At 70.4% G+C, this 54,218-nt stretch carries 62 protein-coding genes (1 of these 62 cut by a window edge); 30 read left to right on the plus strand and 32 right to left on the minus strand.

Annotation, left to right across the window (positions count from 1 at the left end; translation table 11 throughout):
• Positions 1–14 precede the first annotated feature (14 nt).
• Positions 15–1,397 (plus strand): adenylosuccinate lyase, encoded by a 1,383-nt coding sequence (purB, locus tag T9R20_RS16640; RefSeq protein ID WP_322410448.1) that lies wholly within the window; start codon positions 15–17, stop codon positions 1,395–1,397.
• A 39-nt stretch (positions 1,398–1,436) separates the two neighbouring features.
• Positions 1,437–2,177 carry a DUF2071 domain-containing protein gene (locus tag T9R20_RS16645; protein WP_322410449.1) on the plus strand — a complete coding sequence of 247 codons (741 nt, stop codon included), beginning with the start codon at positions 1,437–1,439 and terminating at the stop codon, positions 2,175–2,177.
• Positions 2,178–2,181: 4 nt separating this feature from the next.
• On the opposite strand, the gene T9R20_RS16650 is transcribed toward T9R20_RS16645, so the two are convergent.
• The 8 genes from T9R20_RS16650 to T9R20_RS16685 form a co-directional block, all read right to left on the minus strand.
• Positions 2,182–2,505, minus strand: a complete 324-nt coding sequence (locus T9R20_RS16650; RefSeq protein WP_322410450.1) for an amino acid transporter — start codon at positions 2,503–2,505, stop codon at positions 2,182–2,184.
• Positions 2,502–3,185, minus strand: a complete 684-nt coding sequence (locus tag T9R20_RS16655; RefSeq protein ID WP_322410451.1) for an acyl-CoA synthetase — start codon at positions 3,183–3,185, stop codon at positions 2,502–2,504. Before T9R20_RS16655 ends, T9R20_RS16650 begins: the two co-directional genes overlap by 4 nt.
• Positions 3,186–3,285: 100 nt before the next feature.
• Positions 3,286–4,161, minus strand: coding sequence for an aminoglycoside phosphotransferase family protein (locus T9R20_RS16660; protein WP_322410452.1), 876 nt, complete (start codon positions 4,159–4,161; stop codon positions 3,286–3,288).
• Positions 4,158–4,406, minus strand: a complete 249-nt coding sequence (locus T9R20_RS16665; RefSeq protein ID WP_322410453.1) for a hypothetical protein — start codon at positions 4,404–4,406, stop codon at positions 4,158–4,160. Before T9R20_RS16665 ends, T9R20_RS16660 begins: the two co-directional genes overlap by 4 nt.
• Before the next feature lie 209 nt (positions 4,407–4,615).
• A complete protein-coding gene (locus tag T9R20_RS16670; RefSeq protein WP_322410454.1) occupies positions 4,616–5,236 on the minus strand; it encodes a TetR/AcrR family transcriptional regulator in 621 nt (206 codons plus the stop codon).
• Positions 5,237–5,254: 18 nt separating this feature from the next.
• A complete protein-coding gene (locus tag T9R20_RS16675; protein ID WP_322410455.1) occupies positions 5,255–6,568 on the minus strand; it encodes an ABC transporter permease in 1,314 nt (437 codons plus the stop codon).
• Entirely contained in the window at positions 6,565–7,287 is a 723-nt protein-coding gene (locus tag T9R20_RS16680) for an ABC transporter ATP-binding protein (RefSeq protein ID WP_322410456.1), read from the minus strand. The genes T9R20_RS16675 and T9R20_RS16680 overlap by 4 nt, the downstream gene beginning before the upstream one ends.
• Before the next feature lie 86 nt (positions 7,288–7,373).
• The gene (locus T9R20_RS16685; RefSeq protein ID WP_322410457.1) at positions 7,374–7,940 is read right to left on the minus strand and encodes an NADPH-dependent FMN reductase; all 567 of its coding nucleotides are present in this window, start codon (positions 7,938–7,940) and stop codon (positions 7,374–7,376) included.
• 113 nt (positions 7,941–8,053) lie between these two features.
• Here T9R20_RS16685 and T9R20_RS16690 point away from each other — a divergent pair, with 113 nt between their 5' ends.
• Complete coding sequence (locus tag T9R20_RS16690) at positions 8,054–8,902, plus strand: SDR family NAD(P)-dependent oxidoreductase (protein ID WP_322410458.1); 849 nt, start codon at positions 8,054–8,056, stop codon at positions 8,900–8,902.
• A gap of 3 nt (positions 8,903–8,905) precedes the next feature.
• Here the strand turns inward: T9R20_RS16690 and T9R20_RS16695 are convergent, their stop codons facing one another.
• Positions 8,906–9,526, minus strand: a complete 621-nt coding sequence (locus tag T9R20_RS16695) for a DUF1016 N-terminal domain-containing protein (RefSeq protein ID WP_322410459.1) — start codon at positions 9,524–9,526, stop codon at positions 8,906–8,908.
• A 66-nt stretch (positions 9,527–9,592) separates the two neighbouring features.
• Positions 9,593–10,381, minus strand: a complete 789-nt coding sequence (locus tag T9R20_RS16700) for a DUF4239 domain-containing protein (protein WP_322410460.1) — start codon at positions 10,379–10,381, stop codon at positions 9,593–9,595.
• A 164-nt stretch (positions 10,382–10,545) separates the two neighbouring features.
• On the opposite strand from T9R20_RS16700, the gene T9R20_RS16705 reads away from it, so the two are divergent.
• The 5 genes from T9R20_RS16705 to T9R20_RS16725 all read left to right on the plus strand — a co-directional run bounded on the left by T9R20_RS16705 (position 10,546) and on the right by T9R20_RS16725 (position 14,054).
• Positions 10,546–10,968: a YciI family protein gene (locus tag T9R20_RS16705; RefSeq protein WP_322410461.1), complete on the plus strand. Its 423-nt coding sequence runs from the start codon at positions 10,546–10,548 to the stop codon at positions 10,966–10,968.
• The gene (locus T9R20_RS16710; protein ID WP_322410462.1) at positions 10,965–12,200 is read left to right on the plus strand and encodes an RNA polymerase sigma factor; all 1,236 of its coding nucleotides are present in this window, start codon (positions 10,965–10,967) and stop codon (positions 12,198–12,200) included. The genes T9R20_RS16705 and T9R20_RS16710 overlap by 4 nt, the downstream gene beginning before the upstream one ends.
• Before the next feature lie 206 nt (positions 12,201–12,406).
• Positions 12,407–13,000 carry a sulfite oxidase-like oxidoreductase gene (locus T9R20_RS16715; protein ID WP_322410463.1) on the plus strand — a complete coding sequence of 198 codons (594 nt, stop codon included), beginning with the start codon at positions 12,407–12,409 and terminating at the stop codon, positions 12,998–13,000.
• Entirely contained in the window at positions 12,997–13,716 is a 720-nt protein-coding gene (locus tag T9R20_RS16720) for an FAD-binding oxidoreductase (protein ID WP_322410464.1), read from the plus strand. Before T9R20_RS16715 ends, T9R20_RS16720 begins: the two co-directional genes overlap by 4 nt.
• Positions 13,713–14,054, plus strand: a complete 342-nt coding sequence (locus tag T9R20_RS16725) for a DUF6510 family protein (protein ID WP_322410465.1) — start codon at positions 13,713–13,715, stop codon at positions 14,052–14,054. Before T9R20_RS16720 ends, T9R20_RS16725 begins: the two co-directional genes overlap by 4 nt.
• 18 nt (positions 14,055–14,072) lie before the next feature.
• Here T9R20_RS16725 and T9R20_RS16730 read toward each other — a convergent pair whose 3' ends face one another.
• From T9R20_RS16730 to T9R20_RS16745, 4 genes are read right to left on the minus strand one after another with little or no spacing between them, the layout of a single operon-like run.
• Complete coding sequence (locus T9R20_RS16730) at positions 14,073–14,273, minus strand: hypothetical protein (RefSeq protein ID WP_322410466.1); 201 nt, start codon at positions 14,271–14,273, stop codon at positions 14,073–14,075.
• A gap of 39 nt (positions 14,274–14,312) precedes the next feature.
• The gene (locus tag T9R20_RS16735; RefSeq protein ID WP_322410467.1) at positions 14,313–14,921 is read right to left on the minus strand and encodes a DUF1349 domain-containing protein; all 609 of its coding nucleotides are present in this window, start codon (positions 14,919–14,921) and stop codon (positions 14,313–14,315) included.
• The gene (locus T9R20_RS16740) at positions 14,918–15,343 is read right to left on the minus strand and encodes a DUF2256 and DUF3253 domain-containing protein (RefSeq protein WP_322410468.1); all 426 of its coding nucleotides are present in this window, start codon (positions 15,341–15,343) and stop codon (positions 14,918–14,920) included. The genes T9R20_RS16735 and T9R20_RS16740 overlap by 4 nt, the downstream gene beginning before the upstream one ends.
• Before the next feature lie 39 nt (positions 15,344–15,382).
• On the minus strand, positions 15,383–16,294 hold the full coding sequence (locus T9R20_RS16745) for a metal-dependent hydrolase (RefSeq protein WP_322410469.1): 912 nt from the start codon (positions 16,292–16,294) through the stop codon (positions 15,383–15,385).
• Positions 16,295–16,336: 42 nt separating this feature from the next.
• On the opposite strand from T9R20_RS16745, the gene T9R20_RS16750 reads away from it, so the two are divergent.
• Both T9R20_RS16750 and T9R20_RS16755 read left to right on the plus strand, forming a co-directional pair.
• The gene (locus T9R20_RS16750; protein WP_322410470.1) at positions 16,337–17,389 is read left to right on the plus strand and encodes an alcohol dehydrogenase catalytic domain-containing protein; all 1,053 of its coding nucleotides are present in this window, start codon (positions 16,337–16,339) and stop codon (positions 17,387–17,389) included.
• A 26-nt stretch (positions 17,390–17,415) separates the two neighbouring features.
• The gene (locus T9R20_RS16755; RefSeq protein WP_322410471.1) at positions 17,416–17,796 is read left to right on the plus strand and encodes a hypothetical protein; all 381 of its coding nucleotides are present in this window, start codon (positions 17,416–17,418) and stop codon (positions 17,794–17,796) included.
• Here the strand turns inward: T9R20_RS16755 and T9R20_RS16760 are convergent.
• On the minus strand, positions 17,780–19,087 hold the full coding sequence (locus tag T9R20_RS16760; RefSeq protein WP_322410472.1) for an MFS transporter: 1,308 nt from the start codon (positions 19,085–19,087) through the stop codon (positions 17,780–17,782). The genes T9R20_RS16755 and T9R20_RS16760 overlap by 17 nt on opposite strands.
• A 2-nt stretch (positions 19,088–19,089) precedes the next feature.
• Complete coding sequence (locus tag T9R20_RS16765) at positions 19,090–20,133, minus strand: zinc-binding dehydrogenase (RefSeq protein WP_322410473.1); 1,044 nt, start codon at positions 20,131–20,133, stop codon at positions 19,090–19,092.
• 182 nt (positions 20,134–20,315) lie between these two features.
• On the opposite strand from T9R20_RS16765, the gene T9R20_RS16770 reads away from it, so the two are divergent.
• Both T9R20_RS16770 and T9R20_RS16775 read left to right on the plus strand, forming a co-directional pair.
• A complete protein-coding gene (locus T9R20_RS16770; protein WP_322410474.1) occupies positions 20,316–20,621 on the plus strand; it encodes a hypothetical protein in 306 nt (101 codons plus the stop codon).
• A gap of 102 nt (positions 20,622–20,723) precedes the next feature.
• Positions 20,724–21,209 (plus strand): VanZ family protein, encoded by a 486-nt coding sequence (locus tag T9R20_RS16775; protein ID WP_322410475.1) that lies wholly within the window; start codon positions 20,724–20,726, stop codon positions 21,207–21,209.
• Here T9R20_RS16775 and T9R20_RS16780 read toward each other — a convergent pair.
• The 5 genes from T9R20_RS16780 to T9R20_RS16800 are packed head-to-tail and all read right to left on the minus strand — an operon-like array spanning position 21,167 to position 25,214.
• Positions 21,167–21,838 carry a VOC family protein gene (locus tag T9R20_RS16780; protein WP_322410476.1) on the minus strand — a complete coding sequence of 224 codons (672 nt, stop codon included), beginning with the start codon at positions 21,836–21,838 and terminating at the stop codon, positions 21,167–21,169. The genes T9R20_RS16775 and T9R20_RS16780 overlap by 43 nt on opposite strands.
• Positions 21,839–21,895: 57 nt before the next feature.
• Complete coding sequence (locus T9R20_RS16785) at positions 21,896–22,513, minus strand: M23 family metallopeptidase (RefSeq protein WP_322410477.1); 618 nt, start codon at positions 22,511–22,513, stop codon at positions 21,896–21,898.
• Entirely contained in the window at positions 22,513–23,607 is a 1,095-nt protein-coding gene (locus tag T9R20_RS16790) for a HEAT repeat domain-containing protein (RefSeq protein ID WP_322410478.1), read from the minus strand. The genes T9R20_RS16785 and T9R20_RS16790 overlap by 1 nt, the downstream gene beginning before the upstream one ends.
• Positions 23,608–23,609: 2 nt before the next feature.
• Positions 23,610–24,278 (minus strand): HEAT repeat domain-containing protein, encoded by a 669-nt coding sequence (locus T9R20_RS16795; protein WP_322410479.1) that lies wholly within the window; start codon positions 24,276–24,278, stop codon positions 23,610–23,612.
• Between the two features lie 57 nt (positions 24,279–24,335).
• Positions 24,336–25,214: a VOC family protein gene (locus tag T9R20_RS16800; protein WP_322410480.1), complete on the minus strand. Its 879-nt coding sequence runs from the start codon at positions 25,212–25,214 to the stop codon at positions 24,336–24,338.
• Positions 25,215–25,389: 175 nt separating this feature from the next.
• Between T9R20_RS16800 and dhaK the strand changes: the two genes are divergently transcribed.
• From dhaK to T9R20_RS16835, 7 genes are all read left to right on the plus strand, one after another.
• Positions 25,390–26,385: a dihydroxyacetone kinase subunit DhaK gene (dhaK, locus tag T9R20_RS16805; RefSeq protein WP_322412208.1), complete on the plus strand. Its 996-nt coding sequence runs from the start codon at positions 25,390–25,392 to the stop codon at positions 26,383–26,385.
• Between the two features lies 1 nt (position 26,386).
• Entirely contained in the window at positions 26,387–27,034 is a 648-nt protein-coding gene (dhaL, locus tag T9R20_RS16810; protein ID WP_322410481.1) for a dihydroxyacetone kinase subunit DhaL, read from the plus strand.
• Positions 27,031–27,771, plus strand: a complete 741-nt coding sequence (gene dhaM, locus T9R20_RS16815) for a dihydroxyacetone kinase phosphoryl donor subunit DhaM (RefSeq protein ID WP_322410482.1) — start codon at positions 27,031–27,033, stop codon at positions 27,769–27,771. The genes dhaL and dhaM overlap by 4 nt, the downstream gene beginning before the upstream one ends.
• A gap of 95 nt (positions 27,772–27,866) precedes the next feature.
• Positions 27,867–28,049, plus strand: a complete 183-nt coding sequence (locus T9R20_RS16820) for a hypothetical protein (RefSeq protein ID WP_322410483.1) — start codon at positions 27,867–27,869, stop codon at positions 28,047–28,049.
• A gap of 827 nt (positions 28,050–28,876) precedes the next feature.
• The gene (locus T9R20_RS16825) at positions 28,877–29,719 is read left to right on the plus strand and encodes a GNAT family N-acetyltransferase (protein WP_322410484.1); all 843 of its coding nucleotides are present in this window, start codon (positions 28,877–28,879) and stop codon (positions 29,717–29,719) included.
• Positions 29,720–29,797: 78 nt separating this feature from the next.
• A complete protein-coding gene (locus tag T9R20_RS16830) occupies positions 29,798–30,052 on the plus strand; it encodes a hypothetical protein (RefSeq protein ID WP_322410485.1) in 255 nt (84 codons plus the stop codon).
• A 155-nt stretch (positions 30,053–30,207) separates the two neighbouring features.
• On the plus strand, positions 30,208–31,245 hold the full coding sequence (locus T9R20_RS16835) for a GNAT family N-acetyltransferase (RefSeq protein WP_322410486.1): 1,038 nt from the start codon (positions 30,208–30,210) through the stop codon (positions 31,243–31,245).
• On the opposite strand, the gene T9R20_RS16840 is transcribed toward T9R20_RS16835, so the two are convergent.
• Positions 31,242–32,636: a glutamate decarboxylase gene (locus T9R20_RS16840; RefSeq protein ID WP_322410487.1), complete on the minus strand. Its 1,395-nt coding sequence runs from the start codon at positions 32,634–32,636 to the stop codon at positions 31,242–31,244. The genes T9R20_RS16835 and T9R20_RS16840 overlap by 4 nt on opposite strands.
• A 189-nt stretch (positions 32,637–32,825) precedes the next feature.
• On the opposite strand from T9R20_RS16840, the gene T9R20_RS16845 reads away from it, so the two are divergent.
• Together T9R20_RS16845 and T9R20_RS16850 are read left to right on the plus strand one after the other, a co-directional pair.
• Positions 32,826–34,436, plus strand: coding sequence for an SPFH domain-containing protein (locus T9R20_RS16845; protein WP_322410488.1), 1,611 nt, complete (start codon positions 32,826–32,828; stop codon positions 34,434–34,436).
• A gap of 119 nt (positions 34,437–34,555) precedes the next feature.
• Entirely contained in the window at positions 34,556–35,365 is an 810-nt protein-coding gene (locus T9R20_RS16850; RefSeq protein WP_322410489.1) for an SDR family oxidoreductase, read from the plus strand.
• Positions 35,366–35,439: 74 nt separating this feature from the next.
• Here T9R20_RS16850 and T9R20_RS16855 read toward each other — a convergent pair whose 3' ends face one another.
• Together T9R20_RS16855 and T9R20_RS16860 are read right to left on the minus strand one after the other, a co-directional pair.
• A complete protein-coding gene (locus tag T9R20_RS16855; protein WP_322410490.1) occupies positions 35,440–35,805 on the minus strand; it encodes a hypothetical protein in 366 nt (121 codons plus the stop codon).
• A 64-nt stretch (positions 35,806–35,869) separates the two neighbouring features.
• Positions 35,870–36,796: an NAD(P)/FAD-dependent oxidoreductase gene (locus tag T9R20_RS16860; protein ID WP_322410491.1), complete on the minus strand. Its 927-nt coding sequence runs from the start codon at positions 36,794–36,796 to the stop codon at positions 35,870–35,872.
• 131 nt (positions 36,797–36,927) lie between these two features.
• Here T9R20_RS16860 and T9R20_RS16865 point away from each other — a divergent pair, with 131 nt between their 5' ends.
• Entirely contained in the window at positions 36,928–37,569 is a 642-nt protein-coding gene (locus tag T9R20_RS16865) for a rhomboid family intramembrane serine protease (protein WP_322410492.1), read from the plus strand.
• A 98-nt stretch (positions 37,570–37,667) separates the two neighbouring features.
• On the opposite strand, the gene dnaB is transcribed toward T9R20_RS16865, so the two are convergent.
• Positions 37,668–40,232 (minus strand): replicative DNA helicase, encoded by a 2,565-nt coding sequence (dnaB, locus tag T9R20_RS16870; protein ID WP_322410493.1) that lies wholly within the window; start codon positions 40,230–40,232, stop codon positions 37,668–37,670.
• A 417-nt stretch (positions 40,233–40,649) separates the two neighbouring features.
• On the opposite strand from dnaB, the gene T9R20_RS16875 reads away from it, so the two are divergent.
• The 3 genes from T9R20_RS16875 to T9R20_RS16885 all read left to right on the plus strand — a co-directional run bounded on the left by T9R20_RS16875 (position 40,650) and on the right by T9R20_RS16885 (position 44,683).
• A complete protein-coding gene (locus T9R20_RS16875) occupies positions 40,650–41,156 on the plus strand; it encodes a GNAT family N-acetyltransferase (RefSeq protein ID WP_322410494.1) in 507 nt (168 codons plus the stop codon).
• A gap of 83 nt (positions 41,157–41,239) precedes the next feature.
• On the plus strand, positions 41,240–42,823 hold the full coding sequence (locus T9R20_RS16880; protein ID WP_322410495.1) for a hypothetical protein: 1,584 nt from the start codon (positions 41,240–41,242) through the stop codon (positions 42,821–42,823).
• Between the two features lie 78 nt (positions 42,824–42,901).
• On the plus strand, positions 42,902–44,683 hold the full coding sequence (locus tag T9R20_RS16885; RefSeq protein WP_322410496.1) for a hypothetical protein: 1,782 nt from the start codon (positions 42,902–42,904) through the stop codon (positions 44,681–44,683).
• 337 nt (positions 44,684–45,020) lie between these two features.
• Here T9R20_RS16885 and rplI read toward each other — a convergent pair whose 3' ends face one another.
• The 6 genes from rplI to T9R20_RS16915 form a co-directional block, all read right to left on the minus strand.
• On the minus strand, positions 45,021–45,473 hold the full coding sequence (gene rplI, locus T9R20_RS16890; RefSeq protein WP_124291976.1) for a 50S ribosomal protein L9: 453 nt from the start codon (positions 45,471–45,473) through the stop codon (positions 45,021–45,023).
• Between the two features lie 9 nt (positions 45,474–45,482).
• Positions 45,483–45,737, minus strand: coding sequence for a 30S ribosomal protein S18 (rpsR, locus tag T9R20_RS16895; RefSeq protein ID WP_322410497.1), 255 nt, complete (start codon positions 45,735–45,737; stop codon positions 45,483–45,485).
• A 28-nt stretch (positions 45,738–45,765) separates the two neighbouring features.
• The gene (locus tag T9R20_RS16900) at positions 45,766–46,278 is read right to left on the minus strand and encodes a single-stranded DNA-binding protein (protein ID WP_322410498.1); all 513 of its coding nucleotides are present in this window, start codon (positions 46,276–46,278) and stop codon (positions 45,766–45,768) included.
• 5 nt (positions 46,279–46,283) lie between these two features.
• Positions 46,284–46,661, minus strand: a complete 378-nt coding sequence (gene rpsF, locus T9R20_RS16905; protein WP_235015035.1) for a 30S ribosomal protein S6 — start codon at positions 46,659–46,661, stop codon at positions 46,284–46,286.
• 176 nt (positions 46,662–46,837) lie between these two features.
• Positions 46,838–47,740, minus strand: coding sequence for a homocysteine S-methyltransferase (mmuM, locus tag T9R20_RS16910; protein WP_322410499.1), 903 nt, complete (start codon positions 47,738–47,740; stop codon positions 46,838–46,840).
• Between the two features lie 25 nt (positions 47,741–47,765).
• Positions 47,766–49,100, minus strand: coding sequence for a glycosyltransferase (locus tag T9R20_RS16915; protein WP_322410500.1), 1,335 nt, complete (start codon positions 49,098–49,100; stop codon positions 47,766–47,768).
• Positions 49,101–49,167: 67 nt separating this feature from the next.
• On the opposite strand from T9R20_RS16915, the gene T9R20_RS16920 reads away from it, so the two are divergent.
• From T9R20_RS16920 to T9R20_RS16940, 5 genes are all read left to right on the plus strand, one after another.
• Positions 49,168–49,818, plus strand: a complete 651-nt coding sequence (locus tag T9R20_RS16920) for a helix-turn-helix domain-containing protein (protein ID WP_322410501.1) — start codon at positions 49,168–49,170, stop codon at positions 49,816–49,818.
• 9 nt (positions 49,819–49,827) lie between these two features.
• Positions 49,828–50,844 (plus strand): hypothetical protein, encoded by a 1,017-nt coding sequence (locus T9R20_RS16925; RefSeq protein WP_322410502.1) that lies wholly within the window; start codon positions 49,828–49,830, stop codon positions 50,842–50,844.
• Positions 50,845–50,864: 20 nt separating this feature from the next.
• Entirely contained in the window at positions 50,865–52,052 is a 1,188-nt protein-coding gene (locus T9R20_RS16930; protein WP_322410503.1) for a hypothetical protein, read from the plus strand.
• Between the two features lie 117 nt (positions 52,053–52,169).
• Positions 52,170–53,207: an NAD(P)-dependent alcohol dehydrogenase gene (locus T9R20_RS16935; protein ID WP_322410504.1), complete on the plus strand. Its 1,038-nt coding sequence runs from the start codon at positions 52,170–52,172 to the stop codon at positions 53,205–53,207.
• 335 nt (positions 53,208–53,542) lie between these two features.
• On the plus strand, positions 53,543–54,031 hold the full coding sequence (locus T9R20_RS16940) for an FBP domain-containing protein (protein WP_322410505.1): 489 nt from the start codon (positions 53,543–53,545) through the stop codon (positions 54,029–54,031).
• Between the two features lie 118 nt (positions 54,032–54,149).
• Here T9R20_RS16940 and T9R20_RS16945 read toward each other — a convergent pair whose 3' ends face one another.
• A protein-coding gene (locus T9R20_RS16945; RefSeq protein ID WP_322410506.1) for a DUF779 domain-containing protein crosses the window boundary here: on the minus strand, positions 54,150–54,218 show its 3' portion. 330 nt of this gene lie beyond the right edge of the window; only the last 69 of its 399 coding nucleotides appear in the window; the start codon falls outside the window, past its right edge; its stop codon occupies positions 54,150–54,152.

Raw genomic sequence — 54,218 nt, forward strand, 5'->3', positions numbered from 1 at the left:
GTCACGGGAGCATCGTGCCCTCTCTTCCCCCTCAGCCGCTCAGCCCACTCGACGGGCGCTACCGGGCCGCGGTCGCGCCGCTGGCCGACTACCTCTCCGAGGCGGGGCTCAACCGAGCCCGCGTCGAGGTCGAGGTCGAGTGGCTGATCACCCTGACCGAGTCCTCCCTGTTCGGCACCCGACCGCTCTCCCCCGAGGACAAAGACCGCCTCCGGGTGCTGTACCTGTCCTTCGGGCAGGCTGAGATCGACTGGCTCGCCGAGAAGGAGGCGGTCACGCGTCACGACGTCAAGGCCGTCGAATACCTCGTGCGCGATCGCCTGACCTCCCTCGGTCAGGACGGCATCGCCGAGCTCACGCACTTCGCGTGCACGAGCGAGGACATCAACTCCACCGCGTACGCCCTCACCGTCAAGCGTGCGGTGCACGATGTGTGGCTGCCGAAGCTCCGCGAGGTGATCGCCGCCCTCTGGCACCTGGCCGACGAGCACCGGGATGCCGCGATGCTGGCCCGCACGCACGGGCAGCCGGCAACCCCCACGACCATGGGGAAGGAGCTGGCGGTGTTCGCCGGGCGTCTGGAGCGGGTGGCCCGCGGCATCCAGAACTCCGAGTACCTCGCGAAGTTCTCCGGCGCGACGGGCACGTGGTCGGCGCATCTCGCCGCCGACCCGCAGGTGAACTGGCCGACGATCGCGCGCGAGTTCATCGAGGGGCTGGGGCTCACCTTCAACCCCCTCACGACGCAGATCGAATCGCACGACTGGCAGGTCGAGCTCTACGACCGGGCCCGTCACGCCGGCGGCATCCTGCACAATCTCGCGACGGATGTCTGGACCTACATCTCCCTCGGATACTTCGCGCAGATCCCCGTCGCCGGCGCGACCGGGTCGTCGACGATGCCGCACAAGATCAACCCGATCCGCTTCGAGAACGCCGAGGCCAACCTCGAGATCGCGGGAGGCCTGTTCACCACCCTCGCCTCGACGCTGGTGACCTCACGGCTGCAGCGCGACCTCACCGACTCGACCACGCAGCGCAACATCGGCGTGGCGTTCGGGCACTCGCTCCTCGCGCTCGACAACCTCCTGCGCGGGCTCGGCGAGATCTCGCTGCGCCGCGACGTGCTGCTGGCCGACCTCGACGCGAACTGGGAGGTGCTCGCCGAGGCCATCCAGACCGTGGTGCGCGCCGAGATCACCGCGGGCCGGTCGCAGATCACCGACCCCTACGCGTTGTTGAAGGACCTCACCCGCGGGCGCCGCGTCGGCGCGCCGGAGTTGGCGGAGTTCGTGCGCGGCCTCGACATCGGCGATGAGGCGAAGGAGCGGCTGCTCGCCCTCACGCCCGCCGGGTACGTCGGCGTCGCCGCCGATCTGGTGCCGCCCGCCCGCTGAGCGGGAGCCGGGATGCCCCGGGGGCGCGAGAATCGAAGGGTGTCGTTCGAGCGCGAGGCCCCGCCGCTCCCGCGGCGCGCGGTCATCGCACAGCGCTGGAGCGACGCGGTCTTCCTGCACTGGCGAGTCGAACCGGCCGCGGTCGCGCCGATGCTCCCCCGCGGCGTCGAGCCCGACGTCTTCGACGGGTCGGCGTGGGTCGGGCTCGTGCCGTTCGTGCTGAGCGAGTTCCGGTTCCTGCCGCTTCCCCCGGTGCCGCTGGTCGGCACGTTCCGCGAGGTCAACGTCCGCACCTACGGGGTCGACGCCGCCGGGCGGCGGGGCGTCGTCTTCCGCACCCTCGAGGCCGAGCACCTCGCCCCGGTGCTCGCGGCGCGCGCGATCTTCGGGCTCCCCTACCGCTGGGCGAGGATCGGCATGCGCGACGCCGGCCCGCTCATCGAGTACCGCTCCCGGCGCCGCCGCGCCGACGGCCGGGCCGTCGGACCCGGTACCCGCATCGCCGTCGAACGCGACACCGCCGCGGTCGACACCGCGCTCTCGCGCTTCCTCACCGCACGCTGGGGCTTCCACGAGACGCACCTCGGGCAGACGATCTGGGCCGCCAACGAGCACGCGCCGTGGCCGCTCGTCGAGGCGCGGGTGCGCGCCCTCGACGACGCTCTCGTGTCGGATGCCGGGCTCGGAGGGCTCGCCGGTCGAACGCCGGACTCGGTGCTGGCGATGCCGACGCGGCATCCGGGGTTCCACACCCGCTTCAGCCGCGCCGTCCGCGTCTGAACGCCTACGGGGTGGTCGACCCGCCGCCGGGGGCGTCGGGCGCGTCGGCGGGGTCGTCGTAGAGCACCGGGCGATCCACCGGCTTCTGCACCGTAGCCGGATCGACCGCGAGCAGCAGCAGCGACAGGATCAGCAGCGTGACGATGAAGGTCACCCCCGCGACGATGGCGCCGACCACGAGCGCCCGCGACGCCTGTTCGCCACCGCCCTGCTGGAAGAACCCCATCGACATGAGCGTGACGAAGCCGGCGAAGATCGCCGCAGCGAAGGCGAGCCCCAGCAGCTGCACGGGCTTGAGCAGATCGCGGCGGGTGAGCTTGTCGGTCATCGGGAGTCCTCCGGGGATGACACCGCAGCGGCGCCACCGATGGGTTCGGCGGTCCGGGGGGCCGCCTCCGTGCGCGGCGAGAAGCCGGCGATCGCCAGCCACACCGCGATGATGGCGGCATAGCCGCCCAGGATGCCGACCCCGATCGTGGTGCCGGTGAGGGTGAAGGTCCCCGCCTCGTCGATGGTGTACTCCAGCGCGTACGACACCGGCACGGCGAGGAGGGCGATCCCGAAGACGAGCGTGATGAGACCGACCGCGAGACCGTCCCGCGCTTCGCGCGCGGCGACGGCCAGCTCGGGCGCCCCGCGCGAAAGGCGCACCTCGCGCCACGACGCCAGGGCCTCGGTGAGCCCGGTCGCGAGCGCCCACGCGGCCACGATCACGACGAAGGTGACCTCCGAGCGCCAGGCCGGGATGCCGCCGGCCATGCCGGCGACGATATTCAGGACGCCCAGGAGGATCGCCTGCCACCGCACCCCGGCCGGGTACACGAGCCATGCGGCGAGGAGGAACACCAGGCCGGTGGCGATCGCGAAGCCGCTGAAGACCGACAGGCCGATGGCGGCCGAGTGATCGGGCGAGAACGTGATCATCACCGCCACGATCGCCGCGAACAGGGCACGCGCGAGCTGCAGGTCTCGCACACGGAACGTGCGGGGGGTGGCGGCAGCAGGCATGACGGCGTTTCGAACGGGGATCGGGGCGTTTCCAGTGTAGGCCGTGGGCGCCGGGCCGATTCGGGGATGCTTCACCGGCGAGAGAAGCGGATGCCGCCGCTCACGCCTCGGCGAAGAGCCGCGCGAGCACGCGGCGGGCCTCGACCACCTGCGCGGAGTGCGCGCTGCCGAGCATGAGGAGCGCCTTCCACAGAGCCCAGCCGCGCCCTCGCACACAGGTCGCGTCGTCGACCGCCAGTTCCCGCTGGAAGATCCCCGCCGCGGCGCCCTCGAAGAAGGTCCACGCGATGACGGTGTCGCAGGCGGGATCGCCGACGGCGGAGCATCCGAAATCCACGACCGCACCCAGTCGTTTGTCACGGGAGAGCAGGTTGTTCGCCGAGACGTCGCCGTGCACCCAGACCGGCGGTCCGTCGAACGACGCATCGAGCGCGTCGCGCCAGAGTCCCCGGGCGACATCGCGCTCGCGCCCCGACACGCGGGGCACGATGCGCGCGGTCTCGTCGTCGTAGTGCGCGAGCGGGCCCCCGCGGTATCCGCTGTGGAGGCCCGGTTCCGGGCCTCCCCGGGCATCGATTCCGCGGAGAGCGACGAGGAAGTCGGCGAGGTCCGCCGCCCAGTGCTCGTCGCTGCCGGTCCGGCCGTCGACGACCGGATCCCCCTCGATCCATCCGTAGATCGACCAGGGCGCGGGGAAGGCCGGGCTCGGCCTGCCCTCGGCCCGCACCGTCGGGATCGGCAGAGGAAGTGCGGGGGCGAGGTGAGGCAGCCACCGCTGCTCTTTGGCCACCTGCGGCACGTAGCCCGGCGCGGAGGGCAGCCGGACGGACAGCGCATCGCCGAGGCGGAACATGCGGTGGTCGTTGCCGCCCCGCGGCACCGGAGAAACGGGAAGGTGCGCCCACGCGGGGAACTGCTCGGCGATCAGCCCGCGGACGAGCTCGCCATCGATCCGTGCTGCATCGATCTCGATCATCCCTGCGGGCAGAACATGCGGGGGCGCGGGCCGCTGCGGTCGAAGGTGTGCTGCGACATCGCGGCTCCGCACAGGGGGCAGGGCCGTTCGGTGCGCTCGGGCTCGGGCTCGGTGTCGTAGGGCCCGACCGCGGCGGGCCCGGCCTTGCGGATGAGCGCGGCGTTCATCCAATTGAACCAGCCACCCTCCTCGCGCATCCGCTCACGGAGGGACTTGCGCGGCGGGCGTGGCTCGGGGTGAGACATGCCCTCACCCTATGCCGGTGCGCCGCAGCATCCCCGGTCGCGGGGATCGAGCGATGCGCCACCCTCGGACATTCACCCATCCTCGGTCGCATCCGCGCCATCGGACCGTGACAAGAGAGATCGCCGAGGGGGGAGCACGACCACGCCGACGACCGAGGCCACGACGACGGCCACCCCCGCGACGACCGGCGCCGCCGCGGCATCCCCGGTCAGCCGAGCTTCGGAAGCACCTGGTGCAGCAGGCGCTCGATCGCGGCCGGGTCGACGTCGGGGATGCGGCCCGCGGCCGCCTCGGTCGCCCAGCTGCGTCCGATGAAGCGCATGAGGCCGGCGACGAGAGAGACGATGAGCCCCGCCTGGCGCTCGCGCTCGGCGGGGTCTTCGTCGGGGTACTGGTTCTTCAGCCGCAGCACGAGGATCTCGCGCACCTCCGACTCGACGGCCTCGATCCGCTCGAGCTGCCGAGTGATGAGCATCGGGTTGCTCCCGATCGCGCGGATGCGCCGGGCCAGCTGCTGCGGGTCGGCGTCGAGCCCCCCGGGGTCGACCCGGATGAGCTGCGCCGCACCCGCCAGGAGCGGACCGGTCGAGACGATGAACGCGCGCGCTGCGCGCTCGTCGACCGTGGGCGGGTCCACGCCGAGCAGAGCGGCATCCTTCGTCTTGAAGTGGTTGAAGAACGTGCGCTGACTCACTCCGGCGAGCTCGCAGATCATGTCGACCGTGACCGCCTCGTAGCCGTGCTCGAGGACGAGGTCGGTCGCCGCGCGCTCGATGGCGCGGGTCTTCTCGACCGCGTCGCGGCGGCGATTCGGAGGGGGGGTCGACATGATCTGCGGCTCTTTTCGTCACTCGTACCGTAGCGACTCGATGGGGTCCTGCCGGGCGGCTCGACGTGCGGGGAGCACGCCGGAGACGAACGCGATGAGCATGATGATGACGATGACGCCGATCACGTTCCCGGGCGTGAACAGCAGGATCTGCAGTCCCGGCAAGCCCGACAGCACCGTGTCGGCGAGCGCGACGGACAGCATCGAGCCGAGACCGATGGCGACGAGGGCGCCGATCACCGATCCGAGGACGCCGATGAAGACCGCCTCGAGGCTGAACAGGGTGAACACCCTGCCGTTGGACATTCCCATCGCCTTCATCAGGCCGATCTCGCGCGTGCGCTCCTGCACGCTCATCAGCAGGGTGTTGACGATACCGAAGGATGCCGCGACGAGAGCCACCACCGCGAAGGCGTTCAGGACGCCGATGATGCCGTTGATGATGGTCTGGACGATGCCCAGCTGATCCTCGATGGTCTGGCCGGCGAGGTCGGCGTCGGCGAGGTCATCCTGAACGCTCTGGATCTCCTCCGCCGTCGGCGTCTCACCCTCGTCGTGCTCGAGCTGCGCGACGGCGAGCGGCCACGCCTCGGGCTGCCCCTCGACCGCCTGCGCGTCGGCGACCTCGGTGGTCAGAGCGGCGTTCGCGCCGGCCCCGGCGGCGAAGAGGCTCTCGCGGGCGACCCCGACGACGGTGGCGTCGACCTGCTGGTCCTGCTGGGCGGCGTCGGTGTAGCCGAGGGTCACCCTTTCGCCGATCGCGGCGTCGGCATCGTCGAACCCGAGCGCGTCGACGAACTCCTCGGGGAGGACGATCTCGTTCTCCGAGGTGTCCTGATCGAGCTGGGCGCCGGCGACGAGGTCGCTGCGGCCGATGGAGGACGTCGGGTTGATGTCGAGGTCGTAACGGGTGTCGGCGGAGGAGTCGGAGGCGGCGATCCAGTCCACTGAGATCTGGTTGATCGGCTCGACGCTGCGGACGCCCTCGATCTGCTCGATGGTGTCGATGTCGTCGGCGTTCAGCAGGGTGCCCGAGGTGAGAGGGTTGCCCGCGGCGCCCTGCTGACGGCCCTCCGGGTCGTACTCGGTGGGGCCGTCGTCGGTCTCCACACCCGCGGCGGGGCTGACCAGCAGGATGTCGCCGGCACTCAGGGTCGCGACCTGCCGCTCGACGTAGTCGTTGATCCCGGCACCCAGAGCCGTCGTGAGCGTCAGGGTGAAGGCGCCGACGAAGAGGCTCAGGACGGTGAGGGTGGTGCGCAGCTTGCTGCGGAAGGCGTTCTTCGACGCCATCCGCACGATATCGGTGGTCTTCATGCGCGTGGTCTTCATGCCGCCACCCCCGTCCGCGAGACGATCTGCCCGTCGGCGATCGTGACCGCGCTGTCGCAGCGCGCGGCGAGGTCGGGGTCGTGGGTGACGACGACGAGGGTGATGCCGCGGTCGCGCTGAAGGCCGAACAGGATGTCTTCGACCTGAGCACCGGTCGTGGTGTCGAGGTTGCCGGTGGGCTCGTCGGCGAAGATCACCGACGGGTCGTTCACCAGCGCGCGGGCGATCACCACACGCTGCTTCTGTCCGCCCGAGAGGTCGTTCGCGCGATTCCTCGCCTTGTCGGCGAGGCCGAGGGCCTCGAGCGAGGCCATCGTGCGCTCGCGCCGCTCGGCGGCGGGCATCCCGGCGATCACGAGCGGCAGGCTGACGTTCTCGAACACCGTCTGCCCGGCGGTGAGGAAGAACTGCTGGAAGACGAACCCGAAGGTCTTGTTCCGCAGCGGATTCAGCTCGCCCGCGCGCAGCCGCGACGCGGGCCGGCCCTCCACCTCGACGTCACCGCTGGTCGGCTTGTCGAGGAGTGCCAGCAGGTGCATCAGGGTCGACTTGCCCGATCCGGATTTGCCGACGATTGCAACCGACTGGCCGCGTTCGACACTCAGGTCGACGCCGCGGAGCGCGGTGAACGCGGACTCGCCCTTCCCGTAGGTCCGGGTGAGCCCCCGGGCCCGGAGCACAGGCGCGGCAGCCGCGCCTGTGCCATCCGTTGACATCATGATCATCCCTTCGACGTAACTTGCAGTAACTGCAGATTAGCGCGCAGTAGCTGTAAGTTCGTTGAGAGGATGTAATGGAGTGGATGTCAGCGGGGAAGGACCGTGAGCACCCGTTCGACGTGGTCGCGGAACTCGCGCATGAAGTCGCGCAGGAAGGTCTCGGTGTCTTCCCGGTGGACCTCGCCGTCCGGCCCGAAGACCTCCTCGGAGAACTGGATGTACGCCTCGGGCGCGGTCATCTGCCGGGCATTGCAGTAGCTGAGCACGCCCCGCAGGCTCTGCTGCGCCACGGCGGTGCCGATCTGCCCGATCGACGCTCCGACGACCGCCGCCGGGATGTGCTCGAACGAGTTCTCGCCCCAGGGCCGCGATGCCCAGTCGATCGCGTTCTTCAGCGCGCCGGGGATGCTGCGGTTGTACTCGGGGGTGACGAACATCAGCGCCTCGGAAGCACCGATCGCCTCCTTCAGAGCGCGCGCCTCCGGCGGATAGTCGCTGTCGAAGTCGGGGCTGTAGAGGGGGAGGTCGCCGATGGGGATCTCGGTGAATTCGAGATCGTCCGGCGCGAGCCGGATGAGCGCCTTCGAGAGCACCCGATTGATGGATGTCGACGAAAGGCTGCCGATGAAATACCCGACCTGATACGTGGACATGATGTCTCCTGACCGTTGGCGTTGCGCGATGATGGCACGCAGGCCGGGTGCGGCCACAGACCTGGACGGCGGCGGGGAAGTGTGCGTGGTCACGCTGCCGAGGAGAGGACGCGATGACGCGGACCAGCCAGAAGAATCCGGTGCGCGGCGCCGTCGTGCTCATCACCGGCGGCGCGCGAGGGATGGGTGAGCTGTACGCCCGGCGCGCGGTCGCGGCCGGCGCCCGCGCCGTCGCGCTGTGGGACATCGACGAGCAACGCGCCTCGGCGCTCGCGGCCGACCTCGGTCGGTCGGGAGTAGACGTGCGCGCCTACGCCGTGGACGTCTCGCAGCCGGGGTCGATACGCGACGGGGTGGCGCGGGTCCGCGAGGAGGTCGGGGCACCCGACATCCTGATCAACAACGCCGGCATCGTCCGTGGCGCGCCCTTCTGGGAGCACGACCTGATGAACGACATCGAGGCGACCATCCGGGTCAACACCCTTGCTGCCATGTGGTTGACCCGCGAGGTGCTCCCCCAGATGATCGCCGACCCGTCGCGCCCGAAGCGCATCCTCAATATCGCCTCGGCCGCCGGCACCCTCGCCAATCCGCGCATGAGCGTGTACGCCGCGTCGAAGTGGGCGATGATCGGCTGGAGCGAGTCGGTGCGGTTGGAGCTCGCCGCCGCCGGCCACCGACACATCGCGGTGACGACGTTCTGCCCGAGCTATGTGTCGACGGGCATGTTCGCCGGCGCCCGCGGGCCGCTGCTGACCCCCATCATGACTCCGGTCCAGGCCACGGCGGCCGCGTGGCGCGGAATGCTCCGGGGCACGCCGATGGTGCTGCGCCCGTGGACGGTGAAGCTCGCGATGGCCCTCCGCGGCGTGCTGCCGACGAGGACCTGGGATGCCATCGCGGGTCGGGTGTTCCGCGTCTACTCGTCGATGGACGCCTTCACCGGCCGGGTCGGCGACTGACGCTCAGGCCCGTGCCGGACCTCGTGCCGTGCGACCCAGGTCGATCCCCACGGCGAGGAAGCCGACGGTGTCGGGGTCGGCGTTGAGCTGGGCAGCGAGCGCGGAGTCGGCGCGGCGGAGGGCGGCGGCGAAGTTCTGCGGCATGTCGGAGTCGGTGTCGTGCCGGGCCGCATCGATGTGGCCGATCAGCTCCGCGCGACTCCAGGTGTGCTGCACGGCTTTGCCGGCATACCACTCGCGGAGGCGCTGGTCGTCGAGGCGTACGAGCAGCACCACGACGTGTCCCCACGGCAGCTGGCCGACCGGCTGCTGGACGATGCCGCTCCGCGCCGGCCACGACGCGGCGAAGGCGCGCATCTCACGCAGGTTTTCGACCGAGAGGCTCGCCATCGTCGGGTAGGCCTGACGAAGCGCGTGTGCGAGGGCCTCCAGCGCAGCATCCTGGTCTTCGCCGGCATCTTCCTCCGCGAGGATCGTGGCGCCGATCTGCCAGTACAGGCCGATCACTTCGGCGTTCGCGCGGCGCTGAAGGGTGTGACGCGCGAACCTCACCTGGCCGATCAGGGTGTCGACGGTGTTCTCGACCGCACCGCCACGGGTGTCGGCCGGGGCATCCTCGCTCATCACGTCAGCATGTCGCAGAACGAACCGATCGCGACAGAGCGGCGCCCGAGCAAAATGCCGCCGGCGTCAGCCGGCGCGGTCGAAGAGCCACTCCTGCACCTCTTCGAAGTACTCGGTGTCGACAGCGACCGGGCCCATGTACGGGTGATCGAAACTCGCGATCGTGAAGATGACGATGGCCACGTACGAGGCCAGCACCGCGGCCATGACGAGGTGGGTGCGCAACCGCCCCATCTGGATCATGCCGATCAGCACCGCCGTGATCGCCGCGCCCGAGTACAGCACGAACCACAGGATGCCGGGGAGCTCCAGCCCGATCACGCCGATGCGCTGACTCCGCGCTGACATGAACTCGTTGAACGACCGGATGGTCGCCGCGTGCACGTTGGACTCCCCGTCGCCCTCGGGCTCGAAGGAGAAGAGGATCTCTTCGATCTGCGTGACCTCCGCGACCGTCTGGGAGGGGATCTCCCCCGCGCGCTGCGCCGCCCAATCCACCTCGATCACGTGATCGACGTAGTCGACGATGAGCGACTGGAGCTCGTCGCGCTCGGGCTCGGGGAGTCCCGCGGTGTCGCGGTAGAGCACGGCGACGGCGGCGGCTTCGTCTCTGACGATCTCTTCCACACCGCGGTAGTTCTCGTACGACGCCGCCGCGATGAGGGCGAGGGTCACGCCGTAGAGCACACCGAAGGTGGCCATGACGTACGCCAGGATGCGGTCCCACTCGCGCATCTGCTTCTTCTCGCCCGGCACCCAGCGTCGGAGCGCGACGACGATCAGCAGCGACACGGCGACGAACACAACGACGAAACCGGGCAGGGACACCCCGACCGGCAGCTGATACAGCCACATGAATGGCATTGTGCCCGCCGGTCGCTGCGAAGGGGGGAAGCGGATGCCGCGGCTCGCCGCGTCGCGGCATCCGGAATCTTTTCTCACGGCGATGTCGATTTCGTGTTCGCCGGTTCGACGCGATAGTGGGAGGGCCCTTCCTCCCCGAACGAAACGGAGAACTCATGCCCAAGTACATGCTCATCATGCGCAACAGCGGCTCGGTCGAGAACTACGAAGACATGGACTTCGAGGCGATCATCAACGCGATGGGCGCCTACAACGAGTCGATGATGAAGGCGGGGGTGCTCCTCGGCGGCGATGGACTGACCGACGCCGCGCAGGGGTCGGTCGTGAAGTTCACCGGCGAAGCGCCGATCGTGACCGACGGTCCCTACGGCGAGGTGCACGAGCTGTTCAACGGCTTCTGGACGCTGCAGGTCGGCTCGCAGGAAGAGGCCGTCGAGTGGGCGAAGAAGGCCCCCCTGGGCCCCGGCAACAAGATCGAGGTGCGCCGGATGACCGACGAGTCCGACTTCGAGGACTACGCGGACAACGAGTACATCCAGAAGGAGAAGGGCTGGCGCGAGGAGCTCGGCACCGAATGAGCGCCGACCCGACCCGTGTGCTGGATGCCGTCTGGCGCATGGAGGGCGCGCGCATCGTCGCGTCGGTGGCGAGGGCGACCGGGGACGTCGCCCTCGCCGAGGACGTCTCCCAGGAGGCGATCGTCGAAGCCCTCGGATCGTGGCGCGAGAACGGGGTGCCCGACAACCCCGGCGCGTGGCTGACGGCCGTGGCCAAACGTCGCGCGGTGGACGCGTGGCGCCGCCGCTCGGCGCTCGACGAGCGGCACCGCGCGATCGCGAACGACCTGGCCGAGCTGACCGATGACGCGTGGGAGCCGATCGACGACGACGTGCTGCGGCTCGTCTTCACCGCGTGCCACCCCGCGCTGTCGCGCGAATCGCAGGTCGCTCTGACCCTGCGCGTCGTCGGCGGTCTGACGACACCCGAGATCGCGCGGATGCTGCTGGTGCCCGTCCCGACCGTGCAGGCGCGCATCACCCGGGCGAAGAAGACCCTGCACGCCGCGAAGGTGCCCTTCGAGACGCCGGACCCGGGTGAATGGCCGGGAAGGCTGCAGACCGTCCTGAGCGTGGTCTACCTCATCTTCACCGAGGGGTATGCCGCGACGAGCGGTGACCGATGGGTGCGGGCGGACCTCGCCGTGGAGGCTCTCCGGCTCGGCCGGATGCTCACCGCCCTGATGCCCCGCGAGCCGGATGCCTGGGGGCTCGTGGCCCTCATGGAGCTGCAGGCCTCGCGCTTCGGCGCCCGCACCGACGCCACGGGCCGACCGGTTCTGCTGAACGACCAGGACCGGAACCGATGGGACAGGGCCCACATCCTGCGCGGCCGCGCGGCGCTCGCGCGGGCGGACGCGCTCGGGCGCGGCCGCGGGTCGTATGCGCTGCAGGCCGCGATCGCCGAGCAGCACGCGATCGCGGGATCCTTCGCCGACACGGACTGGGACGCGATCGTCGTGCTCTACGAGGCGCTGGGCCGGATCGCCCCGAGTCCGGTCGTGGATCTCAACCACGCCGTCGCCGTGTCGATGGCCACCGGACCCGGGACGGCGTTGACGATGGTCGACCGGATCGCGGCAGGCGGGGCGCTGCGCGGGTCGCACCTCATCCCGAGCGTGCGGGGCGAGCTGCTCGCACGCCTGGGGCGCGCGGAAGAGGCGCGGGCCGAGCTCTTGGCCGCCGCGGCCCTGACCGGGAACGAGCGTGAGGCCGAGGTGCTGCGGGCGAAGGCCGCCGCCGTCGGTGGGTGACCCGTGGCGTCCCCAACTCCTGCACCATCGAGGCGAAAGGGTGTGGAAAGGGTTCGCTACGCGCTCCGCGATGAATTCTGCAGGAGTTGAGGACGCTCCCCGCGCCGGCGACGCGCCGCAGTGGGTTGAGCGGCGCGCGCACGCGCCCTAGGCTCGCGGCAGAGCGTCACCCCGGTTCGGCACCACCCCCGCGAAAGCAGGTTCCGATGGCCCAATTCACCCGCGGATTCGGCTCGCGTCGGCGCGACGCCGACCCGGATCTACCGCCCGGCCAGTACCTCACCACCGACTTCCCGGTTCTGTCGGCCGGTCCGACGCCGCGCATCCCGCTCACGGAGTGGTCGTTCTCGATCCGCACCGAGACCGGCGAGACGGCGAGGTGGAGCTGGGACGAGTTCACGGCCCTGCCGTCGGAGGAGGTCTCCACCGACATCCACTGCGTCACACGCTGGTCGAAGCTCGGCACCTCGTGGCGCGGCGTCGCGCTCGACACGCTCTTCGAAGACGTCGAGACGAGCTTCGACTTCGTCATGGCGCACTCCTACGGCGGGTACACCACGAACGTGCCGCTCGAAGACCTGCTCGACGGCAAGGCCTGGGTCGCCTACGAGTTCGACGGCGAGCCCCTCGACCCCGAGCACGGCGGCCCGGCCCGGCTGCTCGTGCCGCACCTGTACTTCTGGAAAAGCGCCAAATGGGTACGAGGGCTCGTCATGCAGCAGCACGACGACCCGGGTTTCTGGGAGCAGAACGGCTACCACCTGCGCGGCGACCCTTGGCTGGAGGAGCGGTACTGGTGAGGACGACCGGGTGGCTGCCGGCGCGGATCGCGGCGGTGCGGCCGACCACGAGCCACGCTCGCGTCCTCACCCTCGATGTGGCCGGCTGGCCCGGGAACGACCCCGGACAGCACCTCGACATCCGCCTCACCGCGGAGGACGGCTACCAGGCGGAACGGTCGTACTCGATCGCGTCGTCTGGTCCGGGTGAGCGCGTCGAACTCGCCGTCGACACCGTGCCCGACGGCGAGGTGTCTCCCTACCTCGTCCAGGCCGCCGAGGTCGGCGACATGCTCGAGGTGAAGGGTCCGCTCGGCGCATACTTCGTCTGGCATGAGACCGACACCGACCCGGTGCAGCTCATCGCCGGAGGGTCGGGAATCGTGCCGCTGCTCGCGATGGCGCGCGCGCACGACAGGTCGGCGAGCACCGCGCCGTTCCGTCTGCTCTACTCGGTGCGCACACCCGGCGACGCGCTCTACCGCGACGAGATCCTGGGCCTGTCTCAGCGCTCGCTCGACCTCACCTGGGCCTACACCCGCGAAGCGCCGGAGGGATGGGCCGAGCCCGTCGGGCGCCTCACCGCCGACCGGGTCGCGGCGGCGACCTGGCCGCCCTCGCAGCGTCCCCTCACCTTCATCTGCGGGCCGACGCGGTTCGTCGAAGCCGCCGCAGACGCCATGGTCGCCGCCGGCCACGACCCGGCCCGCGTCCGCACCGAACGATTCGGAGGATGACGATGTCCGACGACCAGACCGGGTCCACCGACCAGGCGAACGACCGCGCCACGCACCCGGGCCGAGACGATCCTCACACCGCGCATATCGTCGACGGCAACGCGGTGGTCGGCGCCCTCCAGGATCTCCTTGCCGGAGACCTCAGCATGCTGATGCTGGAATGCGGGGGATGCCGCGCCACGGCGCCGCTCGCCGAATGGCGCGTCGAGGCCGACCGCGATGCCTTCATCGTGCGGTGCCGATCGTGCACGCATACCCTCTGGACGCTGCTGCGGGATGACCGCGGCGCGGTGCTGCGGGTGGCTGGAGCCTGCGACATCCGGCCGGCGGCGGTGTAGCAGCCTCCGCGCGAGCCGTCACGATCCGGAGATCCGCGTCCACGATGCCTTGCCCTCGGCGCGCCGCGCCGCCTCGTACGACGAGGGGACGCCGGGCTTTCCTGCGCGGAGGGTGTCGTCATGCGGCGCCGGGCCGGAGCGACCCCGTGGCCTGGTGATCCACAGCACCACGGCCGTGACACCGGCGGCGACGCCTCCGAGTGCCAGCAGCTCGATCATGCTGAGAGCGTACGCCTGCAGAGGCGCCCGGAGGCCGGATCAGTGGATCGACGCGTCGGCCGCCGTCATCCGCCAGGCGTGGAACACCACCGTCAGACCCGCTCGGGAAGGCGCTGCCACGAGCGGCCCCGCCGCGGCGTCGGCGGCGCCGTCGAACGGGGCGAGCCGAAGCAGCCGCATAGCCTCGCCGGCGGCACCGCCGGCAACGCCGCCGCGCACGGTGATCGCATCCTCACCCCGGCTGACCCGGATGACCAGTCGACGGCCGCTCCATTCCGGCACCGCGCCGACCGACCAGTCCGAGCGGCGGTCGGTGACCACCGCTCCCGCGCCGAGCTCGCCGTCGCAGAACTCGACACCGCTCTTGATCCACCGTTCCGCGTCGATCCGCACGAAGATGCCGGCCTGGTCGAACTGCTCGGTGAAGTCGGCGGTGAACTCCACCTCCATCGCCCTGCCGACGGGGAGCGGGGCGATGAGGCCGTGCTCGGACGCGTGCTCGAACCCGTACGCCGTGCGCAGCCACGCGTCGCTTCCCTCGACGGCCGTGACGACCAGTTCGTCGCCGCGCCGCTCGACGGCCGCGGGCTCATGGGTCCAGCGGCCTTCGGCCCAGTCGATCGGGCGGGGGAAGATCGAAGTGCTCATGCTTCCATCGTCGCACCGGAGGCGGGGCGACGCCGGATGCGGATCGGCCCCTTCGCCGTGGACGGATCGACGACGCGCCCGCCCTGAGTGATCTCCACCTCGCCTTCCGCCACGAGGCGTCGCGCTGCCCGCCGCGCGGGCTCCATGAGCTCGCGCCACTCCTCGCCGCCGACGTCCTTGGCGGCCTCGGAGGGACACATCGACGACGTCGCCGCGCGCGCGGCGAGCGTCTGCCGAATGCACGCCTCGAGGGCGCGGTCGACCGGTGTCACGCCCCGCCGACGGCACGCGTCCGAGCAGTACTTGACCGCGTCCCAGTTCGCCGCCCACTTCGCGCGGTACTCCATGGTGCGGCCGCAGGACGCACAGGTCTTCGGATGCCGCGGCGGGGCGGCATCCGTCTGTTCGCGTCGACGACCCATACCTCCATGGTGCCGCGGGCGCAGGGGTCAGCGGGCCGGTCACCGCGTGATCGTGGTCGTGCCCGTTGTCGTCATCGTGACCTCGCGGGCGCCCTCGACGTCTCGGGCCTCCAGGATCATCGACACCGATGAGAAGGCGCCGAGCCGCGACGCGTGGGTGCCGCCGCACGGAATCCGCACGGTCGTTCCGGGCAGCTCGCACACCCAGGCGCGACGCGACGACAGCCCGTCGCCGTCCCGATCGATCCGGACCGGCGCGTCGGACGCGACCCATTCCGCGAGAAGCATGTTCGCGCGCGAGGCGACGGCGTCGAGACCATCGACGGCGGTCGCGACGAAGCCCTTGCGCCGCAGCGACTTCCCGATCCGATAGACGTCGACCGAACCGCCCGGGTGGATGCGGCTCGTCTCGATCGCGAGCGCATCGAAGTTCGGGTGGCCGAGGGCATCCGTCGGGACGTCTTTCGACCACGCGTCCGCGAGCGCGGCGTTAAGGGCGAGGGAGGCCAGGTGGCAGACGGTGTGCCCGGCGGACAGCGCGGTGCGATGATCGGCGTCGACGACCGCGCGCACCTCGGTCGACACCTCCGGGCCCGAGCCCTCGACGATGTGCGCGACGACGAAGACCCAGCCCTCGGTGCCGATCCGGACAGGCAGGTCGGAGCCGAGCAGCAGCTGTCCGTCCCGGATGCCGCCGACCACCGCGTCCACCACGGGGAACGTCGTTCCCGCTGCCTCGAGGACCGCGCGATCGGCCGGCTGATCGGGCCAGGCGGCGGTCACGGGGTGCACGCAGGTGACATCGAGGAGGACGGCCGAGCGCCCGTCGCCGAGGTCCTCGACGTGCACCACCCGTCCGGTGCTCGAGGTGGCCCCCTGCGGGTAGGTGACGATCGTGTCGGTGTCGGGCAGGCCGTTCGGGGCGGAGAGGGTGACGTGAGGCTCGGGCACGCCCCCACCCTAGACGGCGGCGCGGACGGGTAGATTCGCCCTGTGCGCGCCGTCCTCATCCATGCCGTCCGCGGCATGCCGACCGTCACCGACGTCGCCGAGCCCGCGGCCCCGGAGGGCGGCGTCGTCGTCGACGTCCGCGCGACGGGCCTGTGCCGAAGCGACTGGCACGCCTGGGCCGGCCACGACGAGATCGTCTTCCCGCACGTGCCCGGTCACGAACTGGCGGGCGTCGTCTCCGAGGTCGGCACGGGCGTCACCCGCTTCGGCGTCGGCGACCGCGTCACAGTGCCCTTCGTGTGCGGGTGCGGGGTGTGCGAATGGTGCCGGGCGGGGAACGCCCAGGTGTGCCCCGCCCAGCAGCAGCCGGGGTTCACGCACTGGGGGTCCTTTGCCGAGAAGGTCGCCCTCCACGCCGCGGACACCAACCTCGTCGCGCTCCCCGAAGGCGTGTCGTTCGAGGCCGCGGCGGCCCTCGGCTGCCGGTTCGCGACGGCCTTCCGGGCGTTGACCGCCCGGGCCCGCGTCGCCCCGGGCGAATGGGTCACCGTCGTGGGCGCCGGCGGTGTGGGCCTCAGCGTCGTCATGATCGCGATCGCGCTCGGCGCACGCGTGATCGCGGTCGACACCAATCCGCGCGCCCTCGCCGTCGCGAGCCGCCTCGGCGCGACCGATGTCGTCGTCGGGGGCGCGGACGCGCCACCCGTGCCCGACGTCGTCCACGAGCTGACCGGCGGGGGCTCGCACGTCTCGGTCGACGCCGTCGGCAGCGCCCAGACCGCCGCCGACGCCGTGCTGAGCCTCCGCCGCGGCGGCCGGCACGTGCAGATCGGACTGCTGCCGACGGATGACGGACGCTCCGCCGTTCCCATGGCGCGTGCGATCGCGTGGGAGCTCGACATCCTCGGCAGCCACGGGATGGCGGCGGCGGACTACCCCGGGATGATGCAGCTCGTCGCGTCGGGCACGCTCCGCCCGCACGACCTCATCGAGCGCGTGATCGGGCTCGATGAGGCATCCGCTCTCCTCCCCCGATTCGACACCGCCGCGCCCGCGGGGATGACGATGATCGACCCGCACCTCGGGCTCCCCTAGGATCGCTCCGACGGAGGGGGACGCCGATGACGGCTGGATTCGAACCGGGGTACAGCCAGGGCTACGGGCCCGGCTACGCCGCGATGCCGGCGCCGCAGGGGGCACCGAAGAAGGGCTTCGACATCCTCGGGCTCATCGCCGTCATCATCGCGATGGTCTGCCTGCTGCCGACCCTGTTCGTGTTCCTCGTCGGGCTCATCCCGGAGATGAACGCGATCTGGTGGCTGCTGATCGTGATGATCCCGGCGCTCGGCATCGGCGGAGCGCTCGTGCTGATCCTGGCGATCGCCGGTCTCATCGTCGGCGTCATGCGCCAGCGTCGCTTCGGCCTGTCGATCACCGGCATCGTGCTCGGCATGCTGATGGTGGTGCCGATCGGGCTGCTGTACTTCAGCTCGATGATGTGACGGCGGTGTCCGCCACCCGCCGCTCGATGACCGCCATCACGAGGATCGAGATCATCGCGACCGCGGCGAGCCCGATCGTGAGGATCGCCAGGCCGTCGAAGAGCAGCCACTCGGCGAAGACGCCGCCCAGGACGTTGCCGAGCAGGTAGCCCGCCCCCACGACCACCGAGTACACCCCCATGATGAGGCCCCGGTCCTCGCGGAACTCCGACGAGATGTCGCTGAGGTGGGTGAGGGCGGCGGGAGTGAACCCCGCCTCGAGGAACATCCCCGCGATCACGATCGGGATCGCGACCGCCAGCGGCGCGCCGCGGTTGAGCAGCAGCAGTCCGATCGAGGCGACGACGGCGCCCGCGACGGTGACGAAGAGGGTGGGGATCGTCGGCAGGCGGCCGATGAAGAACGCCCACGCCACGATGCACAGGCTGAAGACGAGCACGTAGACGCCGAGGACGGCGGAGAGGCCCGCCTCGTTGTCGGCGAAGGCGCCGGGGAGGAGCTGGCCCTCGGCGGTGCGATCGCCGGCCAGCACGAAGGTGATCTGCGAGGTGACCCACGTGCCGAGGATGGCGTTGACCGCGATCCATGCCGGCAGGAAGGCGAGCAGGCGCGGTTGGCCGATGATCCGGATGCGCTCACGGACGCCACGGGCCTGCCGAGGGGCCGCGCCCGCGGCATCCGGTCGCACGAACACGAACACCAGGAGGGATGCCGCGAGGTAGACGGCGGCGAGCACGACGAACGACCACAGTCCCCACGCTCCGTACAGGAGCGGACCGGTCACCGCCCCGAGCGCAATGCCGCCGGAGGACGACAGCTCGTAGATGCTCGTCACGCGTCCCCGCCGCATCCGGTCGTCGTCGCTGGCGTCGGCGAGGAGGCCGAGGGTCGCGGGGGCGGCGATCGCGGCTCCCGCCCCGTCGAGGAGGCGGGAGGTCGCGACGACGGCGATCACGAGGGCGGCGGAGGGCGCGACGGCGATCAGCGAGGCACCGGGCGTGATGAGGATGCCGGCGGCGGCGAGCAGCGGCGCCGCGATGAGGAAGACGCGACGCCCCCGCCGGTCGCTCGCCGACCCCGCGATGGGGGCGAGGACGAGCTCGGCGAGGAAGCTCAGCCCCGAGAGCACACCGAGGATGAGGGCGCCGACGGGCGCTCCGGCACGAGCGAGGTCGACGAAGTAGGCCCCGAGCGCCAGAGCACCGGCGGCCGACGCGGTGCGCAGGAGGAACTGGGCGACCAGCACCGCCGGCGTGCCCACCGGGCGCGCCGCCGTGCGGGGAGCTGCCACCCTCAGACCGTCACGAGCACTTTGAGCGCGTCGCGCGCGTCCATCGCGGCGTACCCGGCGGGCACGTCGTCGATCGGCATCGTGACGTCGAAAACGCGACCGGGCTCGATCGTGCCCTCGAGCACCTGCGGGATGGCGTCCTCGATGTAGGCGCGCACCGGCGCGGGGCCGCCCGTGAGGGTGAGGTTCCGCCCGAAGAGCGACCGGAACCCGACCCCGGCCTCTTCGTACTGGGGCACGCCGACGCGCGAGATCACCCCGCCGGTCCGCGCGACGCGATACGACTGCTCGTAGGCCGGCATGTGCCCGACCGCCTCGAGCACGGCGTGGCTGCCGAGGCCGTCGGTGATGGCCAGCACCCGCTGGACTCCCTCATCACCGCGCTCGGGCACCACGTGGGTCGCGCCCCATTCGACGCCGAGGTCGGTGCGCGCGCGGTGACGGCCCATCAGGATGATCGTCTCGGCGCCCAGCTGCTTCGCCGCAAGCACCGCTGACAGCCCGACCGCGCCGTCGCCGACGACGGTGACGGTCTGGCCGGGGCGCACCCGGGCCATGAACGCGGCGTGATAGCCGGTGAGGTACACGTCCGACAGGGTGAGGAGTGACGGGAGCACCGGGGTGTCATCCTCGGTCACCCCCGGCACGGGGACGAGGCTGCCGTCGGCGAGGGGGATGCGGGAGAGCTCGGCCTGCAGGCCGGCGGTCTGGCGCGTGGCGTAGAAGCCGCCGTGCGGGCAGGCCGTCTGGAAACCGTCGCGGCAGGTGGGGCAGGTGTTGTCCGACCAGGCGAAGGGGGCGATGACGAGGTCGCCCTTCTTCACTGTGGTCACCTCTGGTCCGGTCTCCTCGACGACGCCCAGCAGCTCGTGTCCCATGCTCTGGCCGTGAGAAGACGGCCTCATCGAGTGATACGGGTGCAGGTCGGAGCCGCAGATGCAGGTGCGGACGGTCCGCACGATCGCGTCGGTCGGATGCTGGATGACGGGATCGGCGACCTCTTCGACGCGCACGTCGCCGGCGCCGTACATGATGGTGGCCTTCATCGCGTTCTCCCCTGCAGCGTCATGTGTTCATCGAAGCACAGCGCGAGCGGCCCCGGTCGCGTCGCGCGCGCTTCGGCCGGCGACCCGTCGAGAACGGCGGCCCGGCGTCGACCGAGACCGCCGAATTTGACGGGTCGTGACGCACGCGGGGCCAGGCGCACACCGCCCACTACGCTCGACCCATGGAGGAATGGGAAGACGATGCGGCGGCGACGCTCGAGCGCCTGAGCGGATCGAAGATGGCGGATGCGTACGTGGGCACCATCCGGATCCTCTCCCTCACACCGCCCACCCTCCGCCGGCGCTACCAGACCTGCACGATGGACCTGGCGCTCGAAGCGCCGGGGCTCGAGAGCGAGACCCTTCAGACCGAGGTCGTGCTCGACAAGCGGTACTGGCCCGCCGTGGGAACCGTGCTGCGGGCGCGCATCTCGCGGCGGAAGCCCCGGATGATCGACGCCGACTGGGAGGCGCTCGCGCGCCGGTGAGCACGCGCCGGCCGCCCGCGACGCCTGGGAAACCGCGGTGCAGAGTCGCTGGGGTTGCCGTATCGCGTTGACGTGCCGGCGGGCGACCGGTTCGATCGAGTCATGAGCCGCCCCGCCTCCCCCGCCGTCCGTCGCACGGTATCGACCGCTGTGTTCCTGCTGGGCGCGCTCTACACCGGCCTCGTCCTCTGGGTCACGCTTCGCCCGCTGCCGTGGGCGACGGAAGGGTCGGAGGCGCGGTGGGGCATCCTCAACCCGGCGGCCTGGACCGATGAAGCGGCCTGGACCGACGGGCGGAGCCTCGAGATCGTGCTCAACGTCCTGATGTTCGTGCCGATCGGGGTCGCGACCGGCCTGCTCCTGCGAGGTGTGCTCGCGCTCGCACTGCCGCTCCTTCTCACCCTCGGGATCGAGCTGGCGCAGATCCCCCTCGACCGCATCTCGCACCCGCGGGACCTCCTCGCCAACGGGCTGGGCGCCGTCGTCGGTGTGGCGGTGGCGGCCGTCATCCGTCGTCACCCCGCCTGGCCCGGCCGGGCACGGCGTCAGTCGAACGTGTCCGTCCAACAAGCGATGTCGACCCCGTGATTGTCGGGCGAGGCGAGCGACCACCATCGCGGTGCGTACGAGTCATCGGCCAGTCTCCCGCCGGCGGCGAGCGCCGCGTCCACCCGCGCCCGCGCCTGATCGGCGGGAACGAACACGTCGAAGTGCGTCCGCCCGCGACCCGGAGCATCGCCGGTGATCGGATTGAACGCCAGCGGCGGTCCTGCGCGTAACGGGTCGACCGCGTCGGTGTCGCCGAGCGGGTCGTAGCCGAGCGCCGCCAGGAAGAACGGTCGCGAGTCCACTCCGGAGTGCTGCGCGACGTAGACGCCGACGGTCTGCACGAGCGACGGATCGGCGACGAGCCCCCGCTGCGTCGCCGCCGCAGAGACCGCAGCGGCGAAAGCCGGGCAGCGCGCGGGGATGCCGTCGAGATCGCGGTACGGCACCCGGACGACGACCGCTTCCGGACGGAGGTCGATGTCGGGAAGGATGCCGAACCGCTCAGCGGCGTCGAGGATGTCGCCCACGAGTGCAGCGGTGTCGCGCAGCGAGGGCGAGCGCCAGACCGCCTGCGGGCCCGTGCTGGTCACCCGCCACTGTGCGACATCCGTCGCCGCGTGAAAGGCCGCCGGTGTGATCGTGCCGGTCCGGCCGTCGTCGTCGGTCATGTTCCTCCCCCGCCCGGGCCGCGCCCGGCTCGCGATCTCACCAAGGACGGGCTCACGCTACTCCGAAGCCCGGACGATGGCGCCGTTCCGGGGCATCGATCCGGCGAACCTGATCGGTCGCGCGCGAGCGCGCGTGGGGTCGAGATCGTCCATCGCCTGGACGTGCAGATGCGGCTCGGTGCTGTTCCCGGAGTTGCCGCAGCCGGCGATCGCATCTCCGATGCCGACGTCCCGGCCCGCGGTCACCGTGATGCTCGACGCCGCGAGGTGGCAGAGGGCGACGACCGCGTCTCCGGCCTGGATGATCACGTGGTTTCCCGCCAGCGTCCGCCACCCCGCGGCGACGCGTCGTCGTTGGGTCACCGCATAGGCGATCGACCGCAACCCCCGGTGGGCGGGATGATCCGGCTCCCCGTCATGCACGTCGACGACGGTTCCGGCGACCGGCGAGAGGATCGGGCGCCCGAATCCGGGGAACGCCTCGGCGGGCTCGGTGCGCAGGAGCGATCGCAGGGTGAACGGGGCGGAGCGACCGTCAGGGCCGACCGGGACGAAGTCGATCGCGAACGACGATGCGAACGCGCGCGTGCCGTGGCTGGGCACCCGATCGGCGGGGCTGTTCTGCACGCGCCAGCACCCTTCGAAGGGGTAGGCCAGCTCGACGACGTCGTCCATCACGCGACAGTATCCGAGGGGGCTGGGCCATCCGAGGGGTCTGGGCCGGCCGAGGGGGCTGGGCCGGCCGAGGGGGCTGGGCCGGATCCCCTCTCGGCCGGGTGCGGGGCGCGGCGGGACAACAGGGCGCGCGCCGTCAGGGCCGTACCGCGGTCATCGTCGTCGAGGAGCGCCGTCAACGCCACGACCGCCTCTGACCCGGGGATCATTCCGAGCGCGGCCGCCACCCGCCGGCGGGTGTGCGGATCGGCGTCCTCCAGCACGGCGACCAGGGCGGTGACCGCCACTCGGGCGAGATCCCGGTCGCGCACGAGGCTCACGAGGACGTCGGCTGCGGCGACATCATCCGCTCCGGCGCGGATGAGATCGACGAGGCGCGGCAGGGCCGCCGGGTCTCCGAGTCGCCCGCGGGTCAGGATGGCCCGTGCGCGCACCCGTGGGTCGTCGCTGTCGTCCGCCGCGGCGATCGCCTCTCGCGCGGCGGGGCTGCCGATCTTCTCGAGCGCATCGAGGGCGCGTCGTCGTGAGAGCTCGTCGGGCGCATAGAGCGCCTGCACGAGCGCGGGGAGCGCGGCGTCACCGATGCGCGAGAGCGCCCACTGCAGCGCCCCGGCCGCGTCGGCGTGCGGTTCGCGCAGGAGCGCGGCGACCAGCACGGTGGCATCCTGATCGGTGGCCCCTCTCGTCAGCGCGGTGCGCTGTCGCTGCGACGGGGCGGGGCTCTCCAGATCCCGGATGAGCCCGACGGTGTGAAGGACATCTGTCCAGGACCGCGGCTGGGAGTCGTTCACCGCACGAAGCCGGGCGACGAGCTCTTCCGTGCGGGCGATGCTCTCCTCGGCCCGCGCGATGACCTGTGCGATCAATCGGGACGGGTCGAAGGCGGCATCGTCGAGCACCTCGGCGATCTGCGAAAGAGACAGCCCGAGAGAGCGCAGCGCTTCAACATGCAGGAGACGCTCGAGGTCGGCCTCGGTGTACGAGCGGTAGTTGCCCATGGTCCGTCCGGTCGGGGTCACCACTCCGATGCGGTCGTAGTGGCGCAGCATCCGGGTGCTGAGTCCCGACTGCCGCGCCACCTCGCCGATGAGCACGCCTACTCCGCCGAGGGCGCTGCGCGCAACGCGACGGCACGCTTGGCCTCGTGGACCGCGGATTCGAACGACTCGTCGGGGTCGTCGATCAGGGCGACGGTCGCCAGAGCATGCGCGCTGATCGCCTCATCCGAGGATCGAGCCGCCCTCTCGACGCTCGCCCGGGCCGGGTCGCCGAGCGCGGCGAGCGCACGACTGAGCCGCCGCTGCGTCTCCGCATCGCCTCGGCCGAACTGTGCGGTGAGGCTCGCCGCCAACGCCGCCTCGGATCCCGCGGGCACGAGCCCTGCGGCCGCGCGCCAGGCGGCAGCGGCGACCTCGTCGTCGGGATCGGCGAGGAGTGCCGGGGTGATCGCGGGCCAGGTGGCGGGATCGGCGATCTTCGAGAGCGTGTGCAGGGCCTGACTCCGCGCCTGGGCGACGTCGGATTGGAGCTGGGGCACCAGCGCATCGAGTGTCTGGGCCCGATCCTGCCGCACGAGCGCCCACGTCAGCATGTCGCGGACGAAGAAGTCGGGTTCGACCGCGCAACGATCGACGAGCACGTCGATCCAGGCCGGATCGGGGTGGGTTCCCGCCGTCAGCGCCGCCTGCAGACGCCGCGACGCATCGGTCACGGCGAGCGCCGCCCGCAGGTTCGTCGCTCGCTGATGTTCTGTCGTATCTGTCATGTGCGACCTCCGCACCCAGTCGACACCCTGTCACAGTGAGAAGGTCAAGCGCACCGATCAGTCGACGGTCGCGAAGACCGCGTTCCGCCAGGGGTCGTCGAAAGAGAGTCCCCGGCCGTCGTCGCGCACCGCGACGCCGTGGTGGCGCAGACGCTCACCGAGTTCGCCGAGGTCGTCGGCACCGGGGAGCACAAGGTCGACGCGCCCGAGCCCGAGCGCCGGCATGCGCGGGCCGGCACCGCGCGAGTTCCATACGTTCATCGCCATGTGGTGGTGGTAGCCGCCCGCGCTGACGAAGAGGGCCGAATCCCGGAAGGCGGCGGTCTCGGCGAAACCGAGCCCATCGACGTAGAACGCCCGCGCGCCGGCGATGTCGCCCACCGACAGATGTACGTGCCCTACCGCGGCGGCATCACGCGCGGTCGCGCCCGCCGCCGCATCCTCCGTCAGATGCTCGCGAAGGAACCCGTTGGGGTCGAGGAAGAGCGTTCCCATCTCGATGCGTCCGTGGGTCCACGACCACTCGGTGCGCTCCCGATCCCAGTACAGCTCGATGCCGTTTCCCTCGGGGTCGGTGAAGTAGAACGCCTGGCTGACCAGGTGATCGGCGCTGCCGGTGAAGGTCTGCGGCGCCTGACGCGCCACCGAGTACACCGCGGCGGCGAGCGCCGCCTGCGATTCGAACAGGATGGCCGTGTGGTACAGCCCGGCAGCACCCTGCGGCGCATGACGGAGCTCGGGCGCATGGACGAGGATGACGATGGGTCGCCCCGCGCGCCCGAGAGTGACGGTGTCGCCCTCGGCGCTCAGCACCTCGAGGGTCACGACATCGCGGTAGAACCACGTCATTCCGTCGAGGTCGCCGACGAGAAGGGTCACCGGGCCCATCGCCGTATCGTCGGCGATGAGGGAAGAGGTCTGGCCCGCGGCATCCATGTGCTGTTCAACCCTCGCGGGCGGGCCGGCATTCCTCCGGGGCGCTCGCGCTGCGTCGCCGCGAACTCCCCAAGAACCCATATCGAAACCGCGCCCGATGTGTCTACTGTCGTCTCAGGTGCGCGCCCCGATGACCGCGCCGCCCACCCAGGCACTCGATGAAGAGGAGACCCGCATGAAGAAGCTCATCAATGCCCCCGCCACGGTGCTCGCTGACGCGCTGCGAGGGGTGGAAGCCGCCCATCCCGAACTCGAGGTCGACCACGAGAACCGCCTGGTCCTGCGGCCGACCGCCGGCACCGAAGGCCAGGTCGCGCTCGTCTCGGGCGGCGGCTCGGGCCACGAGCCGTTGCACAGCGGTTTCGTCGGCCCGGGCATGCTCGCCGCCGCCTGCGCGGGCGAGATCTTCACCTCGCCCACCCCCGACCAGATGCTCGCCGCGGCGACGAAGGTGAACACCGGCGCCGGGGTGCTCTTCATCGTGAAGAACTACACCGGAGACGTGCTGAACTTCGAGATGGCCGCCGACCTCGCGAAGGACGAGGGGATCGAGACCGCCTCGGTCATCGTCGCAGACGACGTCGCCGTGCAGGACTCGACCTGGACCGCCGGGCGCCGTGGCATCGGCGGCACCGTCATCGTCGAGAAGGTCGCCGGCGCCGCCGCGGCCGAAGGCCGCTCGCTCGCCGAGGTCGCCGAAGTCGCCGAGAAGGTCTCGAAGGCGAGCCGCTCCATGGGCGTCGCCCTCACCAGCTGCACCGTCCCGGCGGCGGGCAAGCCGAGCTTCGACCTGCCCGAGGACGAGATCGAGATGGGCGTCGGCATCCACGGCGAGCCGGGGCGCAAGCGCGTGCCGCTCGCGAGCGCCCACGACATCGCCGGAGAACTCGTGGCGTCGATCACCGACGACCTGGACTTCACCGGCACGCCGGTGATCGCCCTGCTCACCGGTCTCGGCGGCACGCCGCTCATCGAGCTCTACGTCGTCTACGCCGAGGTCGCCGCAGCGTTGAAGGAGCGCGGCATCGAGGTCGCCCGGTCGCTCGTCGGCGATTACATCACGAGCCTCGACATGGCGGGATGCTCGCTGACGCTGACCCAGGCGGACGACGAGACGCTACGCCTCTGGGATGCCCCCGTGAACACCACAGGCCTGCGGTGGGGGGCCTGAGATGACGGATGCCGTCACCACTGCCGCGCTCGGCGACTGGATCCGTCGAGCCGCCGCCGCGCTGAGCGAGAACGCCGACTACCTCACCCAGCTCGACTCGGCGATCGGCGACGCCGACCACGGCACCAACATGAACCGGGGGTTCACCGCGGTGACGGCGAAGCTCGAGGCGAGCAAGTCCGCCGACATCCCGGCCCTGTTCAAGACCGTCGGGATGACGCTCATCTCGTCGGTCGGCGGGGCGAGCGGGCCGCTCTACGGCACCCTGTTCCTCGAGATGGGCAAGAATGCGCCCGCCGGCGGGGAGATGAGCGCGGGCGACCTCGAGACAGCGCTGCGCGCGGGGGTCGCCGGTGTGGTCGCGCGCGGGCACGCCGAGGCAGGCGACAAGACGATGATCGATGCGTTCGATCCGGCCGTCGAGGCGCTGTCGGCCTCGGTGGCCGCGGGCGGGTCGGCGGCCGATGCGGTCACGGCGGCGGCCGAGGCGGCGAAGAAGGGATCGGATGCCACCGAGCCGCTCGTCGCACGCAAGGGGCGCGCCTCGTATCTCGGTGAGCGCAGCGCCGGGCACATCGACCCCGGTTCGGTCTCGGCCACGATCCTGCTGAGGACGCTCGCCGAGGCGTTGAAGGAGTCTGCCGGGTGATCGGTTTCGTCGTCGTCTCGCACAGCCGCGCGCTCGCGGAGGCCGCGGTCGACCTCGCGATGCAGATGGTGCACGACGATCCGCCGCCGGTGCGGATCGCCTCCGGCGCGATGGGCGGGTTCGGCACCGACGCCGCCGCGATCGCTGAGGCGATCGACGAGCTGTCGGACGCCGATGGAGTCCTCGTCATGACCGACCTGGGGTCGGCGGTGCTGAGCGCCGAGCTCGCCCTCGACCTTCGGGAGTCGACGCAGCCGGTGCGCATCAGCGACGGGCCGTTCGTCGAGGGCATGACGGCGGGCATCGTGCGGGCCCTTTCGGGCGCCACGCTCGACGAGGTGGCCGCCGAGGCGCGGGGGGCGCTGGCGGCGAAGCGGCGGGACGACGGCGCGGAGTCCGCGGCGCCGGCGGCGCCGCCGGCGGGCGAAACCCCGTCCGCCGATGCGCCGGCTCCCGGTCGTGTGGTCGCCGAGGAGACCCTCGTCAACGAGGTCGGCCTGCACTCCCGGCCTGCGGCGACCCTGGTGCGCAGTGTGAGGACGTTCACGGCCGACATCCGGATCTCCAACGCCACCTCGGGAGCGGGGCCGGTGAAGGCCAACAGCATGGTGGGCCTGCTGTCGCTCGGCGCAGCGAAGGGCGACACCCTGCGGATCGAGGCGGACGGCCCGGACGCCGAGCAGGCCGTGGCCGCCCTGCGGGAGCTGGTCAGGGACGGGTTCGGCGAGAACGACTGAGGCGGCGCCGTTCTCGCCGTCGATGATGTCTGGGGTAGATGATTAACTGCATCAAGCACTCGAGAGACGTGCATCCTGGAGGACTTGGAGGAGCCATGGCACCCGTACGAGAGATCACGCACGATGCACTCGTTGCTCGCCGCGAAGCGATCCTCGATCGCCTCAACCTGAGTCGCACTGAGTTCGAGGCCAGAATCGTCGCAGCAGCTCTCACCCCGGAGGAGTGGGATGCAAAGGACGAACTCGAGGGGATTGAGTTCCTACTCGGCAATGACTGATGGCAAACCCTGATCTGGATCTGCAGACGCGGTCAGCCGAATTCGCAGATGAGGTTCAGAGCACGCTCCGGCAGGTGCTTCCCGGGACCATACGCGTCGTGTCAGTGACGACACCGCATTCTCATCGGTATTGGGTTCGACCCGACGATCCCGCCCACGGCAACCGGATTCCGCTCTACGTAGACGGCGACCACCTCGCGGACCTGACGGCGGAAATGTACCTCAGCATGGATCGGCGCGACGAGTATCTCAAGACCGTCTTGTCCAAAATGGCAGTGCACTCGACACTCGATCGGCAGCCCTTGATGCGCCTTGAGTTCGACGCAGCAATGCACACGACGCCCACCACCCACTGGCATGTGCACGCCGAGCGAGGAGCCCTCTCTCACTTGCTCGCTCGATCCCATGCCGTACGGCCAGGCGAAGTGACAGCACCGCATCAGCTCTCATCTCTCCACTTTCCCGTTGGTGGTGAACGTTTTCGCCCATGTCTTGAGGACTTCTTGCAGTTCCTCATCCAGGAATGCGGCATCGATTCACTCGAGGGCTGGCGTGACGCACTCGTTGAGGGTCGAGAACGGTGGCGGCGTCGACAGATCAGGGCGGTGACGCGAGATGCCCCAGCGGAGGCAGCCGAGGTGCTCCGTGGCCTTGGTTGGAGGGTCGAGGAACCGCAAGCTGGGGCTGGGTATGAGAACCTCCGGACCTTGACGACGTGGTGACACGCCAGACGAACGGGGAGCTGGACGAGCGCAGCACCGGGCCACGGGCAACAGCGCGGACTGCCCGGCCGTGACCGCGGGAACGCTCGGCGCTACGGTCTGAGCATGGCATTCGAGATCGGCGCCGCGAGCGCCGCCGACGTCACGATGATGGCCGAGTGGGCCGTCACCGAGGGATGGAACCCCGGCGTCACCGACGCGCACGCCTTCGCCGTCGCCGACCCCCGCGGGTTCCTGATCGGGCGGCTGGACGGCGAGCCCGTGACATCCATCTCGGTCGTCCGGTACGGCGACGACTTCGGCTTCCTGGGGATGTACATCGCCCGAGCCGACGTACGGGGGCGCGGTCTCGGCTTCCAGACATGGCAGGCCGGGATGGACCGGATGACCGGTCGCGTCGTCGCCCTCGATGGGGTCGTCGCCCAGCAGGACAACTACCGTCGGTCGGGATTCGTCCCGGCCTGGACGAACATCCGGTACGAAGGGTCGCCGGTGCCCACGCCCGCGCCCTCCGGCGTGCGGGTCGTCGATGCGCGGGAGATCCCCTTCGACCGTCTCGCCGCCTACGACCGACGCTGCTTCGGAGCGCCCCGCGACGCCTTCCTCGCCGCCTGGGTGAGTTTGCCGGCCCGCAGCGCCCGGGTCGCGCTGCGGGGCGAGGAGATCGTCGGTTTCGCGGTGCTCCGCGACGCGGCCGCCGCCTCGCGGCTCGGCCCCGTCTTCGCCGAGGGCGAGTCGGTGGCGTCGGCGCTCGTGAGCGCGCTCGCCGACGACCGTGGAGCGGGGAAGGTCGCCGTCGACGTGCCCGGTGTCAACGCACGTGCCGTGGCGTGGGCGCAGGCGCACGGGTGGTCGCCGTCGTTCGAGACCGCGCGCATGTACACGGGCGAGGCACCGGCGATCGAGACGGCCGGCATCTTCGGCATCACCAGCCTTGAGCTGGGGTGAGGCAGAGGGTGGCGATCCGGATGCCGCGGAGCGGCGGTCGGGCGTAGCGTGTGGGGTACGACGACGAAGGAGACGATCGTGAACGACAGGTCCACGCCCGACAAGGGCGAGTACACCGACGAAGAGACGCGAGACGGTCGCTTCACCCATCACGACGGCGAGGTGCCGGGGCAGTACGAGGACGCCGAGCGCGCCGATGGCACGCGCACCGCGGATGGCCGCGAGGTACCCGGCGAGTACGAGGACGCCGAGGGGCGGGGCGGTTCGCACAACCGCCATCCCGACGAGACCCCGGGCGCATACACCGATGTCGACGGGAGCGAGCACCGGTAGGCGTGTCCGTCGCGCGCTGCGCGGCGCGGCGTCGCGGCCGAGACGAGGACGATCGGTCGAGGAGAGGATGGACCGGCCCGGATAGTACGCGCCTCGACCGATCGTCCTCGCGCCGCAGGCAGGCCCGCTCCTGGCTTCGTCGGTAGGGTGAGCCCGTGAGCGAGGACAGCACGGTGGGAACCCGATCCGGTGACCGTGGCGACCCGGCGCTGCCGCAGCATCCGGATGTCGCCCTGTGGCGCACCGCGACCCGCGCGGATGTGGATGCCATCCACGGTATCTTCGCGGCGGCGGACGCCGTCGACCATCCGTCGTGGGTCACTCCGCGCGAGGAGATCGCCGACACCTTCGACCTCCCCCACATCGACCATGCCCGCGACACCCTGATCGGGTTCGCAGAGGACGGCCGAGCGATCGCCGCCGGCAGCTCCTTCCTGCATCCGTCGAGGAACGAGAAACTCAGCGTCCACCTGGCCGGATCGGTGCATCCCGACTGGCGGCGGCGGGGCATCGGGCGGGAGTTGTTCGACTGGCAGAACACGCGCGCCGAACAGCAGGTGGCAGACGCGGCGGCGTCGCTCGCCGAACCGCTTCCCGTCGAGCTGAAGACCTACGCCGAGGCCGTCAACGCCGGCCACCAGGCTCTCGCCGCCGCGTTCGGGTTCGCCCCGGAGCGGTGGTTCGCGACGATGGTCCGACAGCGATCGGAGGTCCCCGACGTCACGCAGCCCGACGGTGTCGAGGTCGTCGCGTATTCGAGCGATCGAGAAGATGACGCCCGCGAGGCACGCAACGACGCGTTCCGCGACCACTGGGGCAGCCTCCCCTCGACCCGCGAGGGATGGGCGAAGTTCGTCGGCAGCGAGTTCTTCCGCGCCGACCTGTCACGGGTCGTGCTCGACGGCGACCGGCGGATCATCGCGTTCTGCCTGGTCACCGTGAACCACGACGACTGGGAGGCGCGGGGCCGCAGCAACGCGTACATCGACCTCATCGGCGTCGTGCGCGACCGGCGTCGGCAGGGACTCGCGCCGCTGGTGATCTCCCGCGCCCTCCACGCGATCGCCGATGCCGACATCGACGAGGCGATCCTCGACGTCGACACCGAGAGCCCGACGGGTGCGAACACCCTCTACTCGGGGCTGGGTTTCGTCGCCGAGGAGCGGTCGGTCGCGCTCGTCCGGCATCTCTAGTGGTGGAAGCTGCCTGCTTCCTCCTCTGACATCGGCACCGTGATGGGGTGGCTGTCGAAGTGCGCGATGGCGGCACGGTAGTCGTCCATCAGCAGCGACGCCTCGTCGCGGCCGAACCCGTGGCGGACGAGGATGCGCTGCACCACCGTGTTCTCGCAGTCGGCGGGAAGCGAGTACGCCGGCACGAGCCATCCGCGCGTGCGGAGGCGATCCGCGAGATCGAACAGGGTGAAGGGCGCCTCCTGCCCGGCTTTCAGCCGCCACGAGATCGCAGGGATGCCGTCGGCCGGCGACCCGTCATGGATGATCTCGAAGGGGCCGAGCTCCGCGATCTCGGCGGCCAGGTGCTGCGCGGTGTCATAACAGGACTGCTGTACCCGCCGGTATCCCTCCCGCCCGAGACGGAGCAGCAGGTAGTACTGGGCGACGACCTGCCCGGCCGGGCGGGAGAAGTTCAGCGCGAAGCTCGGCATGTTGCCGCCGAGGTAGTTGACGTCGAAGATCAGGTCCTTCGGCAGATCGGCGGCGTCGCGCCAGATGATCCACCCGACCCCGAGCGGGGCGAGCCCGAACTTGTGCCCGCTGGCGTTGATCGACTTCACCCGCGGCAGCCGGAAGTCCCAGACCAGGTCGGGGGTGACGAACGGCGCGAGGAAGCCACCGCTCGCGGCGTCGACGTGCATCGGCACGTCGAGTCCCGTGTCGCGTTCGAGCTGATCGAGGGCGTCGCTGATCGCGCTCACCGGCTCATATGCGCCGGTGAAGGTCACCCCGAGCGTCGGCACGACCCCGATGGTGTTCTCGTCGACCCGGGCGAGGGCTTCCTCGGGGGTCATCAGCAAGCGGTCATCCGCCATCGGAACCTCGCGCAGCTCCACGTCCCAGTACCGCGCGAACTTGTGCCAGCACACCTGCACCGGTCCGGTGACGAGGTTCGGGCGGTCGGCGGGCAGGCCCGCGGCGCGGCGACGCTCACGCCATTTCCACAGCAGCGCCATCCCGCCGAGCATCGCGGCCTCGCTCGAGCCGGTCGTCGAGGTGCCCATGGTGGCGGCGGCTTCGGGTGAGTTCCACAGGTCGGCGATGATGTGCACGCAGCGCTCTTCGATCGCCGCCGTCTGCGGGTACTCGTCCTTATCGACCATGTTCTTGTCGATCGACCGCGCCATGATGTCCTGGATCTGAGGCTCCAGCCAGGTCTGGCAGAAGGTTGCGAGGTTCTGGCGCGAGTTGCCGTCGAGCATGAGCTCGTCGACCACGATCTGGTGCGCGCGGTCGGGCAGGTGCTCGTCGTCGGGGATGCGGTACTTCGGCAGAGCGCTTGCGGCGTACGGCGAGGCGAAGACCTCGTCGAGGAGTTCGTCTCTGAGCGACTTCCGGGTGTGCAGCACGTGCGTCCTCCTCGGATCGCCGTCGTTGCGCGATTCTCGCGGCGAAGGATGACGACGGCCGACCTTCCGCCATCGTGCCGGTGTTCACAGGCGAGAACCAGCATTGGAGGGTTTCTGGCAGGCTGGGGCGGGGCGCGGGGGGACCGACGCTCGACACGAGAGAACTCACACACACCAGGGGAGTCATCCATGGAGATCGCCGGAGTCGTCGGCATCCTGATCATCGTCGGCATCGCGGTCGTGGCCGCGGTCGTCATCGGGCTGGTCGCACTGCTGTTCGCACGCAGCTGGATCAAGGTCGCCCGCGCCGACGAGGCCCTGGTGATCTCGGGGCGCAAGCAGAAGGTGCAGAGTACGGTGCTGGCCGCCGATGGCACGAGCTCGTCGGAGATGTCGGAGTCGCCGGTGACGGTGATCGTCAACGGCAAGTCGCTGGTGAATCCGATCACCCAGCGCCACGAGATCATCTCGCTGCGCTCGCGTCAGGTGTCGCTGAATGCCGAAGCGCAGTCGCTCGACAACGTCACACTGAACGTGGACGGGGTGGCGATCGTGAAGATCGGCTCCGACCCGCTGTTCGTGCGCCGCGCGGCGGAGCGCTTCGCCTCGCAGGACGCCGCGATCGAGCAGTTCACCACCGAACAGCTCGAGGGTGCCCTCCGCGGCATCGTCGCGACCCTCTCGGTGGTCGAGCTCATGCGTGAGCGCAAGAAGTTCTCCGACCAGATCGCCGCCGACGTCTCGCACGAGCTCGCCGAGCAGGGTCTCATCCTCGACTCGTTTCAGATCAAGGGCATCACCGACGCGGTGGGCTACATCCAGTCGCTCGGTGCTCCCGAGATCCAGGCGAAGCGCCAGGCGGCAGAGATCGCCCAGACCAACGCCGACCGTGCGATCAACCAGAAGATCATCACGAACAAGGAAGCGAACCTCGTCGAGCAGACCGCCCTCGACACCAATACCGCCAACGCGGACGCGGGTGTCGGCCGGGCGCGGGCCGAGGCCGAGCAGGCCGAGTACCTCGCCCGCGCCCAGGCCGAGCAGGCTGTTCTTCAGCAGCAGGCCGAGAACAAGCAGGCCCAGCTGGATGCCGATGTCAAGCGTGTCGCGGACGCGCAGCGCTACGAGGCCGAGACCCGCGCGCAGGCCGAGCTGTACACGCGCGAGCGAGCGGCCGAGGCTGCGGCGATCGAGCAGGTGAAGCAGGCCGAGGCGCGTACGCGCATCGCCGAGCAGCAGGCCGAAGCCGATCGCGCCCGCGCCGCCGGTGAGGCCGCGGCGGCAGAGTCCAAGGCGACCGGTGAGGCGAACGCGCTGCGCTCCCTCGCGGATGCCGAGGCCACCGCGCGGCGCCTGCGCGCCCAGGCCGAGGCCGACGCGATCCGCGCCGAGGGCGAGGCACGCGCCGCGGCGGTGCAGGCCGAGGCCCAGGCCATCGCTTCGAACCAGGAAGCCTTCCTCTCGCAGCGGGTACTCGACGTGCTGCCCTCGATCATGGCCGAGTTCGCCAAGGGCTACTCCACGATCGGCAACGTCTCGATCATCGGCAGCTCGGGCGACGACGGCGCATCGGATGTCGTGGGCGGCGACAGCGCGAAGGCGCTGCGCTCGGTCTTCGACAGCGTCGAGTCGGCCACCGGGCTCGACCTGGCCGCGATCATCCAGGGCCAGGCGGTCGGCCGGGGAATCGGGAGCGGGATGACGGGGGCGGCGGCGCCGGCCTCCGCGGCGGCTGCATCCGCACCGGCGCGCACGCCGGCGGCAACGCGCGACTCCGTGGACGACGCCGTCGGCGACTGACGGAGGACCGGAGGCGTCAGAGCGACCCGTCGGGCTCGGGCAGCATCCAGTTCGTAGCGAGTGCCGTCGCGCCACGCAAGGCCCACGCGGACAGGCCCGCTCCGGCATAGCGTCAGAGCATGACTGACCTCTTCGCTCCCCGGCACGCCATCGTGACCGCGTCCGACTCCGGCATCGGTGCTGCCACGGCCATCGCCCTCGCCGAGGCGGGGCTGGATGTCGGGATCACCTGGCACTCCGATAAGGACGGCGCCGAGCAGACCGCTGCAGAGGTGCGCGCCCGCGGGTCGCGCGCTGTGGTGACCCGGTTCGACGCCACCGACCTCGAGGGCGCCGCGTCGGTCATCGACGCGCTCGCCGACGACCTCGGTGGCGTGGACGTCTTCGTCAACAACGCGGGCGGCGGGTCGGGTGGCCCGTTCCTCGACCTGGACCTCGAGGCGTGGCGGAAGGACGTCGTCCTGAACCTCGACGGCGCCTTCGTGGGTATGCAGGCTGCGGCGCGCCGAATGGTCGCCGCGGGTCGCGGCGGGCGGATCATCGCCGTCACGAGTGTGCACGAGCACCAGCCTCGGGTGGGAAGTGCCGCCTACGTCGCGTCCAAGCACGGTCTGGGCGGACTTGTGAAGACGATGGCGCAGGAGTTGGGCGAGTACGGCATCACGGTCAACGCGCTCGGTCCGGGAGAGATCGCCACCCCCCTCAACGACATGGACGCCGAAGAGGCCGAGAAGACGCATCGTCCCGGCATCCCTCTCGGTCGTCCGGGGCGTCCCGAAGAGATCGCGGCCGTCGCGGCGTTCCTCGCTTCGCCCGCCGCCTCGTATGTGACCGGGGCGAGCTGGGTCGTCGACGGAGGGATGCTGCAGATGGGCCCGCAGGCGGGGTCGCACCTCACCTCGGACGAGTGGCGTCGCGCCGGCAGTTGAGGTCGGGCGGCCTCACCCCTTGCCGATCCGCGGATCGCTGGGTACTGTCGAGATCCCCGACGGAAGGATGTCGATCATGAGAGCCTACGTACGCTGAAGTACCAAAACGAGCCCCCGCCCGATGTGATCGAGCGGGGGCCTCGTCGTCGGGCGCCGTAGAGGAGCCGGTCGCGCGGCGGTGCCTCGGCGTCGTGCCCTTCACTGGGCCCCAGCCAGGCGAACCCGATGATGTCACCGTCGATCTCTGCGACGCGGATCGCCATGTCGTCGCGTCGCTCGGCAAGGACATGCTTCCAGAGCCGCTGGCGACCGGCGATGTATTCGGGGGAGAAGAAGTCAGCGGGGAGTAGGTGCGAGTAGGTCTCCCGCCACGCCGCGACGTGCACGTCGGCGATCGCTGACGCGTCCGTCGGGCGCGGTGGTCGAATCGTCGCTCTCATGTATCCAGCGTGTCAGGGGATCCGACGGCCGATCAATCGCTCGACCCGCGTCGAGACCGCTACCTCAGGTGGCGGCGAGTGCTCGTCCGAGCGCGTGACCTGAGCCCCACGCCGTGCGGACAGCGGCCCGATCACCCCAGGCATCGCCGCAGGCGGACAGCCCCGGAGTCCGGGAGAAGGGCTCGCCGGTCGTTCCCACGGGGCGGGCGAATGTCCAGCGATGGGCGAACGTCGCGGCGGGTTCGGCGTCGATCCGCAGCAGCCGTCGCACGGCGTCGAGAACGGGCGGGATCGCCGCCGCAGGGTCGGCGAGCTGCCCGCGGGCGCGCTCGGCCGTCGTGTGCACGACGAGCATGGGCGCGGCGTCGCCCCGACGGTCGCCGTCGTCGGCGATGAACGACACGTCCGGGTCGGCGTCGACGAAGGCACCGTGCAGATCGATCGGCCACTGCCGGCTGTCCCATCGCAGCGCCACGGCGATGACGGGCTCCCACGCGAGCTCGCTGCCGGGAGCCGCGTCGAGAAGACGCGCAGCCTGCGGGCCTGGCATGGCGAGCACGACCTCGCCGGCCTCGTCCCCGTCGATCCGGTACGGCTCGACGCGCTCGACAGTGTGTTCGGTGCGCACATCGAGGCCATCTGCGAGATCGACAGCGAGCGATCGCAGCCCTCGCGGCGCAGCCCAGCGCATCGGTCCCGTCTTGCGCGTCTGCTCGCCGTCGGCGTCGATCACGGCGAAGGTGTCGGTCCAGGGGCGGGCGAGGCCGCGATCCGCCCATCCGCGGACGACGCCGTCGAAGTCGGAATCGTCCGGGACGAAGTAGGAAGCGCCGAGATCGACCGGGCGTCCCCAGAGCGTTCGGCTCGAGAGACGCCCGCCGACGCGGCGGCCGCGATCGAGAACGCGTACCGACAGGCCGCCGGCCGTGGCGGCTCGGGCGCACGCGAGTCCGGAAATCCCGCCGCCGACCACCGTTACGTCCACTGCCATGCATAGATCCTGGCGTGCCCGCGGACCCGGGCGGGCCGCACCTCGAGAGTCGGTATCGACGAGTCTCGCGAGGAACGTCCTTCCTGAGAGGTTCCGACTCGATAGCCAGGAGTGGATGCGACGATGTGTCCATGACCGCTGCCGCGACCTCGCCGCGATCGACCAGTCGCTGGACGACCCGTGCGCTCCAGCCGCTGATCCTCGCGGCGATCATGTGGGCCATCACGGCATTGGACGCGGTCCTGCCCGGAAGCTGGGTTCGGATGTTCGGCATCGAGTCGTGGGCTCTCGAGGGCCTCGACGGCATCCTGCTCGCCCACGGCCTGCACTCCGGGTGGCCGCACCTGCTCGCCAACACGATCCCGTTCCTCGTCCTCGGGGTGCTCGTCGCACTCGACGGCATCGGCCGGTTCTGGGCGGTGACCGCCATCGTCGCGGTGATCGCCGGTGTCGGGACGTGGATCTTGAATGCACCCGGCACCATCACCGTGGGCGCATCCGGCATGGTCTTCGGCTACTTCGGCTACCTGGTGGTCCGCGCATTCGTGGCGAGGTCGTTGGGACACGGCATCCTTTACGCGCTGATCGCGCTGACGGTCGTCGCCCTGTACGGCGGGAGCATGCTAGCCGGGATCTTCCGCGCCGCGGACGGAATCTCCTGGCAGGCGCACCTCTTCGGCGCGATCGGGGGAGCGATCGCGGCGATCGCCCTTCGCAGGACGCGCGCCGGCGCCCGGTCGCGAGCACCGCAGCCTCATCACCGCGTCGGGTGACGTGTCGCTGACGTCACCGTCAGCCTCGTGGCTTGAGGGTTCGCAGATCCGGGACTCGCGCGGGTGTCCCGCCGACCGGAGGACACACTCCCGCTGTCTTACATCCCCACGGCCATGTCCGTGAAGCGGGAGAAGTGCCCCTGGAACGCCACAACCACTGTGTCGGTCGGGCCGTTACGGTGCTTCGCCACGATCAGGTCGGCCTCTCCCGCGCGCGGACTGTCTCGCTCGTACGCGGCCTCGCGATGAAGAAGGACGACCATGTCGGCATCCTGCTCGATCGAACCCGACTCGCGGAGGTCGGACAGCGCCGGCTTCTTGTCCGCCCGCTGTTCGGGACCACGGTTCAGCTGCGACAGGGCGATCACCGGCACCTGGAGCTCCTTGGCGAGCAGCTTTAGGGCGCGGGAGAACTCCGACACCTCCTGCTGACGCGACTCGACGCGCTTGCCGCTCGTCATCAGCTGCAGGTAATCGATGATGACCATCTTCAGGCCGACCCGCTGCTTGAGGCGTCGACACTTCGCACGGATCTCGACCAGCGTCATGTTCGGGCTGTCGTCGATGTAGAGGGGAGCATCGTTGATGCGACCGCGCGTGGAGGCGATCGTCGTCCAGTCGCGCGAGTCGAGCGTGCCCTTGCGCATGTTCTGCAACGGGACCGCCGCCTCCGCGCTCATGAGGCGCATGGCGATCTCGCTCCGCCCCATCTCGAGGGAGAAGACGATGGTCGGCATGTTGTTCTTGATCGCGGCCGCGCGGGCGAAATCGAGAGCCAGCGTCGAGTTGTGGGTCGGGATCATCGACTCGCCCGCGAGATAGAGGTGGTCGTCGTTGTCGACCTGCACACAACGCACGGGAACGCTCGGCACCGGCCGGACGGCCGTCACATAGCGCCGACCCGTTCGCGTCGTATCGGCGGGGCGCTCCTGAGCGTGGAGAGCGCGCTTGCGCTCGAGCCAGAACACATCGTCGGTGGTGGAGAAGTTCAGGATGTAGCAGGTCGACGACTCCGCTGACCGGCCCTTCACGAGTTTCGTGGTCCGCCCGCACCGATACCCCAGGCTGACGATCAACTCGTACACCGAATCGGCCAGCTTCTTGTTGGTCACGGCGAACTGGCAGGACCCGACGCCTCGCACGACCGTTCCGTCGGTGTCGAGCAGCCCCGCCAGCAATTCACGACGCTGCGCCTCAGATGCCCGAAGGTACGCGAGCGGAACGTGCTTGTCGCCGAGGACACCGGCTTTGCGAAGGAGGGCAGTGAAAGACCCGTGGTCGTGATGGCAGGCTGCGCAGCGCTGCGCTTCACCCGAGAAGGCCTGACCGCAGTCCGGGCAGGACAGGCGCTCCGGATGCGCGCCCTTGTTCTTCGGCCCGCAGGTGCGTCCACACGTGCGGACGTGCGGGTGGCGAGCGCGGAAGCTCGTTCCGCAGATCTCGCAGACCCGCATGAGCTCCTCCCGCTCGAGCAGCTGCACGGAGTAGAGCATCCCGCCTCGAGCCTCGACACGGAGTCCGCTGCGGCGGATGAAACCGGGGATCTCGTCGGTCTCGCTCGTAATGCGATTGCCCGCGGTGTGACCATCACCGAGCCAGGCGCCGAGGGCGTAGGGGGCCACCGGGAGGTCTGCGTCGGGACCCTGGAGCGGCCGCCCGTTTCGCACGGAGTGATTCGCACGCCGCTCTGCCCCGACGGTAAGGGTCGCGGCCATCTCCTCGGTCGTCACGACCGAAGCCGTCGCACGACCACCGCGACGCGCGGCGCGCGTCTCGGTCACCCACTGGTGCTCGGCATCGGCGATGATGCGCGACCCGTCGGAGAACTCGACCTCGTAACAGGGTCGGTCGATCATGACCTCGGTTGCCGCGACGACCCTCGTCGGTCGTCCGTCAGCATCGAAGAGCTCATCGCCGACCTTGACCTCGCCCATCGTGGTCCATCCCGTGGGCGTCGGGAGCGGCGTGTCCAGGGCGAGGGCCTTGCCCATCGCCGGCCTCGCCGCCACGACGATCATCTGCCCGGGGTGCAGACCGTTCGTGAGCTGGTCGAGTCCTGAGAAGCCGGTCGGGATGCCGGTCATCTGGCCGTCGCGGCCGCGGGCCGCCTCGATCTCGTCGACCGCGGCGTCGACGGCGACGGTGAGCGGGACGTAGTCCTCGGTCTCCTGACCGCTGTTGACCGAGTAGATCTCGGCCTGGGCGTTGTTGACGAGCTCGATCGCGTCGCCCTCGCCCTTGTAACCCATCTGCACGATGCGGGTGCCGGCCTCGACGAGACGGCGCAACAGAGCGCGCTCGGCGACGATCGACGCGTAATACCCCGCGTTCGCCGCCGTCGGGACGATCGAGGTCAGGGTGTGCAGGTAGTCCGCACCACCCGCTCGCTGCAGGTCACCGGTCTTGATGAGCTCATCCGTGACGGCGATGACGTCTGTCGGCTCGCCGTGCGAGTACAGCGACAGGATCGCCTCGTAGATGATCTCGTGCTTGGGGATGTAGAAATCCGCGCCGCGCAATGTCTCGATGACGTCGGCGACGGCGTCTTTCGACAGCAGCATCCCGCCGAGCGTGCTCTGCTCGGCCGCCATGTCGTGCGGCGGCGTGCGCTCCGGCTCGCGTCGACCGCCCATGCGTTCATCAGAGATGTCTGCGATCGACATTGGCGATGTGTACTCCCCACTACTGGTGCGCGCGCGAAGGCGACGACCCGCCACGCCGGCCCCGGGATCCTGAGATCCCGCAGCGTCCGCGTCGACGCTGTGCGTGCGGCTCGTCCTGAGCTCCCCTCACGGTAGGGAGGGGCTCGGACACTCGCAAGACGACCTGTGGATAACTCTGTGCAAAGTGTGGGCGAAACGCCGCATGGCCTGTGAACAACCGCTGTGGACAACTTTGGGAATGGCGGGTGCCGCAGCATCCTTTAATGCCTCTCACCTGGTTTTTCCTTGCTCAACGAATGTGGATAACGATGTGGTTGAAGTAGGCATTGAAGGTTTTTCGACTTGACAAAGAGGTGTGGACAACCGTTGACATCCTGAGCGGTCGTCTGGATGCCGCGACACGGCGAGGATGGAGGGGTGACGTATCAGATTCTCGAGGTCGACCTCGACGATCCGCGCGCAGCGATGCTCCGCGGCGTGCTCGACGACGACCTCGGCCGCCGGTACGGACCCCTCAATCAGGACGAGCCCGCAGACGTCACCGCCGCGCGCATCGAGGCACTGCGCGTCACGCCGGCGCAGGTCGTGGCGACCTGGATCGCCGTCCTCGATGAGACCGCGGTCGGGCACGTCATGCTTCGGCGACTGGGCACCGAATGGGAGCTGAAGCGCCTCATCGTGACTCCCGGCGCACGCGGTCGTGGGATCGGCCGGGCTCTGAGCGAACGCGTCATCAAGCGAGCGCGGGAGGAGGGTGCGAACCGCGTGATCCTCCAGACCGGAAAGCCTCAGCCCGAGTCGATCGCCCTGTACGAAGACCTCGGATTCACATCGATCCCGGTGTACGAGCCCTATCGCGCCACGATGCCGAACTCACTCTGCTTCGCGCTGCCCCTCGTCCAAGACCCCTTGACAGCCTCATAGGCGAGTCATAGCATCGGAAATCCAGGCACCCCAGATCCGCGCGACGTTGCGCGGAGCGAGTCACTCGCGTGCGGAGGTGAAGGATGGACACGGCAGTTACCGGCCGATACCCGCGGCTCGTGCGGCTTGCGCTCGCGGGCCTCGGCGTCGCGATCGGATGGATGCTGGTGTCCTTCGTGCTCGGACTCTCGTCCTCGAGCGCCCTCGCCGACGAGTCGCAGGACTCGGGGGGTCTGTTGGGTGCGGTGACGACTGTCGCCGACGGTGGCGCAGACGCGGTCGGCGCCGTTGCTCAACCCGTTGCCGACACCGCCGGCGACGTCGTGGGCGGGGGGACCGCCACCGTCGAGAAGGTCGCTGAGCCGGTGACCGACACCGCCGGGGCGGTGGTCTCCAGCGGTGCGGGCACAGTCGAAAAGGTCGCCGAGCCCGTCAGCCACACGGTCGAGCCCGTCAGTCACACGGTCGAAAAGGTCGCCGAACCTGTCGCCGAGACTGTCGAGACCGTTGCCGAACCCGTGAGCACGGTCGAGACCGTCGCGGAACCGGTCACCGACACAGTCGAGAAGGTTGCCGAACCGGTTACCGACACTGTCCAGACCGTCGCGGAACCGGTCACGGATACGACGTCAACCGTTCTGGTGACCGGAACCGAAACCCTTGAAAGAGCCACCGCCCCCAAAACCACGGCCGCCGACACCGTGATCGACAGCGCTGTCGACACTGTCGAGGGCGTGGCGTCGCCGGTCACGAATCCTGTCCTGGAGATCGTGGGGGACCCCGTAACAGAGGTCGTGGGCGGGGGAGCGTCTGCGGTCGATGGCACCGTCGACGCTCTCACCGGAACGGTGGGAACCGTCGTCGACGGCGTCACCGACACCGCGGGCGATCTGCTGGATGCTGCGCCGTTGCAGCCGATCGTCAGCCCGGTCGCCGACGTCGCCTCGTCTGCGCTGGACACTGTCGGCGGCCTGACCGAGTCCGTGGGTGAGCAGGGTCCGGTGACGGGGGTCGTCGACGTGGTGACCGGTGTGGTCGAGCACACCCCGATCGTCGGCGAGGTCGCCGACGAACTCGGCATCCCCGGTGCGGTCGAGCAGGTCGGCGGGTCGCTGGACGACGGTGTCGAGTCTGTCGGTGAGACCATCGGCGGATCCGGCGAGAACCTTGCTCCCGCCACTCCGATCGCGGCCCTGCCGGTGGTCCGGCCGCCGCTGGCGACCGAGCGCCCCGGGTCATCCGGCTCTGCTCCTGTTTCACCCACCGAAACCGCCGAGGATTCCGCTGTTGGCGCCACGACAGCGGGAATGGATGCCGCTGCGGCGGCCTCGTTCGCGGCATCCGGCATCGCTCAGATCGGCCATCGACTGACCGGTGCCGCTTCCTCGCCCGCGGGTGCGATCATGCCACACGCGGTAGCCGCCGACTCGAACGACACCATCACCATCGCCGCCACCACAGAGCGCGGCGGACCTCTCCACTCACCCGGGGGAGTACTCCCCGGCGATGCCACTGCCGCCGCGTCCGGCGGCACCGGCCTCGGCGCCTGGGGGCTGATCGCCTTCGGACCGCTCTTCGCATACCGTGCCTGGATGCGACGTGTCGGTCCTGAAGATGACCGCCTTCCCGGGGCGCCGATCTTCGAGACAGACGCCTCTCCCGACTGATGGACTCCGCGCCGCCCTGCGGCGGCATCCGAGTCATCCGCGTTCGCGCGACATCCATCAGTTCAAGGGAGAACCTTCATGCACACGTTCGTCAAGCGTGCCCTTTGGGGCACGGTGATCGCCGGCGGTCTCACGCTGTTCGGCACAACGGTCGCCACCGCGGCCGAAACCACGGGGGAGGATGGTCTCCTCTCCGGCACCCAAGCGGTCGTCGATCTCAACGCACCGGTCTCGGTCGTCGGCAACGCCGTCTCGGTCATCGGTGACAGCGACTCCTCCTCGGAGACGTCGATGGCTCAGCCGGCGGAGTCAGCGGCCTCGCAGCCGACGGTGACCACCGACGGCTCCGACGGGATCGGATCGGGCTCGCAAGCCGTGCTCGACGTCGACGCGCCCGTCACTGTGTCCGGCAACGCCATCTCGGTGCTCGGCGACAGCTCGTCGGAATCCTCGACGACCACGTCGGCGCCGGTGTCGGCGGCGCCGGTCGCGGCCGAGACGTCCGGCGAGGACAGCATCCTCGGCGGAACGCAGGGACTCGTGTCGGTCGATGCTCCGGTCACCGTCTCGGGCAACGCCATCTCCGGCGTCGGCGACAGCGACACCAGCTCCGACACCGCCGTCACCACCGGCGGCAATGGCGGAGAGAACGGCGGCGGGATCACCGGCGTGACCTCCGGCGAGGACAGCATCCTCGGCGGAACCCAGGTCATCGCCCCGATCTCGCTTCCCGTGACGGTCGCCGGAAACGCCATCTCCGGAATCGGCGACAGCGACAGCAGCTCCGACACCGCCGTCACCACCGGCGGCAATGGCGGAGAGAACGGCGGCGGGATCACCGGCGTGACCTCCGGCGAGGACAGCATCCTCGGCGGAACCCAGGTCATCGCCCCGATCTCGCTTCCCGTGACGGTCGCCGGAAACGCCATCTCCGGAATCGGCGACAGCGACAGCAGCTCCGACACCGCCGTCACCACCGGCGGGAGCGGCGGCGGGATCACCGGCGTGACCTCCGGCGAGGACAGCTTCCTCGGCGGAACCCAGGTCATCGCCCCGATCTCGCTTCCCGTGACGGTCGCCGGAAACGCCATCTCCGGCATCGGCGACAGCGACAGCAGCTCCGACACCGCCGTCACCACCGGCGGCACCGGCGGCGGGATCACCGGCGTAACCTCCGGCGAAGGCAGCATCCTCGGCGGAACCCAGATCCTGGCGCCGATCTCGCTTCCGGTCACGATCGGCGGCAACGCCATCTCGGTCATCGGCGACAGCGAGACCGGCTCGACCACGGTCGTGCCCGGGACGCCGGGCACCCCGGGTAATCCCGGCACGCCTGGCACTCCTGGGACGCCCGGAACTCCTGGGACGCCTGGCACCCCGGGAACCCCTGGTCAGCCCGGCACCCCCGGAACCCCTGGTCAGCCCGGCACTCCTGGTCAGCCCGGCACTCCCGGCACCCCTGGTCAGCCTGGAACTCCCGGTCAGCCCGGCACGCCCGGAACGCCCGGGACTCCCGGTCAGCCCGGCACTCCCGGCACTCCCGGAACCCCTGGCCAGCCCGGCACTCCCGGAACCCCTGGCCAGCCCGGCACGCCCGGAACGCCTGGCCAGCCCGGAACCCCCGGCACGCCCGGAAACCCCGGTCAGCCCGGAACGCCCGGTACCCCCGGCCAAGCCAGCACCGGCACATCCGCTGGCCCGTCATTCGCTGCACAGCGTGTGATGGGCGGCACCGCCACCGCGTCCACGCCCCTCGCCGCCACCGGCGGCACGGTGACCGGCCCGGCAGCCCTGCTGCTAGCGCTCGGACTCATCGCCCTGGGTGCGGCCCTGCGGACGGTGCGGAGCCGTACGGCGTGACACACCCGATCACGGTGCGTGCCGCGGGGGACACGCACCGTGATCGTCACGCCGCTACGACGGATGCCGCGGAGCACCTGCCCCTGGGGATGGGCCGCTCCGCGGCATCCGGTAACACCTGATGGGAGCAACATCCGGCGAGCTACGACGCCACTGGCCCCGCCGAGAACCCACGATTCTGCCGAGACCCGCGCCGACGCGTGGTGTCTCGGCGCAGGCGTGAGGTCTCGGCCAACGTGAGAAGGAGAAGCCCGCGAGAACGACGGATGCCGCGGAGCCGCCCCCTGGGAAGAGGGCCGCTCCGCGGCATCCGGAATCCGCTCTGCGGGTCTACGCGTTACTTCGCGGCGACGACCTGCAGCGTGATCACGGCGGTGAGGTCGTCACGGAGGCGAACGGTCGCCTCGTGCTCGCCCACGGCCTTGATCGGCGAGGTGATGTGGATGGTGCGCTTGTCCAGCTCGCCGAGGCCGGCGGCCTTGACCGCGTCGGCCACGTCACCGGTCTTGACCGAGCCGAACAGACGCCCCTCGGCACCGGCCTTGACGGTCAGCTTGACCGTGTTGGACTCGAGACGGTTCTTCAGCGCGACGGCCTCTTCGTGGTCGTGGAACGCGCGGGCCTCGCGGGCGGCGCGGATCGACGCCACCTGCTTCTCGCCACCGCGGGTCCACTGCACGGCGAAGCCCTGCGGGATGAGGTAGTTGCGGGCGTACCCGTCCTTGACATCGACGACGTCACCGGCCGAGCCGAGGCCGGCGACCTCGTTCGTGAGAATCAGCTTCGACATGGGTGCTCCTTAGCGGCCAGCGCCGGAGTAGGGCAGGAGCGCCATTTCGCGGGCGTTCTTGATCGCACGGGCGATCAGACGCTGCTCCTGTACCGAGACACCGGTGATACGACGGGCACGGATCTTGCCGCGCTCCGAGATGAACTTGCGAAGCGTGGAGACGTCCTTGTAATCAATGACGCCCACGCGGATCGCCTTCGCGGGGGCGGCGTTCTTCGCGCCCTTCCGCGGCTTGCGGCGGTCGCCGCTCGACTTTCCAGCCATGGTTCTTCCTTAGGTATTCGAGATCTGTTTAGAACGGAGTGTCGTCGCCGTAGGCGGCGGATCCGGGGGTGCTCCAGGCGTCGGCGCCGCCGGCGTTCGACGAGCCGGGGGTCGCCCACGGCTCATCCGCCACCTGCGCCTGCTGACGGTTTCCGCCGCCGCCACCGCCGCCACCGCTCGATGCGCGCGTGACCTGAGCCGTCGCGTAACGCAGCGACGGGCCGATCTCGTCGACCTCGAGCTCGATGGAGGTGCGGTTGTTGCCCTCGCGGTCCTGGTAGTTGCGCTGCTTCAGGCGACCGGTCGCGATGACGCGGGAGCCCTTGGTCAGCGACCCGGCGACATGCTCGGCGAACTCCCGCCATACGCTCGCGCGGAGGAACAGCGCGTCGCCATCCTTCCACTCGTTCGCCTGACGGTCGAAGGTACGCGGCGTCGATGCGATCGTGAAGTTCGCGACGGGCAGGCCGTTCTGCGTGTAGCGCAGCTCGGGGTCTGCCGTGAGGTTTCCCACGACGGTGATGATCGTCTCGCCGGCCATCGTCGTTACGCCTTCGCTTCAGCCGACTCGCGGCGCGGGGCCCGGGCGGGAGCGGCAGCCTTGCGGGCGGCCTTCTCGTCGGCGCGCTTCTTCTCGGCGGCGACCATGGCCTGGGCCTCTTCGGCGCGAAGGACCTTGGTGCGCATGATGCTCTCGTTGAGCTTCAGCTGACGGTCGAGCTCCTGAGCGGCCTCGCTGGTCGAGGTGAAGTTCACGACGGCGTAGATGCCCTCGGTCTTCTTCTGGATCTCGTAGGCGAGACGGCGGCGACCCCAGATGTCGACGTTGTCGATCGAGCCATCAGCGTTGGTGATGACCTTCAGGAACTTGTCGAGGTTCGGGGCGACCTGGCGCTCGTCGATCTCAGGGTTCAGGATGACCATGAGCTCGTACTGGTGCGTGTGCGTCACTTACCCACCTCCTTCGGACTAGAACGGCTGCCGGGCATTTCCCGGTAGCAGGAGGGTGTGTGCACGTCGTCACGGGCTCACAGGCACGGGGCCCAGCCGGACAACCCTCCCATGCTACCGGATGCCCGGTCGCGGCGCGATTCCGCGGGTCAGCCGAGGGCGTCGGCGATGGCGCGGATCTCGTCAGGACCGACGCGACAGCACCCGCCGATGCCGCGCGCGCCCGCGGCGCGCCACGCCGCAGCGTCGTCGGCGAGTGAGCGCCCGGCACCCGACCACCGCCGCTCCGCGGCCCGCCAGGCCTCTCCGCTGTTGGGGTATACCAGCAGCGGAAGGTCGACGGCCGGACGCAGCACCCCGAGCGCACCCGTCACACCGCGCGGGTCGCAGCAGTTGAGTCCGACGCCCACCACGCAGGAGAGGGATGCCGCGATCCCGGCCGCCTCGGCCAGCAACTCGCCGGTGCGCAGCATCCCGTCGTCGCTGATCGTGACGCTCACCCAGGCCGGCAGGTCGACCTCGGCGAGCTCGGCGCAGATCGCCTCCACCTCGGCCAGAGAGGGAATCGTCTCAACCGCGAGCACGTCGGCGCCCGCCGCGGCCAGCGCCGCGAGGCGCGGGCGGTGCCACGCCCGCAGCTCGGCCACCGTCATCCCGTAGTCGCCGGTGTACTCGCTGCCGTCGGCACGGGCCGCACCGAAGGGCCCGACCGACGCAGCCACCCACGCGTCGGTCGGCGCGAGACCCGCCGCGTCGCGCGCCTCGCGCGCGATCTCGACACTGCGGGTGAGGAGCGCGTCGACCTCGCTCCGGTCCATCCCCACGGCAGCGAGACCCTCGTAGCTGACCTGATACGACCCCGAGACGGCCACCCGGGCACCGGCGGCGAAGTACGCCTCGTGGGCGCGGCGCACCGCGCCGGGATCATCCCGCAGGAGCCGCGCCGTCCACAGGTGCGACGACAGGTCGTGCCCGTGGGCTTCGAGCAGCGTGCCGAGGCCGCCGTCGAGCACCACGGTCCCCCGCGTCAGGGCCTCGGCGAGTGTCGGCACGGCGCCAGTGTAGATCGCGCGGATGTCACGATCCGGACGACCCCGTCGACGCCGCCCCCGTCGACGCGGGCGCGCCGGGGCGGCTGACGACGGTCTGCAGCAGCGCGGTGAGTCCCGCCAGTCCGTCCGCGCGCGCGTACGCCGCGGCGAGCGAGCGCGCCCGCTCGCGGAACGAGGGCTCACCCAGCACCCGCTCCACCGCCTGACCGACCGCCCCGGTCGACGGCGTCGAGGTGCGCAGGTTGACGCCGGCCCCCGTCCACCCGACTCGGGCGCTCACCTCGACCTTGTCCTCGGTCTGACCGGCGACCACCAGCGGCACCCCCGCGGCGAGGGCCTGTTGCACACCGCCGTACCCGCCGTTGGTCACCATGACATCGACTCGAGGGAGCAAACGGTCGTAGGGGAGGTACCGCGCGACCCGGGCGTTCGCCGGCACCCGGGCCCCGAGCGCCTCGACCGGACGGCCGCCCGTCGACACGACGACGAGCACATCCCGCTCGGCGAGCGCCTCGAGCGTCGGCCCGACGAGCTGATCGAAGTCGCTGTTGGCGATCGTGCCCTGCGTGACGTGGACCACGGGGCGATCGGTGTCGAGGTCGTCCCACCAGGCGGGAACAGAGGAGTCGGATGCCGCGGGCGTCAGGGGCCCCACGAAGTGCACGTTCGGGGCGAGATCCGAGCGCGGGTACTCGAAGGCCGAGACGCTGAACTGCGCGATCGCGTCCGCGTGGCGCGGCCAGTCGAGGAAGAGGCCGCCGAACGTCGCGCCCACCTCGCGCCGGCTGAGCGCGTCGGCCTCGCGCTGGACGCCGCCGAAGATGACGTGCCGAGCGGCCACGCGCAGTGCGGCGTTGCGCGCCCGGCCCATCCACCCCGCTCGCGGCGTGACGCCGAGGCCGAAGGGCGCCGTGTCGCGGCTGGGAACCCCGAGTGGGAAGATCCCGAGCACGATCACCGGCACCCGCTCACGGTCGGGGAGGTGGAGGGCGAGCGCCGACCCGAGGAAGAGCGGTTCGGTGAGCACGGCGTCGATCGGGTGTGCGGCGAGTTCCGCGCGCACCATCGCGAGCTGCGCCGGTGCGGGTCGGAGGAAGAGGGTGCTCATGTCGAAGCGCAGCGCAGCGGGCCCCGTCAGTCCGACCCGGTCGGGAAAGGCCTCGTCGGCGTGGTCGAGATCGACATCGGCGTCGTCGGTCATCGCGACGAGTTCGGCACCCGCCGCCTGCACCTGCGCCGCGTACCGCCGGCTGGTGAGGAAGCGCACGGTGTCACCCCGGTCGACGAGGTGACGGGCGATGCGCAGCAGCGGCATGACGTGGCCGTGGGCGGGTGTGCAGGTGATGAGAAAGGTGGACATGAGCGGACTCCCCCGTAGAATCGATAACCCCAGGAAGTATTCACTACCCCGTGAGGTTAGTCAATAGATGTCTCCCCCCGCAGCCGCCGGCCGCAGCTACCGCTCGGAGCTTCGCGCGCAGCAGGCGATGCAGACGCGACGGAAGATCGTCGCCGCCGCCGCCGATCTCTTCGCCACGCAGGGCTATCAGGCCACGACCCTCGCCGCGATCGCGCGGCGCGCCGGCGTCTCGGCCGAGACCGTCAAGGCCGCGGCGTCGAAGGCGGAGCTGCTCATCGCCGCCTTCGAGGTCACGTTCGCCGGCACCGAGGCCGCACCGTCACTGGCCGAGACCGAGGTCGCCGCCGACGTGCTCGACCTTCCGGACGAGGTGTTCCTCACCACGGTGATCCGCCAGATCGGAAGTGCCAATGCCCGCGGGTACGCCCTGTGGACGGTGCTGCTCGGCGCCGCCGCATCCGATCCCGTGGTCGAGGCAGCGCTGCAGGGCATCCTCGACCGTCGCGCCGCCGACTACCGTCGGCTCGTCGACGAATTGATCGCACGCCGCCTCGTCCCCTCATCCGCCGATCCACCGGGCCGCGCGGCCGCCGTGTCGTTCCTCCTCTCCCCCGAGGGGTATCAGCAACTCGTCGGTCAGTCGGGCTGGACCCACGAGGCCTACCTGAGGTGGGCGGAGCGCGCCGTGCGCGCCGAGATGTCCGCGAGCGCGGGGTAGCCTGGCGCCGTGGCGCGGACACCGATGGAATGGACCGGGGATGTCGTGGCGGGAGCCTGGCTGCGCGACCGACTCGACCCCGACGGCCCGGAGGGGGGCGCGACCATGCACGCCTGGGTGCCGCGCGGGTACGAGGCCTATGCGCGCATCTTCCACCCGGCTGACCGTGATCGCCCCGTCGGGCGCTCCTGGCCGCCGCTTCCCTACGGTCGCCACCACCGGGAGTGGGCGGCCTTCCAGGCCGACGCACCGCAGATCGACGCCGAGCGGGTGAGTTGGGCCACCGTGGCCGAGGCCTTCGGCACCACCATGCACGCCCAGGCGCAGTGGCACGGCGTCGTCGGCTCCCGTGAGGTCGAGGGTGAGGACGGGCCGAGGGATGCCGCGGGCTGGCGCTACTCCGATCCGCCGACGGGTGAGCTTCCCAGCGACCTCGTCGCCGCCGCGACCCAGACGCTGCTCGCACACACCACCACCCCGGCCGACGGGTTCGTCGCGCTGTGGGAGGGATGGGGTGGGCTCGTCGGACACCTCGGATACGGTCCATCGCGCGTGCTCTTCACCGCCGCCGGCGACGCCATCGATCCGACGACCGATCGGCACGCGAACTTCCTCGCGACATCCGCGCGCGACCAGTTCAACGACGTGTTCCGGAAGCCCTCGTGGCAGCCGGGCATCCTCGACGACGAGGTGTCTCGCGGCGCACGCCTGCGTCTGCCGAACCGCGACCACGTGCTGTTCCACGCCGACCTGACCCTGCTGGCAGACCCGGCGTGGCCGTGGCAGGTGCCGTGGCGCGACACCGCGCTGGAGGCGCCCGGCGGCGCGGCATCCGCTCTGTCGCCGAGTCTGGTGTGGCCGGCCGACCATGCCTGGGTCCTCGCGACCGAGGTCGACGCCGACTCCACGGTGATCGCTGGCTCGGCTGCGGCGATCCGCGCGGTGTGCACCGACGCGCGCCTGGAAGCATGGTCGATCGACGAAGGCGCCGACCTGTCGTGGGGCGGCGATGAGGTGAACGGATGACGGCACCGCGGGATGGGGCGATGAGAACGTCGTACCCGTTCGACGCCGGCCCGCTCGTGCAGCCGGTCGACGGGCGGGCGGTGCGGGAGTTCGCGAGGCGCCTTCGCGCAGAGGGCCGCGTCACCAGCATGTTCGGCTCGCCGCAGGCGATCATCGGATTCGTCGTGGCCGGCGTCGTCCTGCTGATCGTGGGGTCGTCGTTCCTCAGCGTGATCGCGGGGATCGTGTTCGCATTGGCGCGGAGCAACGGCGTGGCCGCAGCGGTCGCTGCGCTCGTGCCGACCGTGGTCGTGATCGGGGCGATCGCGCTGGCGGTGGTGCTCATCATCCGTGCGGTGCAGGGCTCGGCCGAGCGCTGGTACCGTCTCGACGGGTTCGCGCGGGCGAACGGCATGACCTACGTGCCGCAGTTCGGCTCGCCCGGCCTTCCCGGCATGATCTTCTCCCAGGGTCGGTCTCGACAGTCGACCGACCTCGTGCGCGGCGACCGGCCCCGATTCGTGGAGTTCGCGAACTACCGCTACGTCACCGGGTCGGGAAAGAACCAGACCACCCACAAGTGGGGCTACGTGGCCGTGAAACTCGACGTGCCGCTGCCGCACATCGTCCTCGACGCCACCGGCAACAACGGGCTGTTCGGCTCGAACCTGCCGCTCACCTTCGACCGGGACCAGCGCCTCAGCCTCGAGGGCGACTTCGACCGCTACTTCTCCCTCTCCTGCCCCGCGGGGTACGAGCGCGACGCCCTGTACCTGTTCACACCCGACATCATGGCCCGGTTCATCGACAACGCCGCCGCCCTCGACGTCGAGATCGTCGACGACTGGCTCTTCCTCTACGCCAAGCGCGACTTCTCCACCCTCGACCCCGCGACGTGGGCCTGGCTGTTCTCCGTGGTCGGCGCGCTGCTCGACAAGCTCGCCCAGTGGGCGCGCTGGCGCGACGAAAGGCTCGGCGACGCGCCCACGCATGCCGCCCACGCCGCGGCCGCGGCATCCGCTCTTCCCCTGTCCGGATCGTCACCACCGGGCGCGACCGCCGTCCCGTTCGCGGTGCCGGCGGCGTCGCTGCGACCACCGCCCGGGGTCGCCGCCCCCGGCCGGCGCCTCAAACGCGGCGTCCCGTGGGTCGCGGTCGTGGTGTTCGGTCTCATCGGACTGTTCTGGCTCATCGCTCAGACGGGATTCCTCGGCCTGTTCTTCCGCTGACCCGCGCGGCTTCGCCCTTCCCCCTTCTCGCGACGCACTCAGCGGGACGAGGGGTGGTGGGAAGCCCCGCGGCGGCGGAGAGTGGGGGTGAAGAACCACCCCGAACAAGGAGGCGCCATGAAGGCCGTGCAGTATCGCCAGATCGGAAAGGGGCCCGAGGTCGTCGAGATCGACATTCCCGAGCCGGGGCCCGGCCAAATACGGCTGAAGGTGACGGCTGCCGGGCTCTGCCACTCCGACTGGTTCCTCATGGATCTGCCCGAGGAGCAGTACTCCTATGGGCTTCCGCTCACGCTCGGTCACGAGGGCGCCGGCATCGTCGACAAGCTCGGCGACGGCGTTTCGGGAGTCGACGTCGGCGGCGCGTACGCGGTGTACGGCCCCTGGGGATGCGGGCTCTGCCACGCCTGCGCGCAGGGCGCGGAGAACTACTGCCCGAACGCCGCCGACCTCGGCATCGCCCCTCCCGGGCTCGGGGCTCCCGGCGCCATGGCCGAGTACATGATCGTCGACGACCCGCGTCACCTGGTGCCCCTCGGCGACCTTGATCCGGTCGAGTTCGTGTCGCTGACGGACGCCGGCCTGACGCCGTACCACGCGATCCGCGCCGCACAGCACAAGCTCTACCCGGGCGCCACGGCGGTGGTGATCGGGGCAGGTGGTCTCGGGCACGTGGGCATCCAGATCCTCCGTGCGATCTCAGCCGCCCGCGTGATCGCCGTCGACCTCAACGATGACAAGCTCGCCCTCGCCTCGGAGGTCGGCGCGCACGAGACGCTGGTGTCGGGGCCCGACACGGCTGCACGCATCCGTGAGCTCACCGGCGGACGCGGAGCGGAGGCGGTCTTCGACTTCGTCGGCGCACAGCCGACGCTGGACATGTCGCGCGAGGTCGTCGCGATCGACGGGTACATCCACATCGTCGGGATCGGAGGCGGGGTGCTTCCCACGGGGTTCTTCTCCACACCGTTCGGCGCCGCCGTCCGGGCGCCGTACTGGGGAACGCGATCGGAGCTGCAGGAGGTGTTCGACCTCGCCCGCGTCGGCGAGGTCTCGGTGCACGTCGAGCGCTACGGCATCGACGACGCCGTCTCGGCGTACCAGAGGCTGCACGAGGGGACGGTGCGCGGGCGCGCGGTCGTCGTCCCGAGCTGAACCCCACGGGCCGACCGCGTGCGCAACGGCGGGGCGGGCGGATGACACGCCGGGAAGGGATGCCGCGACGCGGCGTGCCGCGGGCGATCCCTCGATTGCGACCGACCGCGAAGTCGCATGCTCCCGACGCCGCCGGCCGAGGCCGGGGTTAGGGTATTGCCGTGCAGATTCGTGTGACGCCCGCGGGGCGTGAGGAGGTCGCCGGCGCACTGTGCGCCGAGCGGAGGTAGTCGTGCGCGCCGCAGAGCGGCGCCGACACCTCTTCATCGCGGGCGGTCTGCCCGCGGCATCCCATTCCGCTCGCTCCGAGCGAGCCGCACACGAAAGCCGTCACTATGCACGCACTCATCGAGAAGGACATCCGCGCGTCCTTCGTCAACGCCTCGCAGCGCGAACGCGCCGCCGTCGCCATGCCTGATCTTGCGGAGATCGACTGGGCCGAACGCGACTTCCTCGGCTGGCGTCCGCCCAAGACGCCGCTTGCCGCCTACGCGGTGATCCCCGTCGAGGACGACCTCGTCGGGATCGTCCTCCGCCAGACCGAACAGCGCACGCTCGCTCGCACCCAGTGTTCGTGGTGCGAAGACGTGACCCTTCCGAACGAGGTCGTGCTCTTCAGCGCGAAGCGCGCCGGGCGCGCGGGGCGCAACGGCAACACGGTCGGAACGCTCGTCTGCGAACACTTCGAGTGCTCGCAGAACGTCCGTCGGCTGCCGCCGCCCGCTTATCTCGGCTTCGACGTCGAGGCGGCCCGGGCGCGTCGGATGGAGGCGCTTCGCCTGCGCATCACCGACTTCGCGCGCGATCTCCGCGACAACACCTGACGCTCATCCGCTCGCCGAGAGTGCACCTGGGCGCCGAGAGCGCGGGGTTCACCCGCATTCTCGGCGCGCCGATGCACTCTCGCGGATGAGACCGGCGAGGGCCGGCGCGGTGCCGCGATCACGCCGACGGGGCGAGGCCGAATGTCTCCAGTTCGGCGTCGACGAGCATGCGCGAGCGGATGATGAA

Origin of the sequence: Microbacterium invictum, from assembly GCF_034421375.1 — a bacterium.
In the GTDB taxonomy this organism is placed as follows: domain Bacteria; phylum Actinomycetota; class Actinomycetes; order Actinomycetales; family Microbacteriaceae; genus Microbacterium; species Microbacterium invictum_A.

Bases quoted from the DNA above. Each gene is read 5' to 3' on its own strand.
- T9R20_RS16770 (WP_322410474.1), top strand. From the start codon at position 20,316: ATGGAGGAATGGGAAGACGATGCGGCGGCGACGCTCGAGCGCCTGAGC.
- T9R20_RS16915 (WP_322410500.1), bottom strand. From the start codon at position 49,100: ATGTCCACCTTTCTCATCACCTGCACACCCGCCCACGGCCACGTCATG.
- T9R20_RS16820 (WP_322410483.1), top strand. From the start codon at position 27,867: ATGGCACCCGTACGAGAGATCACGCACGATGCACTCGTTGCTCGCCGC.
- T9R20_RS16650 (WP_322410450.1), bottom strand. From the start codon at position 2,505: ATGACCGACAAGCTCACCCGCCGCGATCTGCTCAAGCCCGTGCAGCTG.
- T9R20_RS16655 (WP_322410451.1), bottom strand. From the start codon at position 3,185: ATGCCTGCTGCCGCCACCCCCCGCACGTTCCGTGTGCGAGACCTGCAG.
- T9R20_RS16705 (WP_322410461.1), top strand. From the start codon at position 10,546: ATGCCCAAGTACATGCTCATCATGCGCAACAGCGGCTCGGTCGAGAAC.
- T9R20_RS16675 (WP_322410455.1), bottom strand. From the start codon at position 6,568: ATGAAGACCACGCGCATGAAGACCACCGATATCGTGCGGATGGCGTCG.
- T9R20_RS16735 (WP_322410467.1), bottom strand. From the start codon at position 14,921: ATGAGCACTTCGATCTTCCCCCGCCCGATCGACTGGGCCGAAGGCCGC.
- T9R20_RS16660 (WP_322410452.1), bottom strand. From the start codon at position 4,161: ATGATCGAGATCGATGCAGCACGGATCGATGGCGAGCTCGTCCGCGGG.
- T9R20_RS16685 (WP_322410457.1), bottom strand. From the start codon at position 7,940: ATGTCCACGTATCAGGTCGGGTATTTCATCGGCAGCCTTTCGTCGACA.
- T9R20_RS16795 (WP_322410479.1), bottom strand. From the start codon at position 24,278: ATGACAGATACGACAGAACATCAGCGAGCGACGAACCTGCGGGCGGCG.
- T9R20_RS16860 (WP_322410491.1), bottom strand. From the start codon at position 36,796: ATGGCAGTGGACGTAACGGTGGTCGGCGGCGGGATTTCCGGACTCGCG.
- T9R20_RS16785 (WP_322410477.1), bottom strand. From the start codon at position 22,513: ATGGACGACGTCGTCGAGCTGGCCTACCCCTTCGAAGGGTGCTGGCGC.
- T9R20_RS16780 (WP_322410476.1), bottom strand. From the start codon at position 21,838: ATGACCGACGACGACGGCCGGACCGGCACGATCACACCGGCGGCCTTT.
- T9R20_RS16695 (WP_322410459.1), bottom strand. From the start codon at position 9,526: ATGAGCGAGGATGCCCCGGCCGACACCCGTGGCGGTGCGGTCGAGAAC.
- T9R20_RS16845 (WP_322410488.1), top strand. From the start codon at position 32,826: ATGGAGATCGCCGGAGTCGTCGGCATCCTGATCATCGTCGGCATCGCG.
- T9R20_RS16825 (WP_322410484.1), top strand. From the start codon at position 28,877: ATGGCATTCGAGATCGGCGCCGCGAGCGCCGCCGACGTCACGATGATG.
- T9R20_RS16880 (WP_322410495.1), top strand. From the start codon at position 41,240: ATGGACACGGCAGTTACCGGCCGATACCCGCGGCTCGTGCGGCTTGCG.
- T9R20_RS16930 (WP_322410503.1), top strand. From the start codon at position 50,865: ATGAGAACGTCGTACCCGTTCGACGCCGGCCCGCTCGTGCAGCCGGTC.
- T9R20_RS16690 (WP_322410458.1), top strand. From the start codon at position 8,054: ATGACGCGGACCAGCCAGAAGAATCCGGTGCGCGGCGCCGTCGTGCTC.
- T9R20_RS16715 (WP_322410463.1), top strand. From the start codon at position 12,407: ATGGCCCAATTCACCCGCGGATTCGGCTCGCGTCGGCGCGACGCCGAC.
- T9R20_RS16710 (WP_322410462.1), top strand. From the start codon at position 10,965: ATGAGCGCCGACCCGACCCGTGTGCTGGATGCCGTCTGGCGCATGGAG.
- rpsR (WP_322410497.1), bottom strand. From the start codon at position 45,737: ATGGCTGGAAAGTCGAGCGGCGACCGCCGCAAGCCGCGGAAGGGCGCG.
- rpsF (WP_235015035.1), bottom strand. From the start codon at position 46,661: ATGGTCATCCTGAACCCTGAGATCGACGAGCGCCAGGTCGCCCCGAAC.
- T9R20_RS16865 (WP_322410492.1), top strand. From the start codon at position 36,928: ATGACCGCTGCCGCGACCTCGCCGCGATCGACCAGTCGCTGGACGACC.
- T9R20_RS16725 (WP_322410465.1), top strand. From the start codon at position 13,713: ATGACGATGTCCGACGACCAGACCGGGTCCACCGACCAGGCGAACGAC.
- T9R20_RS16900 (WP_322410498.1), bottom strand. From the start codon at position 46,278: ATGGCCGGCGAGACGATCATCACCGTCGTGGGAAACCTCACGGCAGAC.
- T9R20_RS16665 (WP_322410453.1), bottom strand. From the start codon at position 4,406: ATGTCTCACCCCGAGCCACGCCCGCCGCGCAAGTCCCTCCGTGAGCGG.
- T9R20_RS16680 (WP_322410456.1), bottom strand. From the start codon at position 7,287: ATGATGTCAACGGATGGCACAGGCGCGGCTGCCGCGCCTGTGCTCCGG.
- T9R20_RS16940 (WP_322410505.1), top strand. From the start codon at position 53,543: ATGCACGCACTCATCGAGAAGGACATCCGCGCGTCCTTCGTCAACGCC.
- dhaK (WP_322412208.1), top strand. From the start codon at position 25,390: ATGAAGAAGCTCATCAATGCCCCCGCCACGGTGCTCGCTGACGCGCTG.
- T9R20_RS16855 (WP_322410490.1), bottom strand. From the start codon at position 35,805: ATGAGAGCGACGATTCGACCACCGCGCCCGACGGACGCGTCAGCGATC.
- T9R20_RS16740 (WP_322410468.1), bottom strand. From the start codon at position 15,343: ATGGGTCGTCGACGCGAACAGACGGATGCCGCCCCGCCGCGGCATCCG.
- T9R20_RS16800 (WP_322410480.1), bottom strand. From the start codon at position 25,214: ATGGATGCCGCGGGCCAGACCTCTTCCCTCATCGCCGACGATACGGCG.
- T9R20_RS16765 (WP_322410473.1), bottom strand. From the start codon at position 20,133: ATGAAGGCCACCATCATGTACGGCGCCGGCGACGTGCGCGTCGAAGAG.
- dhaL (WP_322410481.1), top strand. From the start codon at position 26,387: ATGACGGATGCCGTCACCACTGCCGCGCTCGGCGACTGGATCCGTCGA.
- dnaB (WP_322410493.1), bottom strand. From the start codon at position 40,232: ATGTCGATCGCAGACATCTCTGATGAACGCATGGGCGGTCGACGCGAG.
- T9R20_RS16730 (WP_322410466.1), bottom strand. From the start codon at position 14,273: ATGATCGAGCTGCTGGCACTCGGAGGCGTCGCCGCCGGTGTCACGGCC.
- T9R20_RS16850 (WP_322410489.1), top strand. From the start codon at position 34,556: ATGACTGACCTCTTCGCTCCCCGGCACGCCATCGTGACCGCGTCCGAC.
- T9R20_RS16700 (WP_322410460.1), bottom strand. From the start codon at position 10,381: ATGTGGCTGTATCAGCTGCCGGTCGGGGTGTCCCTGCCCGGTTTCGTC.
- T9R20_RS16670 (WP_322410454.1), bottom strand. From the start codon at position 5,236: ATGTCGACCCCCCCTCCGAATCGCCGCCGCGACGCGGTCGAGAAGACC.
- T9R20_RS16935 (WP_322410504.1), top strand. From the start codon at position 52,170: ATGAAGGCCGTGCAGTATCGCCAGATCGGAAAGGGGCCCGAGGTCGTC.
- T9R20_RS16920 (WP_322410501.1), top strand. From the start codon at position 49,168: ATGTCTCCCCCCGCAGCCGCCGGCCGCAGCTACCGCTCGGAGCTTCGC.
- T9R20_RS16775 (WP_322410475.1), top strand. From the start codon at position 20,724: ATGAGCCGCCCCGCCTCCCCCGCCGTCCGTCGCACGGTATCGACCGCT.
- T9R20_RS16755 (WP_322410471.1), top strand. From the start codon at position 17,416: ATGACGGCTGGATTCGAACCGGGGTACAGCCAGGGCTACGGGCCCGGC.
- T9R20_RS16885 (WP_322410496.1), top strand. From the start codon at position 42,902: ATGCACACGTTCGTCAAGCGTGCCCTTTGGGGCACGGTGATCGCCGGC.
- rplI (WP_124291976.1), bottom strand. From the start codon at position 45,473: ATGTCGAAGCTGATTCTCACGAACGAGGTCGCCGGCCTCGGCTCGGCC.